This is a genomic window from Cytobacillus sp. MT66 (assembly GCF_058792595.1).
On record NZ_JBXAFB010000002.1, the window covers coordinates 170,362 to 228,032 of the forward strand.

The following is a 57,671-nucleotide window of genomic DNA, read 5'->3' on the forward strand; positions in this document are numbered from 1 at the left end:
GAAAAGCTGGTGCATTTTTTTGTTTAGATAATGACAATAGGGGCGGCTTAAACAGCCCTCCTTTTTCACTTTTTTTATTGGCTGGGTTAAAGCTATATGTTGACTTTAACTACTTAATTGATCTTCGCTGCAGGCGCGTAGACTCCTGGGGGATCAGCATTGAAGTGAGACGTGCGCAGGAACGTATGTGACGAGGAGGCTCGCAAAATGCCCCCCGGAAAGCGAAGCGCCTGGAGCGGAAATCAACGGCCAAGTTTAACAGAGTCTTTTTAATAAATGGTTTTCTTATTTTTAGGGAAAAACAAAATGGAGGTTTAGACCTTATCTATTCGTGGAATAGGGGTTATGAATGGTGATGCAAACTGGAGTATAAAGAAAGAAAAAGCCGTCTATATCAGTAGTGGCAGCGTTTACATAACCATGATAAATGAAAGCAGAAAAACCTTTTTCATCTTGCATAAATTACCCAAAAGTGTATACTATTTCATGAAAGCGGACAACAAATGATAGTGATTTACTAGGAGGTTTACAAATGGTAGCCAATAATGGTGCTGATACTGCTAAAGAGGACAAACTTGACGTCTTAAAGTCAACACAGACTGTTATTCATAAAGCATTAGAAAAGCTGGGTTATTCAGAAGAAATGTATGAGCTTTTAAAAGAGCCAATTCGGATGATGACTGTCAAAATTCCAGTTCGGATGGATGATGGAACCGTGAAAATCTTTACTGGCTACCGGGCCCAGCACAATGATGCAGTCGGTCCAACAAAAGGTGGTATTCGTTTCCATCCAGATGTAACTGAAAAAGAAGTAAAGGCTTTATCGATATGGATGAGTTTAAAATGCGGAATTGTTGATCTTCCTTATGGGGGAGGAAAAGGCGGTATCATCTGCGATCCCCGTAACATGTCATTTCGAGAATTAGAAGCGTTAAGCCGCGGATATGTTCGGGCAATTAGCCAGATTGTCGGTCCGACAAAGGATATACCTGCTCCGGACGTATTTACAAACTCGCAAATCATGGCTTGGATGATGGATGAATACAGCCGTATGGATGAGTTTAACTCACCAGGCTTTATCACCGGGAAACCACTAGTATTAGGCGGTTCACATGGCCGTGAATCTGCAACGGCAAAGGGTGTGACCATCTGTATCAGAGAAGCAGCGAAGAAAAGAGGCATTGAACTAAAAGGTGCCCGTGTGGTTGTACAGGGATTTGGAAACGCTGGAAGCTTCCTGTCTAAATTCCTTCATGATGCAGGTGCGAAGGTCATTGGTATTTCGGATGCCTATGGAGCCCTATATGATCCAAAAGGGTTAGATATTGATTACTTGCTTGATCGTCGTGATAGCTTTGGTACTGTAACAAATCTTTTTAACGATACTATTTCCAATAAAGAACTTTTGGAGTTAGATTGCGATATTCTAGTTCCTGCTGCAATAGAAAACCAAATTACCGATGAAAATGCCCATAATATTAAAGCAAAAATTGTGGTAGAGGCTGCAAACGGCCCAACAACGTTAGAAGCGACCCAAATCCTGACAGAACGCGGCATTTTATTAGTGCCTGATGTGCTTGCATCAGCCGGCGGTGTAACGGTTTCTTATTTTGAATGGGTACAAAATAACCAAGGTTACTATTGGTCAGAAGAAGAAGTAGAAGAAAAGCTTGAAAAGATTTTAGTGAAAGCTTTTGAAAATATATTTGAGACATCACAATCCCGCCGGGTTGATATGCGTTTAGCCGCTTACATGGTCGGAGTACGTAAAATGGCTGAAGCATCAAGATTCCGCGGCTGGGTATAAAGTTTGAAACTTATAATAAAATCTCCTATCATAATGGTGGGAGATTTTATTATTTAGTCTGTGTTTTTGTTTAATGCGATTAATATACTAGCTGATTAGAGCAGAGGTCAAAAAGCTCCTTAGAGGAATTATTTGAAGGAAGTGAACGGTTATGAAAAGGATCGATGCCGTAATTATTGGGGGAGGGCCATGCGGGCTCGCGGCTGCTATATCCTTGCAGGAAATTGGCAAAAGTCCTGTAGTGATTGAAAAAGGAAATATCGTCAATGCGATTTACCATTACCCCACACATCAAACTTTTTTTAGCACAAGCGAAAAGCTTGAAATAGGCGGAGTTCCATTTATATCTATAGGGTATAAACCGAAAAGGCTTGAGGCTTTAACCTATTATCGTGAGGTTGTAAAAAGGAAAAATGTCCATGTCAAAGCCTATGAAACTGTTCTAAAGGTTGAAAAACAGGAAAAGGATTTTGTTGTGACAACAGATAAGGATCAATACATAACGTCATACGTCATAATTGCAACTGGCTATTATGATAACCCTAATTATATGCATGTTCCTGGTGAACAGCTCCCAAAGGTCTTCCATTACTTTAAGGAGGCCCATCCGTACTTTAATAAAGACGTGGTTGTGGTTGGCGGGAAAAACTCTAGCGTGGATGCTGCTCTTGAGCTGGAAAGAGCTGGAGCTAGAGTAACTGTCATCTACAGGGGCAGCGAGTATTCTCCAAGCATCAAGCCATGGATCCTTCCAGATTTTGATTCTTTGGTCCGAAAAGACATCATTAAAATGGAGTTTAATGCTCATATAAAAGAAATTTTAGAAGATAAGATCATCTACACTAAAGATGGCCAAACCATTGAAATAAAAAATGACTTCGTCTTCGCGATGACAGGCTATCACCCGAACCATCAATTTTTAAAGGAGATGGGTATTCAAATTGATGCTGAAACGGGGAGACCTCTTTTCGACAGTGAAACAATGGAAACGAATAAGGAAGGAATGTATATAGCAGGTGTGATTGCAGCGGGCAACAATGCCAATGAAATTTTCATTGAAAACGGCCGTTTCCATGGCGGGCTTATTGCAGCGCATATCCTTAAGAAGGAAAAAGAAATCGGCTGAGCTTTAGCCGATTTCTTTGGTTTATATCTGAAACATTTTTTCTATTTCTTTTATATTCTTTGTATAGGCTAAGCCGATAAGAAGCTTAATCCGGGCCTTTTGACCGTTTAGCCCATTGGAGAAAATAACCCCCAAATCTTTTAGCTGTTTTCCGCCGCCCTCGTAGTTGTATACATCCTGGGCGATTCCGTTGAAGCATCGGGATACCAGGACAACCGGGATATTTCTATTAATTAAGGCTTTTATCCCATCCACCGCTGCTGGCGGAACATTGCCTGCTCCAAGAGCTTCGATTACCACACCGTGATAGCTCATGTCCCTGATAGCATAGAGCAAAGCAGAGTCCATTCCAGCATGAGCTTTAATCAGCGCGACCTTCTTTAATACATCACTTACAGGATAGTATTCATTATTTTTTGGCAAATGGTGGAAAACGACCCCCCTTTTCGTCACAATTCCAATCGGTCCGTACTGTGGGCTCTGGAAGGTTGAAACATTGCTGGTATGTGTTTTTGTTACGTTTTCTGCCGTATGTATCTCATCATTTAGTACGACGAGAACCCCTTTATTTCGTGCATCCTCACAAATAGCTACGCGAATGGCGGAAATTAAATTGTACAAACCATCGGAGCCGATTTCATTGTTTGACCGCATAGCTCCTGTTAAAACGATTGGCAGCTGCACATTGGTTGTCAGCTGCAGGAAATAGGCAGTCTCTTCCAGCGTATCGGTTCCATGCGTAATAACTACACCAGATATTTCCTTTTGTTTGGTATGTCTTTCAATTAATTCCTTCAGTACATTCATTTCTACGGTCGTAATATGCGGGGAAGGGAGATGAAATGGTTCTTCCACCACCAAATGGGCTAGAGAAAATAATTCTTTTGTCTTTTCTGAGAGAGGGTTGCTTTCGGTTGGCTTTACAGAACCTGTTTGGTCCTCTGCCATTGAAATGGTGCCGCCTGTATGTATCACAAGAATTTTTTTCTTATTCATTGCTTAACCTCCTGTTGTAACTATCATAAGCGTTTGAAGTGTTTAATTCCAAATCTTGAAAACCCATTTTATTTATTTTCGTATCGTGTTACGATAAGTAATGGCGGCCATTTCAGGCGCTATAAATCTGATGGGAAGAGAGGGCCGCATATGCTGGGAATTTTATCTGCTGGTATTGCTCCAGGCTTAGCATTATTAAGCTATTTTTATTTAAAAGATCAATATGATTCAGAGCCGGTCTTCTCAGTATTTAGAACCTTTATCTTCGGAGCCTTGCTTGTTTTCCCAATTATGTTTATCCAATACGTATTAGAAGTTGAAAATATATTCCAGTCAAGCTTTATCCATGCCTTTTTTTCGGCTGGGTTTTTAGAAGAATTCTTTAAATGGTTTATTTTATTTTACGCCATCTATCAGCATGAGGACTTTGACGAGCCATATGATGGCATTGTTTATGGTGCTTCAGTCTCATTAGGCTTTGCTACAGCTGAAAATATCCTCTATTTGATTGCACACGGAATAGAGCATGCCATTGGAAGAGCCTTGCTCCCTGTTTCCAGCCATGCCATATTTGGTGTAATTATGGGTTATTATATCGGAAAAGGGAAATTTACGGCAACCAAAAAAACAAAATGGCTGCTGGCTTCTCTAATTGCTCCTTTAATTTTGCATGGATCTTATGATTATATCCTTATTACACAAGAAAATTGGCTTCTTGCTATGTTTCCATTCATGATATTTCTCTGGTGGCTCGCACTAAGGAAGGTCAAAAAAGCTAGAGAATTAAGCGCAGAGCATCTAAATAATAATCTATCGGTGTAAGCTTTCTATTTTTAAATAGAGAGCTTTTTTTGTGCTTTCTTTTTGCCGGTGATCCCAAATCATTGAATAAAAATCCAGCTACTACAAAATATAGTGATAACGTTAAAAGAATACTTTGGAGGTAACAGCCAATGAATAAGAACATATTGAGAACAAAGGTATTTCTTATCGTTTTCTTATGTATCATGCTTATTCCGGTGAGCGGGATGGAGGAAACAGCGACAGCTTTTTCAAATCAAGTGATTCAGCAAGGGGCAGTAGGAGACGACGTTATCGAGCTTCAATCACGGTTGCAGTATCTTGGATTCTATAATGGGAAAATTGATGGTGTATTCGGCTGGGGTACATATTGGGCATTGAGAAATTTTCAGTACGAATTTGGGTTGGATATTGACGGAATAGCGGGCCAGGGGACAAAAGATAAGCTGGTTAAAGCATCCAAATATAATGAGCAATATGTAAAGGAACAAATCCGTAAGGGCAATAAATTCACCCATTATGGCGGAGTGGAGCTAAATCAGCAGACAAAGGGAGGAAATAAGACAAATCAGGCACCCGCGCAGCAGAATAATACCGCACAAAAGCCAACAGCGACAAATGTTCCGAATGGGTTTTCCCAAAACGATATTCAATTAATGGCCAATGCTGTTCATGGTGAAGCCAGAGGCGAGCCATATATCGGCCAGGTTGCTGTAGCATCCGTCATTTTGAATAGGGTGGAAAGCGCGTCTTTTCCTAATACGGTTTCTGGGGTGATTTTTGAACCGCGCGCATTTACAGCAGTTGCTGATGGGCAAATTTGGCTGACACCTAATGAGCAGTCAAAGAAAGCCGTTTTAGATGCAATTAATGGCTGGGATCCGACAGGAAATGCCATTTATTATTTCAACCCTGATACAGCGACAAGTCCTTGGATTTGGTCACGTCCGCAAATTAAGCAAATCGGTAAACATATATTCTGTAAATAGAGAGGTGATGAACAATGTTAAGAGGAATCATGATTGGGGTTTTAACGCTGGGTGTAGCGGGGGCCGCCTATTGGGGCTACCAGGAGCATCAAGAGAAAAATGCTATCTTAATTAATGCAGAAAATCAATACCAGCGGGCATTCCACGATTTAACCTATCGAATCGATCTATTGCACGACAAAATAGGTACCACCTTGGCAATGAACTCGCCTAAATCATTATCACCAGCTTTAGCAGATGTCTGGAAATTGACATCGGAGGCACATGCAAACGTCGGCCAGCTTCCATTGACACTGCTGCCTTTTAATAAGACGGAGGAGTTCCTATCTAATATTGGGGATTTCAGCTATAGGGCAGCGGTTCGGAATTTGGATAAAGAGCCGTTAAATGATAAGGAGTACCAATCATTGCAGCAGCTTTACAAGCAATCGGAACAAATTCAGAATGACCTCCGAAAAGTCCAGCATATGGTTCTGAAAAATAATCTACGCTGGATGGATGTGGAGGCAGCGCTTGCATCAGGGAAGGAAGCAGGGGATAACACCATTATCGATGGTTTTAAGACGGTTGAAAAAACAGTAAGTGAATATGGTGATACAGAATTTGGACCTGCGTTTGTAAATATGCAGAAAGAAGATGAAAACTTCCAGTATCTCTCCGGAAAAGAAATCAGCAAAAAAGAAGCCGGGGATATTGCGAGGAAATATGCAGGCTTTAAAAACCCAGTAAACGTGCGTGTTACAGAAAATGGAAAAGGTTCTAGCTATGGGTTTTTCAGCGTATCAATACAGGATGAGAAAACTAAGCAGGAAGCAAATATGGATATTACGAAAAAAGGCGGATATCCAATTTGGTTTATTGTTTCCAGAGATGTCAATAAACAAAATGTTAGCCTTAACGAGGCCAGCACCAGGGCAATTAAATTCTTAAAGGATAATAATTTTAAAAGCCTTGATCTATTTGAAAGTGCTCAATATGATCATGTAGGTGTGTTTACCTTTGTTACAAATGAAAATAATGTACGTATTTATCCGGATTCCATTAAGGTGAAGGTGGCATTGGATAATGGAAATATCCTTGGATTTTCTGCTGAGGATTATTTAAGAACCCATCATCAAAGGGAAATTCCAAGCCCTGAGATTTCAAGTAAAGAAGCGCGCTCCACGATTAATCCAAATGTAAAAGTAATGGAAGAGCAGCTGGCGGTTATCGTCAATGACCTAAATCAGGAAGTCCTTTGCTATGAATTTCTGGGTACTCTGGGCAATGACACTTATCGAATTTTTATCAATGCAAAAAACGGACACGAAGAAAAAATTGATAAACTCAAAAATGCCGAGCAAATCTATGAAAACGTTGTTTAGGAAAAGCATGCGCTTTTCCTTTTTTGTTTGGTATAATATGACTAAAATACTATTAAAAGTCTATTGATGGTTGAAAGAGTGAGTCAGATGATTAAAGTTGGGGATATTTTAACCTTAGAAACGGGCAAAGGCGAAACGCATGAAAAATATAGATGCAAGGTTGTTGAAAAACAGCCTAACGTCATTTATATTGATTATCCCATTAACGTAAAAACAGAAAGAACAGTATTTTTGCTTGATGGAACACAGCTAAAAGCAACATTTGTGGCAGACGATTCCACAGCTTATTTTTTTGATTGCGAGATCCTTCGCCGGGTTAAAGCGAATATACCGATGATTGCCCTATCCTACCCAGGAAAAGAAAACCTATTGAAAATTCAGCGCCGAAGATTTGTCCGTATTGAAACATCCGTGGATATGGCGATACATCCGATGAATGGTGAATTTGCTCCTTTTATAACGGTTACTGAAGATATAAGTGCAGGCGGAGCTGCGATTGTTTCCGATAACAAAAAGCTGGTACCAGATACGGATGTAAGGACTTGGCTTGTACTGCCAATGCAAAATGGCGAAACACATTATTTAACTTTAACGGGCAAAATTATCAGATCCGTTGACCGACAAGGATTAAAGCCGCTTTTGTCTATTGAATTTGCTGAAATAACGCCAGCTGACAGGCAGCTTTTGCTCCGATTTTGTTTTGAAAGACAGCTTGCACTAAGGAAAAAAGGACTAGAATAAGGGTGTAAAGCTCCATTTTTAGGGAAATAGAATAAAATTTTCAAGATGCCCCTATACTAATTTTATATAGAAATTTTTTGGGGCGATTTGATGAAAACATTTGAAAGAATTTTAATAAAGGTTGTAATCATTCAATTGATTTTTTTACTGACAACACAGTTTTTTTTGCACGAATTAAAAATTTTTCCCGAATTGCTGCAGCTCAGCCAATATGAAGGTGTAACTGATGATAATTTCTCGGAGCTGCTGAATGTATTTAGAGGCCAGTCAGGAGGCAGGTGATTACACCTGCCTTTTTTTATTCCTTGTTAATATATTTTTCTTCACAAGCTAGTGCATTAAAAAAGGTTATTTGAGCCAGCATGTGATAAAATAAAATGGAAAGCTTAACCTGAACATAATAGTAAAATTTCAATTTCGAGGCTTTCCGAGGAGCCCATATGTTAAGCAGGCGGGCGCCTTGCGCTTTTCTTATAGGAGGTATTATGACAAAGAAAATTTCTATTGCTATTGACGGACCTGCTGCTGCTGGCAAAAGCACGGTTGCGAAAATAGTTGCCGAAAAACTCTCATATGTATATATAGATACAGGTGCCATGTATCGGGCATTAACCTTGAAAGCTCTTCAGAACGATATGGATTTGGAAAGTGAAGAGCTTTTGACCAGGCTGCTGGCTGAAACATATATCGATTTACAGCCGGGAAGTAAGGGTCAGCTAATTTTGCTAGACCAACAGAATGTAACGAATGACATCAGAAGCTCGGCGGTTACCAATGCTGTATCCATCGTCTCCAAGCATAAAATGGTCAGGGAAGAAATGACTGCCAGGCAAAAGGCATTTGCCAAAGACGGCGGCGTAGTTATGGATGGCAGAGATATTGGCACTCATGTTCTTCCAAATGCTGAAGTGAAGATTTTTCTCCTTGCTTCAGTTGATGAAAGGGCTATCCGCCGACATAATGAAAATATAGAAAAAGGATTTCCATCCGATTTGGAGAAATTAAAAGAGGAAATCTCCACAAGAGATAGACTGGATTCAGAACGCGAGGTAGCTCCATTGAGAAAAGCTGCAGATGCAGTGGAAATTGATACAACTTCTATGACCATTGAGCAGGTTGTTGAGAAAATAATGGCCTTGGCACAAGAAAGGATCGGATGGAATTGACGTTTTATTCTTTCGCAAAATCAGTTGTCTATGGCATCTTAAAACCTATCTACCGATTTGAGGTCATAGGAAGAGAGAATTTTCCTAAAGATGGCGGCGTGCTGATGTGCACAAATCATATTGATAATCTTGATCCGCCTGTTATTGGCATAAATGCCCCGAGACCTGTGCATTTTATGGCAAAAGAAGAGTTGTTTAATGTGGCTATACTAGGGAAAATGCTCCCTAATTTAAATGCGTTCCCGGTGAAAAGAGGCATGAGTGACCGTGAAGCATTAAGGAAGGGCCTTGCACTGTTAAAAGAAGGTCATGTACTTGGGCTTTTTCCCGAGGGCACAAGAAGCAAAAACGGCGAACTCGGCAAGGGTCTTGCTGGTGCAGGTTTTTTTGCTCTAAGGACGGAAGCGCATATTTTGCCGTGTGCGATTGTTGGCCCATATAAAGCTTTTAAAAAACTGAAGGTGATATATGGAAAGCCGATTGATATGAGTGAACTGCGGGCAAGGAGAGCATCTGCTGAAGAAGCCACTGAATTAATTATGAATGAAATCCGCAAACTGATAAATGAGCATCGATAGGCTTCTTGCTTGACAAAAGGAACTGTTTATAAGAAGTTAGTTAAAAGGCAATCTTTATCAATTAGCTGGGTTGGATTAAGGAGGAATACATATGACAGAAGAATTGAACCAAGTTGAAGTGAAAAATTTCGAGGTAGGAGACAAAGTCACTGGCCAAGTAACAAAAGTTGAAGAAAAGCAAGTCATCGTTAACATCAATGATAGTAAGCTTGATGGAATTATTCCAATTAGTGAATTATCAAGTCTTCACGTTGAAAAAGCTGGGGATGCTGTTTCTGAAGGCGACCAGCTTGAACTGGAAGTACTTAAGGTTGAAGAGGAAGCGCTTATTCTTTCCAAACGTAAGGTGGATGCTGAAAAATCATGGGCAGCTCTTGAAGAAAAGTTCCAAAGCGGCCAAGTATTTGAAGCAGAAATTAAGGATGTCGTCAAAGGCGGATTGGTTGTTGATCTAGGTGTCCGTGGATTTGTACCTGCTTCATTGGTTGAAACTTTTTATGTAGAAGATTTCTCTGAATATAAAAACAAGACAATGACCTTCAAAATCGTTGAGCTTGAAAAAGAGAAAAATCGTTTAATCCTTTCTCATCGTGCTGTTGTTGAAGAAGAAAAAGAAAAACAAAAAGGCCAAATTTTAGATTCCATTGAAGCTGGGCAAGTATTGGAAGGAACTGTGCAAAGAATTACTGATTTTGGTGCGTTTGTTGATATTGGCGGCATCGATGGACTTGTGCACATTTCTCAGCTATCCTATGAGCATGTTGACAAGCCTTCAGACGTTGTACAAGAAGGACAAAAGGTACAGGTTAAAGTTCTTAGCATTGACCGCAATAATGAAAGAATTTCCTTATCTATCAAGGAAACATTGCCTGGGCCATGGACAGATATTGCCGAAAAGGCACCAAAAGGCAGCACGCTTACTGGAACAGTCAAGAGAATTGTGTCTTATGGCGCATTTGTAGAGGTATTCCCAGGTGTTGAGGGTCTAGTTCATATTTCGCAAATTGCTCACAAGCATATAGCAACACCGCACGAAGTATTAAAAGAAGGCCAAGAGGTTCAAGTGAAAGTTCTTGATGTGAATGAACAGGATCAGCGGCTTTCATTAAGCATTAAGGAGCTTCAGGAAAGAGAAGAAGATTACCCATCAGATTATGAGCTTCCTGAAGAAACAAAAGGTTTCCAGCTTGGCGAAATGATTGGTGATCAATTAAAGAATCTGAAAAAATAATGGTGATAAATCGTGTCCAGATCTAAACGCAAGTGGGATCATATTCAATTAGCCCTGGAAACAGGACAGGAAAGCCAAACAGGCTTTAGTGATATTACTTTTATCCACCAAAGCTTGCCTGACACTTCATTGGAACTGGCGGATTTAACTGCAAAGATTGGCGAACTTCGTTTGAGTTCGCCAATTTTTATCAATGGAATGACAGGCGGCGGCGGGGAACGAACATTAGAAATTAATCGCAGTCTTGCTATTGCCGCAAGAGAGCTTGGTTTAGCAGTTTCCGTCGGATCGCAAATGTCCGCTATCAAGGACCCGGCTGAAAGAAAAACCTATGAGGTAGTAAGAGAGGAATTTCCAAACGGCATTATTATCGGAAATCTTGGCAGCGAGGCGTCGATTGATCAAGCAAAAGCGGCGGTTGATATGATTGAAGCTAATGCTCTGCAGATCCATTTAAATGTAGTGCAGGAACTGACCATGCCTGAAGGCGACCGCGATTTTTGCGGTGCAATAAAAAGAATTGAAGCCATTGTAAACCACGCAGGTGTGCCTGTAATTGTTAAAGAAGTGGGCTTTGGAACGAATAAAGAGGCCGTTAGTCAGCTGCAGTCCATTGGGGTCACAGCTGTAGATGTAGGCGGCTTTGGCGGAACTAATTTTGCCCGCATCGAGAATCACCGGCGAAAATCAGCCTTAACCTATTTTGATGACTGGGGAATTCCTACCGCTGTTTCAATTGCTGAGGCTAGACAGGCAACCGGTCAATTATCCGTGTTAGGTTCTGGAGGCATTCAATCGTGCATGGATATTGCAAAGGCTATTGCTCTTGGAGCGGATGCTGTAGGTGTTGCCGGGTATTTTCTAAAAATCCTTATTACCGACGGTATAGAGGCGTTAATTGAGGAAATGAAAGCTATTCATGATGATCTTGCTATTATTATGACAGCATTAGGAGCAAGAACAATCAATGAACTTCAGCAAGCGCCGTTGATTATTGCTGGAAGCACCCATCATTGGCTAAATGAAAGAGGCATTCCTACAATAAAATACAGCCAAAGAACGATCAGATAAAGAGCTCCGGATTAAGGGAGCTCTTTTTTGCCGTTCATAAAAATTTATGCTTTTAATTTTTGGTAACTTGCTTCTATTTATAACTTATTATTATTAAGGTCTCTTGCTTCCTCAGGACTCTGCATTTTTGTTGCACCTTTGTAGTGTAATGCCTGATCACGATCCGATTCCACTCGTTTGCTCTGTTTTAGTTTCTTTTCCTGGCGATCATTACCCATCCAAAACACCTCCTCTTATTAAGATGGAATGTAGTGATTGATTTTATTCGGCCTATCGACCTTTCTTCATGAATAACCGATTAAAGTACATACAATCGTGCAATAATGGGGATGATAGGAGGTGGAGATATGGAAGGAATAACATTTTATTTTATTTCCTGGTGTTTTTGGATCATTTCTACTTTTTTCTTGAAAAAAACCAGTGCCATCCGGCTGAAGCTTTCCCTTTGGCTGATGCTAATGATTATTTTAGCACCTCATACAGTCGCCATATATTCTTTTGAGATATCTTTAGCTGCCATTTTTATGGTTTTTTCTTTGGTTATAATGGCTAGTAAGCTTAAAGGGGTAAAAATCATCTCTTTGCTGATTTCCTCTCTTATTATCATGCTGGCCTATACTTGTTTTCATTTATTTGCTATGTTTGATCCTGTATGGGTCATTTTCCCAAAGGACTGGATGCTTGCTATTTTGCTTGTTTCCCTTGCATTTCTACTGCAGGATAAAGGATGGGAGAGAATCTTTATTATTTTTATGGGAGCCCTTCAGGGTGAGTTCTTGTTTGCCTGGGTGATTGGAAAGTATCCATTTCCTTATACAATTGGGTCCTTTGCTTTCTTAGATACGATTTTCCTTTCTGCTATTATTCTTTCTGTATGGCGGGTAATTGAGCTTCTTTCAATTTTCCTAAGCAGGTACATCAATCCGATTGAAAAAGGAAAACAAAAGATTTCGTAAAAAGGGCTATTTTCTCGGCCGTTATGTTCATGCTTGCGACAAGTGATTTGCTTTGGTAAGATAATGAAGTTATCCCTTCTATTGATTAGGAAGGGTTTATTTTCTATATAAGGAATATTAGCAAATGGTTTCGGATAGGAGGCTGCATTGGCGGATAGCCAAGGAACGATCCTTTGAAGAAATCGGTGCATGAAAAAAGGAGTGATGTTCATGGCAAAACCTGTAGTTGCCATTGTCGGACGTCCAAACGTAGGTAAATCAACAATTTTTAATAGAATTGTTGGAGAGCGGGTTTCCATTGTTGAAGATGTTCCTGGTGTTACCCGGGATCGAATATATAGCTCAGCTGAATGGCTGAATTATGATTTTAATATTATTGATACTGGCGGTATCGATATTGGTGATGAACCTTTCCTGGAACAAATTCGCCAGCAGGCCGAAGTGGCTATCGATGAAGCAGACGTCATCATTTTCTTGGCAAATGGAAGAGATGGGGTGACCGCTGCAGATGAGGAAGTAGCCAAAATTCTTTACAAATCTAAAAAGCCCGTGGTTTTAGGCGTCAATAAAATCGATAATCCTGAAATGAGGGAGCATATCTATGATTTCTATGCCCTTGGCTTTGGCGAGCCTTTTCCGATTTCTGGGGCGCATGGTCTGGGTTTAGGAGACCTGCTTGATGAAGCAGCAAAATATTTTCCAAAACACGGCCAAAAGGATTATGATGACGATACAATCAGATTTTCTTTAATTGGACGTCCAAATGTCGGGAAATCATCACTAGTTAACGCCATCTTAGGTGAAGACCGCGTAATTGTCAGCAATATTGCCGGCACAACGCGGGATGCCATTGATTCTGAGCTTACTTATAACGGTGGGAAATATGTCATCATTGATACAGCTGGGATGCGCAAAAAAGGGAAGGTCTATGAAACAACTGAAAAATATAGCGTCCTTCGTGCGTTGAAAGCTATTGAACGTTCCGATGTAGTTCTTGTTGTTCTTGACGGGGAAGAAGGAATCATTGAACAGGACAAGCGGATTGCAGGCTATGCTCATGAAGCCGGCAGGGGTGTTATCATTGTCGTTAACAAATGGGACGCGGTTGAAAAAGATGAGAAAACCATGAAGGAATTTGAAAGGAAAATCCGTGAGCATTTTCTTTTCTTAAGCTATGCGCCTATCTTATTTCTCTCTGCCAAAACGAAAAAACGGATTCATACGCTAATACCTATGATTAATACAGTCAGTGAAAACCATGCGTTAAGGGTTGAAACTAGTGTATTAAATGACATCGTTATGGATGCCGTTGCCATGAATCCTACGCCGACTGATAAAGGGAAACGATTAAAAATATATTATACTACACAGGTTGCTGTTAAACCGCCGACATTTGTTATATTTGTGAATGATCCTGAGCTGCTGCATTTTTCCTACCAGCGATTTATTGAAAATCGAATTCGAGATGCCTTTGGCTTTGAAGGCACACCAATAAAGATCTATGCAAGGGAAAGAAAGTAAAAAACGTATGCAAAAAGCGGGTGATCGTATGGATAATAACAGGGAAAGTATTGCGGTAATTGGGGCTGGAAGCTGGGGGACTGCTTTAGCTATTGTTTTAGCTGATAATGGCCACGATGTCAGGCTATGGGGACATAAACCAGATCAAATAAGGGAAATTAATGAGCATCATACGAATAAAAAATATTTGCCTGATATTGATTTGCCTTTGGGGATTCGCGGATATTCCTCGCTGGAAGAGGCCCTTAATGGTGTAAATACAATGGTCTTAGCCGTCCCAACTAAAGCTATTCGTGAGGTCTTAGGCAAAATTGTAATGATCATTACTGAGCCTGTAACCATTGTACATGTCAGCAAAGGGATAGAGCCAGATACGCTTATGCGAATTTCTGAAATGATTGAACAAGAGGTTCCGGAGCACTTGCTGGAAAGCGTTGTTGTTTTATCCGGCCCAAGCCATGCGGAGGAAGTTAGCTTAAGACACCCGACGACAGTTACTGTTTCCTCAAGGAATATGGATGCTGCTGAAAAAATTCAGGACCTATTCATCAATCAGCATTTCCGTGTATATACAAATCCCGATATCATTGGTGTCGAGATTGGCGGGGCGCTAAAAAATATTATTGCCCTTGCGGCGGGGATTACCGATGGACTGGGCTATGGCGATAATGCTAAGGCTGCCCTTATCACACGCGGCCTAGCAGAGATTGCCAGGCTTGGAATGAAAATGGGAGCAAGCCCCCTTACGTTTTCGGGACTGGCTGGCATTGGTGATTTGATTGTCACGTGTACCAGTGTCCATTCAAGGAACTGGAGAGCAGGGAATTTATTAGGAAAAGGTCAGAAGCTTGATGAAGTGCTTGAAAATATGGGCATGGTTGTAGAAGGGGTAAGGACAACTAAAGCGGCAAAACAATTGGCAGAAAAATATGATGTAAAAATGCCGATTACCGATGTACTCTATGATGTCCTTTTTAAAAATGTTAATGCAAAAGATGCCGTGGATTTATTAATGTCACGAGGCAAAACTCATGAAATGGAGGATCTGACCAACCTCCTTCACGATGAAAATGAGTAAAAATGGCTGAAATTCGATAATATATTAGAAAAATAGGCATTCGAGGATGCGAGTTGGCTCCTTTTAGCATACAATGCAACGAAGCAAACTGGTAAAATGAACAGGGAGTTTGGGTTATTTAGTCACTTCGCCGAGTTAAAGAACTGCCCCTTCTTTAATTCGGTTTTTTTAACTTTGTGGTATAATACATTTGGTAAAGGAGCTAAAGAGTATGTCCCCTGGATTAATGAAAATGTGGATATCCCTGGGTTCAATGGGGTTAATGACTTTATCTATTATTTTAATCTATTTAAGCCGTTATAAACTAAAGAACAGTGTTTTAAAAATGATTTCAGCTATAATAGCTTATGCATTTATGGTTGTATCCGGAATTATTATTTTTCTTGTTGTCTTTTCAGGACCCGTACCAGAATAAGCGTATTTAAAAAATACATAGTTTTAAAGGTTGATGAAGATGAAAAGAGGATTACAGTTACTTATTCTTAGTCTGTTGGCTATCCCTTTGTTAGCTGGATGTATGTTTCCAAAGGAAAAATTGGCACAAAATCAGATTGCCTATGATGATCAGGTACAAGCTGTGCAAACAGCCGTTAAGCAGTATCAGGAGGAAAGCGGCGGCCTGCTGCCAATCAAGACAAGAGATCAGGAAACACCTATTTACCAAAAGTATCCCATTGATTTCAAAAAATTAATTCCTAAATATATGGCTGAAGCGCCAGGAAACGCCTATGAGTCAGGAGGCGTGTTTCAATATGTTCTTGTAGATGTGGAAGATGACCCGAAGGTGAAAATTTATGATTTAAGAATTCCTGAAGCGATTCGTGATATTAAGCTGAGAATTGCCGCTCTAGGGTACCCTCCATATAATGAGCAGATAGCAGACAATGTTTATACATTGGATTACACAAAAATTGGCTTAAAGGAAGCTCCATCTGCACAAAGTCCTTACAGCCAATTAGAGCTTCCATTTGTAGTTACTCCAGATGCACAAGTGTATGTTGATTATACACCAGATCTTATTGAAGCCTTAAAGGGCCAAAAAACTCAAGTAAAGCCTGGGAAGGATATTCGCCATCTCCTTGTTGAAGATTCATTGTTTGTTCCGGCATATTCGCTGCCGTATACCCTTGATGAAACAGGGAAAAAGCCAGTTTTTCTTGAAACGCAAAAATAAAGTGCATAAGTTTTCTTATGAAATTGTCATAACCCTTCTTCTTGCAAATATATTGTAGGAGAAGGGTTTTTCTTTTTTATATTTTTCCTTTTTCTATCTAAGAGAAAAATAATGAGAGTAAAAATAATATGAAATCGGGGTATTTATTATTAAAATCTGTCATAACACAGTAGGACAACATCATAAATATATAATGTCCAAATGTATTTGATAGGATAATATTATCCCACAGATTTTAGGAGGGGATCTCTTGGAAAAGGTAGATATTTTCAAAGATATTGCCGAGAGAACGGGCGGCGATATATATTTAGGGGTAGTTGGAGCAGTAAGAACTGGTAAATCAACCTTTATAAAAAAGTTTATGGAATTGGTTGTCTTGCCTAATATGAGCAGTGAGGCTGACCGTGCTCGCACCCAGGATGAACTCCCACAAAGTGCGGCCGGAAAGACCATTATGACAACAGAACCAAAGTTTGTACCCAACCAGGCAGCTGCCATTCACGTAGACGAAGGCTTGGAAGTAAATATTCGTTTAGTAGATTGTGTTGGCTATACGGTCCCAGGAGCAAAGGGATATGAGGATGAAAATGGCCCGCGGATGATAAATACTCCATGGTATGAAGAGCCGATTCCTTTTCATGAGGCAGCTGAAATCGGTACGCGAAAGGTCATTCAAGAGCATTCAACCATCGGAGTTGTGATTACGACAGATGGTACCATTGGGGAAATCCCAAGGCAAAATTACATTGAGGCTGAGGAAAGAGTCATTAATGAATTAAAAGAGGTTGGCAAACCATTCATCATGATCATTAATAGTGTTCAGCCACACCACCCGAATACTGATGCATTAAGGGCAGAGCTTTCTGAAAAATATGATATCCCTGTATTAGCCATGAGTGTAGAGGGCATGCGTGAATCAGACGTAATGAACGTGATGAGGGAAGCCTTGTTTGAGTTCCCAGTCCTAGAGGTGAATGTTAATCTTCCAAGCTGGGTAATGGTCTTGCATGAAGATCACTGGCTAAGAGAGAGCTACCAGGATGCAGTGAAAGAAACTGTTAAAGATATTAAGAGATTGCGTGACGTGGACAGAGTTGTCCAGCAATTCAGCGACTTTGAATTTATTGATCGTGCGGGTCTAGCAGGTATTGAAATGGGTCAAGGTGTTGCAGAGATTGATCTTTATGCTCCAGACGATCTTTATGACGAGGTCTTAAAAGAAATTGTTGGAGTAGAAATTCGCGGCAAAGATCATTTGCTGGAGTTAATGCAGGACTTCGCTCATGCGAAATCTGAATATGATCAAATCTCTGATGCCTTAAAGATGGTCAAACAGACTGGCTATGGAATTGCGGCCCCATCCTTAGCCGATATGAGTCTTGATGAGCCTGAAATCACCAGACACGGCTCCAGATTCGGCGTAAGGCTAAAGGCAGTTGCCCCGTCGATCCATATGATAAAGGTTGATGTGGAATCTGAATTCTCACCAATTATCGGTACTGAAAAGCAAAGCGAAGAACTGGTAAGATATTTAATGCAGGACTTTGAAGATGATCCGCTTTCCATCTGGAATTCAGATATCTTTGGCAGAAGCCTAAGCTCAATCGTCAGGGAAGGAATTCAGGCAAAACTGTCCATGATGCCTGAGAATGCACGATATAAACTAAAAGAGACCTTAGAGAGAATTATTAACGAAGGTTCTGGCGGATTAATCGCGATTATCTTATAAGACTCCAATTTGGGGTCTTTTTTTTGTTTTGGTAAACAAAACCGTTGATTTCCACTCCAGGCGCTTCGCTTTCCGGGGGGCGTTTTGCGAGCCTCCTCGGAGCACGGCTCCTGCGGGGTCTCACTTCAACGCTGATCCCCCAGGAGTCTACGCGCCTTCCGTTCCAATCAACTAAGATATTAATAATTACCATAAACCAATAAAAAAAGTGAATTTTAACTTTTGGGAATTGACAGCTTCCTCTTCTGTCGTTATGCTTTGCCATGTGCGTTTCTTATAGCCAATTACCCCTTTTGTGAACAAATTAAACCAAAAAATGGCGAAAACGCCCTCTAAATAAGAAAAGTTTGCCAATAAACCATGAATTTTCTTGAATCCTGCAATTGATTGTGATAATCTTTTATCAGAATTACCGTTGTAATGCCGTCAACCCTTGTGGATAAAGGGTTTTTAAAGAAAATAGATTGAAAACTTTACGTTTTTGATTTATTATAGGGCATGTCAAAGAAAATGGTTTACAACGTTTAGAATTCAGAAAAATTGTTTAACATGCAGGTAAAAGCCTTATATGACAGTTTTTAGCTAATCCATTTTGGGAGGAGGTGAAAGGCATGAACAAGACAGAACTAATTAATGCAGTTGCTGAAAGCAGTGAGCTTTCTAAAAAGGACGCTACAAAAGCAGTTGATGCTGTTTTTGATACAATCTTAGATGCTTTAAAAAACGGTGACAAAGTACAACTTATTGGTTTTGGAAACTTTGAAGTTCGTGAACGTGCTGCACGCAAAGGACGCAACCCACAAACAGGTGAAGAAATCGAAATCGCTGCAAGCAAGGTTCCTGCTTTCAAACCTGGTAAGGCATTGAAAGACGCAGTAAAGTAAGTACATAATGTGTGCTTTGTTTAAAAACCGCGAATCGTTCGCGGTTTTTTCTTTTTTTATGCGAATATGCTAATATTGACATGTTAGATAAGAGAAAGTGGACTTGAGGAGGAAGTTTTATGGCTAACGTAAATCGTACGCAGATTGAAGATGCGATACGTTTAATATTAGAAGCGGTAGGGGAAAATCCTAATCGTGAGGGACTGCTTGACACTCCAAAAAGAGTAGCGAAAATGTATGAAGAAATGTTTGCTGGTCTAAATGAAGATCCAAGAGATCATTTTGATACAATTTTTAGTGAAGAGCATGAGGAACTAGTTCTGGTTAAAGATATCCCATTCTATTCAATGTGCGAGCATCATCTGGTGCCTTTTTTCGGTAAAGCTCATGTTGCTTACATACCGCGTAATGGGAAAGTGGCCGGTTTAAGCAAATTAGCCAGAGCAGTTGAAGCAGTCGCAAAGAGACCCCAGCTTCAGGAACGCATTACTGCAACCGTTGCAGATGCTATTTTGGAGAAGCTTGAGCCGCATGGCGTTATGGTAGTTGTAGAAGCTGAACATATGTGCATGACTATGCGCGGGGTAAAGAAACCAGGATCTAAAACAGTCACTACGGCCGTGCGAGGAACTTTTGCCAATGATGAGGCTGCCCGATCAGAAGTATTGTCATTAATAAAATTCTAATTTATCTAGATAAAGGGTGTTAAATATGGAGGAAAAAAATCCTATGGGTAATGAGTATATCGTTATTAAGGCAAAAGAAGATGGAGTGAATGTGATTGGATTAACAAGAGGATCTGATACACGTTTCCATCACTCGGAAAAATTGGATCAGGGCGAAGTAATGATTGCTCAATTCACTGAGCATACTTCTGCCATTAAAATTCGCGGCAATGCCGAAATTTTAACAAGGTTTGGTGAGATTGACAGCGAATCAAAGAAATAATTGATTCAATATTAGAGCTTTTCGCTTTTCCTGAAAATCTCCTGTTACCCCCACTTCAGATATGATATAATTGTCACGGCTTTGTTTAAATCATTGTAATGTACGACATATTTAGCTGTAAATAAGCTTTTATATAAGTTATTAAATTGGAGAAACTAAGAAAACTTAGGGAAAACAAGGGTGATGGCATGCGAGATGTGAACAAAAGACTGGCAGATGTGAAGGAAAAATTAGAACAAAAAATCCGGCACCCTTATTTGCTAAAGAATATTGGCTCTCCATTAATCGATGAAGATAAGCTTCTGCTGCTGCTTGCGGTTCTTGAACAATTAAATCTTCCAGAAAGCAAGTTAGAGAAATACGCTGTGACGACAATGCTCGTTCAAATTGCCCTTGATACCCATGAGCTTGTGTCAAATGAAAAGTTAAAGCCTGAAGATTTAAAGGAAAGACAATTGACCATTCTGGCTGGAACTTATTACAGCGCGCTTTATTATCATATACTTTCTAAATTGGAAGATGTAAAGATGATTCGCTCTTTGGCAACCGGCATTAAAAACGTCAATGAAAATAAAATAACTGTTTATCAAAAAGATCCTGAAGCAGTAGATACATTAATGCGAAGTGTAAGAAAAATTGAATCCTCCCTTTTTGATCGTTATACAGAGCAATTAGATGATCCTGATTGGGGCGAGTTTGCAGCTAACTTTTTATTTGTCAAAAGGTTAATTGCGGAGAAAGAACTTTTTATGAAGAATCAATCTTCTGTAGTGTTCTCTGCAATGAAAACGATTCTTTATCCAAGTAATCATGTTAACGAACCATCTAATGATCAGCAAAACCACTTGCTGATTGCATATGACAAATATTTAGATCATACAATCCAGCTGCTTCAAAAACATGCGAGTAAACTCCCGTTAATGAATGGATTATTAGCTCAAAGAACTGAATCCATTATCAATCAGCATCGGTCTGCAGCTATTACATTTGTGGAGGAAGGATAATATTATGCAACAATCTAAAGAGGAACGCGTCCATCATGTATTTGAAAAAATTTATGATAATTACGATAAAATGAATTCTGTCATCAGTTTCCAGCAGCATGTTAGATGGCGGAAGGATACGATGAAGCGCATGAATGTCCGCCCGGGTGCAAAGGCATTAGACGTGTGCTGCGGGACAGCAGATTGGACTATTGCTTTAGCTGAGGCTGTAGGTAAAGAAGGGGAAGTTACTGGCCTTGACTTCAGCAAAAATATGCTGAAAATTGGTGAGCAAAAAGTCAAAGAACAAAAATTGGATCAAATTACGCTCATTCATGGCAATGCTATGGAGCTCCCATTTCCGGATAATACATTCGATTATGTAACGATTGGATTTGGATTAAGAAATGTTCCAGATTATTTGCAAGTTTTAAGGGAAATGCACCGTGTAGTTAAGCCTGGGGGAATTGCGGTATGTCTAGAGACATCGCAGCCGACTCTTATCGGCTATAAACAGGCCTATTATTTTTATTTCAGGTTCATAATGCCTATATTTGGCAAGGTTTTTGCCAAAAGCTATAACGAGTATTCCTGGCTGCAGGAATCAGCAAGAGATTTCCCTGGGATGAAAGAGCTTGCCCGGATGTTTGAAAAAGCCGGTTTTGCAAATGTCAGCTATAAGCCATACAGCGGCGGAGTGGCAGCGGTTCATATTGGGGGAAAAAAATAGATTCATTTTTAAATCTTTTTTCTGAATGCTTTTTTTCATCATGTATGGAAGCTGCAGACAGGATCTAAGCTGGGTGAGTAGAGGAAATGAAATTTAAAATGATGTATTCATTTCTGAATGCAGATTTGAGAAATATCGAGCAGACGCTTGAGGAGACCGTTCACGCTGAGTCTCCTTTATTACATCAGGCTTCCTTGCACTTATTGCAAGCTGGAGGGAAAAGAATCCGTCCAGTCCTTGTTTTGCTTTCGGGAAAGTTCGGGAATTACGATATCAACAAAATAAAAAACGCAGCTGTTTCACTGGAGCTTATCCATATGGCTTCTCTTGTTCATGATGATGTTATTGATGATGCCGAATTACGCAGAGGTAAGCCAACGATTAAAGCGAAATGGGATAACCGTGTCGCTATGTATACGGGAGATTATATTTTTGCCCGGGCTCTGGAGCTAATAACTGAAATCCAAAAACCATATGCTCATAAGGTTCTGGCTGATACATTAGTCGAATTATGCCTGGGTGAAATTGAGCAAATCAAAGATAAATATAATTTTCAGCAAAGTGTCCGAACCTATTTTAGGAGAATAAAGCGGAAAACAGCGATTCTCATTGCAGTAAGCTGCCAGCTCGGTGCGATAGCTGCAGATGTGGAAGAGTCTCTCCATCAAAAGCTTTATCGGTTTGGATATTATGTGGGAATGTCCTATCAAATTATTGACGATGTCCTTGATTTTACTGGAACTGAAAAAGAATTAGGCAAACCAGCCGGGGATGATCTTCATCAGGGTAATATCACCCTGCCTGTCTTTTATGCGATGGAAGATGAATACATCAGGCAAAAAATCATCAAGGTTAATGAAGATACAGAGCGTCCGGAAATGGATGAAATTATTTCCTTGATCAAAAGCTCTGGGGCCATTGAGAAGTCGCTTCAAGTTAGTGATCTTTATCTTAAAAAGGCATTAGCCATCTTAGAAGAGCTTCCGCAAAACAGGGCAAAAAATACATTAAGAGATATTGCCAAAGTGATAGGGAAACGGAATTTTTGATGTGTTTGTTCCTGCATTAATTCTTTTTCCTGTCCTTTACTTGCTTGTAAAATTGTCAAAACAATGATAATATTTCAAGGGATTGTCTATACTGATAATCAACTATACATAAGCTTTAGGAGTGGAATTATGGAAAAAACATTTTTAATGGTTAAGCCTGACGGCGTTCAGCGTAATCTTGTCGGTGAAATTGTTGCTCGTTTCGAGAAAAAAGGTTTCAACCTTGTTGGTGCAAAATTAATGCAAATTTCAAATGAACTTGCCGAAAATCATTACGGTGAGCATAAAGAACGTCCATTTTTCGGTGAATTGGTTGACTTCATTACATCTGGACCAGTTTTTGCAATGGTTTGGGAAGGTGAAAATGTAATTGCGACTGCTCGCCAAATGATGGGTTCAACAAATCCAAAAGATGCAGCACCTGGTACCATTCGCGGCGACTTTGGCGTAACAGTAGGAAAGAACGTTATTCACGGTTCTGACTCACCAGAAAGTGCAGAGCGCGAAATCGGCCTATTCTTCAAACAAGAAGAGGTTGTCGAATACTCTAAATTAATCAGTGAATGGGTTTATTAATTAATCATACACTCGCTATATGCGGGTGTTTTTTATTTATATTAGACAAAAAATCCCCTATACTTTTAGATTTCCGTTATACTTTATTGATATAGGAAAAATCTTGCAATCAAAGAGGAGAAGTTTAGGATGCAGCGGGATTATGAGAATTTCATCAGCAACATAAAAAGGAAAACAGGGATCGATCTATCCCTTTATAAAGAGGCCCAGATGAAAAGAAGATTGACATCGCTATACGAGAAAAAGGGCTTTCCATCTTTCCAAGAATTTTTTCAAGCATTATCTGCTGACAAGGTGCTATTAAATGAATTTTTAGATCGAATGACCATAAATGTGTCAGAATTCTACCGGAATGCGAAGCGCTGGGAGGTCTTGGAAAAGAAGATTCTTCCGCAATTATTGGCTGCAAACAAACGCCTAAGCATCTGGAGTGCAGCATGCTCGACAGGGGAAGAGCCTTATACAATTGCCATGATTCTATCAAAATTTATGCCCTTATCCCAGGTGAAAATTTTGGCGACAGATATTGATGATAACGCTATTGCAAGGGCAAAGATTGGTATGTACCCAGAGAGATCGTTAAATGAGGTGCCTCCTGAAATGAAAAAAAGATTTTTTAAGCAGGACGGCGATCTTTATAAAGTAGCAGATGAAATCAAAAACACTGTTACTTTTCGCAAGCAGAATTTGCTTGCAGACCCATATGGCGGCCCGTACGATCTCATTGTCTGCAGAAATGTGCTGATCTATTTCACTGAAGAGGCGAAAGACAGTCTTTATCGAAAATTCAGTCATGCACTCAATCCGAACGGCATCTTTTTTGTCGGGAGTACAGAGCAGATTTTTAACCCGGGGAAATATGATCTTCAGACGGAGGATACCTTTTTCTACCGCAAGCTTTTATAGGAGATGCAAGAGCCTGGATATACATCCTTGCTCTTTTTTAATTTTTCCGTCAAAGAGCCTAATCCCATGTTACAATGTAAAGAATCAAAAATATTATGGAATTTTAAATTTTTACTATGTTTATTTTTATCAATATGATATATTGATACATAATCCTTTAATGAGTTGAAGGGGGAAAGAGTTTTGAGATACTTAACTTCAGGTGAATCACATGGACCGCAGCTGACCGCGATTATTGAAGGACTGCCTGCAGGTATGCCATTGCTTGATTCAGATATTAATAATGAATTAGCCAGACGACAAAAAGGCCATGGAAGAGGCCGGCGAATGCAAATTGAAAAGGACACCGTTCAAATTACTGGCGGAGTCAGACACGGGTATACTCTAGGTTCCCCGGTTGCATTAGTTGTGGAAAATAATGATTGGAAGCACTGGACGAAAATCATGGGCCAGGATCCAATTGGACCAGAGGAAGCGGAAGAAATGAAAAGAAAGATTTCCCGACCGCGTCCCGGACATGCTGACTTAAACGGTGCTCTTAAATATGGACATAGAGATATGCGAAATGTGCTTGAACGTTCCTCAGCCAGAGAAACAACGGCAAGGGTTGCGGCAGGTGCTGTTGCAAAAAAATTACTTAAAGAACTTGGCATTGAAATCGCCTCTCATGTTGTTGAAATTGGCGGGGTTAAAGCTGAGGTCAGTGAATATGAAACAATTCAACAACTGCAGGAGATCTCTGAGAATTCACCGGTAAGATGCCTTGATCCGGAGGCAGAGAAAAAAATGATGCAAGCGATTGATACAGCAAAGGAACAAGGTGATTCAATCGGGGGAATCGTTGAGGTGATATGTGAAGGAATGCCTCCAGGGGTTGGAAGCTATGTTCACTATGACAGAAAGCTTGACGCCAAGCTGGCAGGTGCGATGATGAGCATCAATGCATTTAAGGGTGTCGAAATTGGCATTGGATTTGAAGCTGCCCATAAACCAGGAAGTGAAGTGCATGATGAAATTGTCTGGAGCGAGGATCGCGGCTATTATCGCAAATCCAACCGTCTTGGCGGATTTGAAGGCGGGATGACTAATGGCATGCCCGTTGTTGTTCGCGGGGTTATGAAACCAATTCCAACTTTATACAAGCCATTGCAAAGCGTCGATATAGAAACGAAGGAGCCATTTTCGGCAAGCATAGAACGCTCTGATAGCTGTGCTGTACCAGCGGCTGCCGTTGTTGCAGAAAATGTTATTGCATGGGAACTGGCCTCAGCACTTGTTGAACAATTTTATTCCGATCGCTTTGAGACATTAAAGGCAGTCATCGATCAGCAAAGAGATTTCGCGAGGGAATTCTAATATGGAAACCATAACCATTACCACTCCTTCAAAAACGTATCCTGTTTTTGTCGGAGCTGGGGCACATAGCGAAATAGGGCCATATATTAAGGAAGCCTTTCCTGCGTTAACTGTCATGATGATTATAACGGATGAAACAGTTTCGAAATTATATTTATCAGACCTGCAAAAATCATTATCTGAATTTAATGTCAAGACCTATATTGTTCCTAGCGGAGAAAAAGCAAAAACCTTCGAAGTATACTATGAGGTATTGAGCTTTGCATTGGAAAATAAGCTTGACCGCAAATCGATTGTTCTTGCCTTGGGCGGTGGAGCTGTTGGAGATCTTTCAGGATTTGCTGCTGCCACTTATATGAGAGGGATCCCTTTCATTCAGGTGCCAACAACCATACTGGCCCATGATAGTGCTGTCGGCGGGAAGGTTGCCGTAAATCACCCGCTGGGGAAAAATATGATAGGTGCTTTTCATCAGCCTGCTGCTGTCTTTTATGATTTGAATTTTCTTAAGTCACTCCCTATTCATGAAAAAAGATCAGGGTTTGCCGAAGTAATTAAGCACGGGCTTATCCATGATGAGCATTTTTACCTCTGGCTTATAGAACATATTGACAGCCTTGAGGTGATTGGTGAAGAGTATTTGCATCATGCCCTGGCAAGCGGCATTGAAATAAAAAATTATTTTGTCTCACATGATGAAAAAGAAGCAGGGATAAGAGCTTATTTAAATTTTGGCCATACACTTGGCCATGCCATTGAAGCGGAAATGGGCTATGGAAACAGCACTCATGGTGAATGCGTCCTGATCGGAATGGTATTTGCACTGGGCTTAAGCGAGAAATATGCTAATCTATCATTTGAAATGGAACCTTTTAAAGCCTGGCTTACAAAGCTTGGCTATAAGATTGAAGTTCCTTCCGATCTCTCGCTCAATAAACTGATTGAGCGGATGAAGCAGGATAAAAAGTCTGTCGGCCAAAAAATAAAGTTTGTGCTTTTACATAGAATTGGCGAACCAGCTTTATATGAAATTTCAGATGAAGAATTAATGAAAGAACTTGAACTTTTTCAAAAAGGGAGGGAACATATATGATCCGCGGTGTAAGAGGCGCAACAACTGTAAATGAAAATAATAAAGAAGAAATAATAGAAGCAACTGAAAGTTTGCTTAGACAAATAATAAAAGAAAATTCTATAGATCCTGATCTGACTGCATCTGTCATTATTTCTGTTACTGAAGACATCACAGCTGTGTTTCCAGCACAGGCGCTTCGTTTAATTGATGGTTGGAAATATGTTCCTGTCATGTGTACAAGAGAAATTCCTGTTGAAGGGTCACTTCAGAAATGCATTCGCGTTATGATGCATGTAAACACAGAAATACCGCAAAAAGAAATCCGCCACATATACTTAGGCGAAGCTGTAAAACTAAGACCAGATCTAAATATGGCGGATCAGTCAAAATAAAATTTCATTGTTTGTTAATAGAAGGCTTTCAGGCATGCCCGCTTAAAAGCGAGGCACCCGAAGCGGAAAATCAGCCAAGTCAAATTAATCAAAGGGTGAAGAATAATGAAATGGAAACAACAACTTTTACAATTAACCCCATATCAGCCAGGAAAAGCAATTAGCGCTGTTAAAAGAGAATACGGCCTTGAAACAATCGTAAAGCTTGCTTCAAATGAAAACCCATTTGGATGTTCACTAAAAGCAGCTGCAGCAGTAAAAGCTTTCACAGAGGATTTCCCAATTTACCCTGATGGATATGCTACAGATTTGCGTGAAGCCGTAGCTGAATTTCATCAATTAAACCCAACACAGCTTATCTTTGGCAACGGTGCCGACAACCTGATTCAAATTATCTCCCGTGCCTTAATTCGTCCAGGCTTTAATACAGTTATGGCTGAACAGACATTTTCACAATATAAGCATAATGCAATTATTGATGGCGGAGAGATTAAAGAAATTCCACAGATCAACGGTGAGCATGATTTGGATGGCATGTTGAAGGCGATTGACGAAAATACATCTGTTGTTTGGGTTTGTAACCCGAACAACCCAACAGGGACTTATATCCCTGAAGAGCGAATGAAGGGGTTTTTAGAAAAGGTCCCATCGGATGTATTAGTAGTGTTGGATGAGGCATATTGCCACTATGTTACGGCAGAAGATTATTTCCAATCCCTTCCTTATTTAGCGAAATATCCAAACTTAATTATTTTAAGGACATTCTCGAAAATTTATGGTCTTGCTAGCCTTCGGGTAGGATATGGTATGGCAAGTCAAGAGGTTATAAAGGCGTTAGAGCCTGCAAGGGAGCCATTTAACGTAAGCAGTATTGCACAGGCAGCAGCATCAGCTGCGCTTAATGACCAGGAATTTGTCCAAAGCTGCAAAGAGAAAAATGCTTCAGGACTGAAACAATTTTATCAATTTTGTGAGGAGAAGGGATTAAACTACTTCCCATCCCAGGCAAACTTTATTTTGATTGACTTTAACAATGACGCAAATGAAGTTTTTCAATACCTTCTAGAAAGAGGCTTCATCGTTCGTTCTGGCAAGCCGCTTGGTTTCCCGACTGCTGTTCGTGTAACTGTGGGATCTGCTGAGCAAAATGAAGGTGTCATAAAAGTAATGAGTGAATTTCTATCCGAAAAGGCAGTCATCTCATAAGACAAGCACAGGGCGCCTGAAAAGTGCGACTGATATTTCACCAGGTCGAAATTTATTCATTTTATCCTTTAAAATCAATCTTAACTCAGAGGCTGTAATGGCCTCTGAATTTATTTATATACAGCTAGGTTTAGCGAAGGGGGCAAGGAACTTGGAGGGCCGGGTTTTTATTATTGGTTTGGGCCTAATTGGGGGATCATTGGCATTAGGTATTAAAAAAGCACACAAAGAAGCTGTCATCGTTGGATATGATGTCAGTGAAGAACAATTAAAGCTTGGAAAAATGCTGGGTGTCATTGACGAAATTTCTCCTTCAGTTGAACAGGGGGCAAAAGATGCAGATCTAATCATAATCGCCACCCCTGTTAAGGTAACAGAAAAAATTATCGAAATATTAGAACAAACACCGCTTAAAAAGAACGTCATCGTTTCTGACGCGGGCAGCACGAAAAAAGAGATTGTCGAAAAGGCTGGAAAACTTAAAGAAAAGGGGATTACCTTTATCGGCGGTCACCCTATGGCGGGATCCCATAAAAGTGGAGTGACTGCTGCAAAATCCATTCTTTTTGAAAATGCCTTTTATATATTTACACCGGAAAACCATATCCCTGAAGAAAAAATTCAGGAACTGACAAATTGGCTTGCCGGCACAAAGGCAAGATTTATTACGCTATCTGCAGAGGAGCATGATTACTTAACTGGAGTCATCAGCCATTTTCCTCATGTAGTAGCTGCCTCTTTGGTTCATCAGGCAGAAAAGACGAGTGCCAAGCAAAAGCTTGTTCCTAGTCTGGCAGCAGGGGGATTCCGTGACGTGACAAGAATTGCTTCGAGCAGTCCTGAAATGTGGCGGGATATTTTACTGCAGAACAAGGATGTTATTTTGCATCTTTTGGAAGATTGGCAATCAGAGATGCGCAGAGTTGCAGATATGCTGAATGCTGAGAACAGTGAAGCCATTTATAATTATTTTTCAAAAGCAAAGCAATTTCGGGATGAACTACCGCAAAAAGAAAAAGGAGCCATCCCATCATTTTATGATCTCTTTGTTGATATACCGGATTATCCGGGGGTTATCTCTGAAGTTACAGGATATCTGGCTAAAGAAGAAATCAGCATCACAAATATACGCATCCTAGAAACACGAGAAGACATCATTGGTGTTCTAGTCATCAGTTTTCAGACCGAAGAGGACCGGGCCAGGGCGGAAAAATGTATACACAAATATTCAGCCTTTGATACGTCCATCGGCTTGTAAATGAAAAAAGATAAGGGTGAAAAACAATGGAGCCAATCAAATTACAAACAAATATTCCCTCATTAAAAGGGGCTATTGCGATTCCGGGAGATAAATCTATTTCACACCGCTCAATCATGTTTGGTGCCATCGCAGAAGGAAAAACAGAGGTAACCAATTTTTTAATGGGCGAAGATTGTCTTAGTACAATCGCTTGTTTTAAAAAATTAGGCATCGATATTCAGCAGCAGGATGAAAAAATCATTATTCAGGGAAAAGGGTTTGATGGACTCCAGGAGCCAAAAGAGATATTAGATGTTGGAAATTCAGGAACTACTATTCGCCTGCTCATGGGCATCCTGGCAGGACAGTCATTTCATTCGGTATTAATTGGCGATGAATCCATTGGCAAAAGGCCAATGACACGTGTAACAAAGCCTTTAAAATCCATGGGAGCAGTTATTCAGGGAAGGAACAATGGAGAATATACCCCGATTTCTATTGCTGGCGGCTCTATCAATGGAATGGAATATGAACTTCCTATGGCCAGTGCACAAGTAAAATCATCGATCCTATTTGCCGGAATGCAGGCAAACGGGACAACAACGATTATTGAACCTCAAAAAACGCGTGATCATACAGAGAGAATGATTCGGAAATTCGGCGGGGAAATCGAAGTAGACCAGAGGCATATCAGCATAAAAGGCGGTCAAAAACTCAAGGGAACAACGGTCAATGTCCCTGGGGATATCTCCTCTGCCGCTTTTTTCCTTGCTGCAGGTGTGATTGTGCCTGATAGTGAAATTACGCTGAAAAATGTTGGTTTAAACCCCACTCGAACCGGCATCATTGATGTATTACAGGACATGGGCGCAGATCTAACCATTATTCCACAAGCTGATGATTCCTTTGAACCTAGCGGGGACATCATCGTTAAAACATCAAACTTGAAGGGAATAACCATTGAAGGAGACTTAATCCCAAGGCTGATTGATGAAATTCCAGTTATCGCGCTATTAGCGACACAAGCTGAAGGGAAAACCATCATTAAAGATGCTGAGGAATTAAAGGTGAAAGAAACAAACCGCATTGACACCGTTGTTGATGAGCTGAGAAAATTGGGTGCTGATATTGAAGCCACTAATGATGGAATGATCATTAACGGCAGATCACAGCTTTCTGGCGGTACGGTTTCAAGCCATGGCGATCACCGCATAGGTATGATGCTTGCCATTGCTGCAGCAATATGTAAAGAGGATGTATATCTAGAAAAAGAAGAGTCCATCCGCATCTCCTATCCAGCATTCTTTGACCATCTAAAAGGCTTATCTAAATAATGAAAGGGCTGCGTTGCAGCTCTTTTTTTTACACATAAATTCCTGAATTCGTTCATAGCTTGTCTTATAAGAATGGCAGAAAAGGAGCGGATGGAATGGCCTACATAATTGAAAATGCTAATATTTTGAAAGAAAAGAAACTGCACAAGACGTCGCTTCTTGTTGAAAAGGGACGCATATCTATGATGAGGTCTGATTTTAAAAGATATAAGCATATGAGAATGAATTTCGATTCTTATATTATGACCCCGCCCCCTGTACTTTTGATCAAAGAATTTCCTTCACATTTATCCTTTCAGGAAATGAAACATTTTTATATTAACGAGATCATTTTAAAAGGCTGTACAGTATTTCTTACAGCGGCAAGAGTCCATTTAGAGCATGAATTAACTTCTGAAATCAAAAGGCTGAAAATGAAGTTGATAAACAGCCCCGTTGATTATGTTATTGGCGTTCGGATCCCAGTGAGGCTATTGTCGCCAAGCTTTTTAAGAAAATGCAGAAGAGAAAAGGTCCCTGCGATATTTGTTGATGTTTGCGATGAACAAGAGCTTAGGCGCTTGCCCTGGGGATGGCTGAGAGAAGCTATGTTTCCTTACAATAGCCCCCTTATCCCTATTTTTCATGGTGAAATCGAGAAGTCTCTCAAGCAATTAAAAGCTTTATGGAAAGAAACACTCGAAAAAGAGAGGATTCCAGCTATTTATGAAGAAATAAAAGAAAATGAGCCTATTCCTTTACCAATACTATCTAAAATCGGTATTATTCCATTAAAAGCGAATATCCAGCAGGGAACCGAGTTATCCTATAATCTTTACCATACAGATGCCCAAATCAGATATATTGAAGAAGACGGGCTGTTTCATTATCATAGAAATAAGCTCATTATAACCGTCCACAAGGGCGAGGTAATTACTGCCGCTAATAAGGTTTATTTCCGCCCGGGACAAGGCGAGCATGTAGAGATAAAAACACCATCCTTCTATAAACTGGAGGAGTAAGTGCTGAAAGGAAAATATTTATGGATAAAGTTAATCAGATTATTGCTCTTTTAGAGCATGGCCAGCATCAGGAGGCTATGCAAATGTATAAAGAAATTTTGCATTCGGGTTCACACGAAGAAAGATTCACTTTAGGTGAAGAGCTTTTTCAATACGGATTCCTCGAGGAGGCAAAAGCTTTATTCAAAAGATTGCTTGAGTCTTATCCCGAAGAAGGTGAACTATTAGTGCTGTTAGCTGAAGCTCATATGGAGCTGGGTGAAGAGGATGAAGCGATACTTGTTCTGGAACGTCTCAATGAAGCAGATGCAAGCTATCCGCAATCTCTTTTGCTGCTAGCAGATCTATACCAAATGCAAGGACTTTATGAAGTTAGCGAGCAAAAGCTGTTACAGGCAAAAGCTATATTGCCAGAAGAAGTGATTATCGATTTTGCTCTAGGTGAGCTGTATGCGGAGGAAGGTAAGTTTCTTGAAGCCACCCGGTGCTATGAAAGGGTTATAGAAACAGAGGATGTAATCGCAGGTGTAAATGTAAACCAAAGAATGGCAGATGTCCTTAGCGCAGGCGGTGCGTTCGAAGAGGCGCTCCCGTATTATGAAAAAGCTATGGATGAAAAGCTTGAAATCAATACTCTTTTCAGCTATGCATTCACTGCTTTGCAAGCAGGATTTAACCGGACAGCGATTGAAAAATTTAATGAACTAAAAGAACTCGATCCTGAATATCATTCATTATATATCAATCTAGCCAAGGCGTATGAACGGGAAGAAGAGCTGGAAAATAGCTTTCACGCTGTTCAGGCAGGCATAAAACAGGATGAATTTAATCCAGAACTGTATCAGTACGGCGGTAAGCTTGCCTTAAAACTTGGAAATGAAGAAGAGTCAGAGAAGCTTCTAAGAGAGTCCTTAGCCATTGATCCTGAAAATATTGAGGCTGCGCTGACGTTAACAAAGCTGCTGATCAAGCAGGAACGATATGAGGATGTCATAGAGATCTGCGGGATGATGAAGGAATTTGCTGACGAAAATCCTCGTTTTCTATGGGATGAGGCCATTTCCTATCAGGAGCTTGAAGAATATTCCTTGGCATTAAACAAATACAGTCGTGCATATACTTTCTTTAAAGAGGAGCCGGATTTCCTTTCGGATTATGGATATTTTCTAATTGAAGAAGGAAAAAGACGTGAGGCCGCCGAAATTTTTAATAAGTTAATTACCCTGGAGCCTGATAGTCTTGAGTACCAGGAAGTTCTGCAAAGACTTACCGAATAACGTGAATGAGAGCACGGTGAAGAAAAACTATTTAAAACATTCCATTTAGGGACGTTAGGATAGAAGCTTAGCCTTTCTCTATTCTGATTTCCGGCTATAAATAGCAGAGGAGGGAATCTCACATGTCAGCCCCTGTATCTGTCAACGAGAAAAAAGATTTTATTCGCTGGTTTTTAAATCACTACCAATTGAAAAGGCGTGAATGTGTCTGGATCTTAAATTATTTAATGAGCCATGACCAGCTTATGGAAAAAGTCCATTTCGTTGATCAGGCACAATACTGTCCAAAAGGATTGATTATGTCCACACACTGTGTTGATGAAGTTCCATTTCGTTTTTATAAGGAAAATGTTATGACGACTGATGCTGAAAAATCCTTTCATGACATTAGGCTGAATCGCGATGAAGAAATATTTATCCAGCTAAACTTCCATGCATCGAACAAAGCCCATCAATATGCAGCCGTTTTAGAAGAAAATCCTTTCATGCCGAAAAGTTTGCAGATCAGTGAAAAAGAGCGACTTGAAGCAGCAGGATTTCTTGAAGCCAGTATTAAAAAGTTTCAAATTGAAAGCCTGCTGCAGAAAATCGACGAAGCCCTGGATAATCAGGACAAAGAAACGTTTATGCAATTGACAGAAAAACTTAATAAAATAAAGAATGGTTAACAGAGTCTGCTGATTTTCTAGCAGGCTTTTTTTTATTTCATAGAACATTAGAAATTTTTATCTAAGTTGAGGAGAACGGAAACGAAGAGCGTGGAGTAGAAATTTAAGATGCACATTTTTTCCGAAAGCAATATTCACAGAATGTTCACAAACACTAATGGAAAGGCATGGAATTATTTTTTGACCAAAATGATAATAGTGTTATGATAAGATGGACAAATTAACTAATGGAGTGAAGTGGATGAGGTGGGTTTCTCAGGAAATAGACATGTACCTAAAATCTAAGGAGTACATTGATACAATTGTTCTCCCGCTTCTGCCGGTGTCTTTTGGCTCAGATATAAAGCAGACAGCTTCGATGTCTGAATTTATTATCATGCTGAGCAATCAGCTCGAAAGACAATTTAAAGGCAGGCTAATAATGCTTCCAGGGTATGCTTATTTAAAATCGCTTACGGAGGACAAGCAAGTCAGTGATTTGAAGGAATGGGAAAAAGAATTAATCTCAAAGGAATTTAAGCATGTCTTTTATCTTACTTCCGACAGCAGCTGGAAGACTTACGAAAATGATTTAACAGGCACTCTTATTTGGCTGCCTTCCCTTCCGCTGGAACATTTGGACGAACAAAGCAAAGCTTCGATTATTGGAGATCAGGTCAAACAGCTTTTAAGCCTGTTCACGCAAAAATGGAAGACTGATGAAGCAAATACTAGCGGACAATAATATCAGTATAAATGGCTCCTTTCGTGATTGCTGATGAAAAATGGCATCAAATTCACAGTGTTGCCATTCTTTAAGGAAGGATTATATTGACCTTCCATAAAGATTGATATATCATGGTTATGTCCTAGTTTTATATTGTGTTGGTTTTTGTCCGTTGGACTTAACTTCATAATAGAGGGGGGAAAAAATATGAGTAAGAATCGTGTAACAAGACGCCAATTTCTAAGTTATACTTTAACTGGTGTTGGCGGTTTCATGGCAGCTGGAATGCTTATGCCTATGGTAAGATTTGCGGTAGACCCAGTATTGGAGGCAAAAGCTGAAAGTGATTTCATTCCAACTCCGCAAAAGATGGCAGATGTTACAGATGTACCTACGCGGGTTGACTTTAAATTTGAGCAGCAGGATGCTTGGTATACTTCTGAGGCTACTGGCACCGCTTGGGTTTATAAGGATGAAAAGGGAGAAGTTGTTGCCCTATCACCAGTATGTAAACACTTAGGCTGTACTGTTGACTGGAACACTGACAAAGCTAACCCAGATCATTTCTACTGTCCATGTCATGGCGGCCTTTACACTAAAGATGGAACGAATGTTCCGGGTACACCGCCGTTAGCACCACTGGATGTCTATCCTTACAAAGAAAAAGACGGTTTCCTATATCTAGGAAAAGCTAAGCCGAGAAAGGGGGCGTAATAATTGTTAAACAAAATTTATGATTGGGTAGATGAACGTTTAGATATTACGCCTATTTGGCGCGACATTGCAGACCATGAAGTACCGGAACATGTTAACCCGGCCCATCACTTTTCTGCTTTTGTTTACTGCTTTGGCGGTTTAACGTTCTTCATTACTGTCATTCAGATTTTATCTGGTATGTTCTTAACTATGTACTACGTTCCAGATATAAAGAATGCATGGGAATCAGTTTATTATCTGCAGAACCATGTAGCTTTCGGACAAATTGTCCGCGGTATGCACCACTGGGGTGCCAGCCTTGTAATCGTAATGATGTTCTTACATACGTTACGCGTTTTCTTCCAGGGAGCTTACAAGAAGCCGCGTGAATTGAACTGGGTTGTCGGCGTGCTTATTTTCTTCGTTATGCTTGCACTTGGTTTAACTGGTTACTTATTACCTTGGGATATGAAAGCCTTATTTGCAACAAAGGTTACAATGCAAATTATTGAATCAGTTCCATTCATTGGAATGGCTTTAAAAACGCTAATTGCGGGAGACCCTGAGATTGTCGGAGCACAGACGATTACACGTTTCTTCGCGATTCATGTATTCTTCTTGCCAGCAGTATTGTTTGGACTACTTGCTGCCCACTTTATCATGATTCGCAGACAGGGAATTTCTGGTCCACTGTAAAATTATCTTTAAGTTAGACGACTTTTTTGCTAAAGGAGGGGGAATCGCCCAATGCATCGCGGTAAAGGTATGAAATTCGTAGGTGACTCACGTGTGCCTGCTGGACGTAAACCGAACATTCCGAAAGACTATTCTGAATATCCAGGGAAAACAGAGGCATTCTGGCCTAACTTCCTTTTAAAGGAATGGATGATCGGTGCTGTTTTCTTAGTAGGATTCTTATGTTTAACAGTAGCACATGAACCGCCTCTTGAAAAAATTGCTGATCCTAGTGATACAGCTTATATCCCTATGCCAGACTGGTATTTCTTATTCTTATACCAATTGTTAAAATACACTTATGCTTCAGGCCCATATAATATTATTGGTGCCTTAGTTATTCCTGGACTTGCTTTTGGCGGACTTTTACTGGCACCATTTATTGACCGAGGACCAGAGCGCCGTCCTTCTAAACGTCCATTTGCTACTGGATTTATGCTATTAGCTCTAGCAGCAATTACATTCTTAACATGGCAATCAGTAGCAACTCACGACTGGGAAGCTGCTGCAAAACAGGGTAAAATCGTAGCAGAGGTTGATATTGATACTTCTGCTGAAGGTTATAAAATCTTAGAAGCTAATAACTGTTTATCTTGTCATGGTGCTGAGTTAGCAGGTGGAGCTGGTGCACCGGCACTAATTGATACTGGACTTGCTCCTGACGAGATTAAAGACATTGCCCATAACGGCCGTGGCGCTATGCCTCCAGGTATGTTTAAAGGCACTGACGAAGAGTTAGAAAAACTAGCTGAATATATTTCTACTCTCGGAGCTGAATAATTTAAACTAAAAAAAGCTGGCGTTTTACGTCAGCTTTTTTAGGTACATATTGCACTTTTTTAGGTACATATTTCTAATTTTATGAAGAAAAGAGGGAAAAAATGAAGTGGATTTATACCCTTTTAGCCAATCGTGCAATACTCTGGCTTCTTTTGATTGTTAATATAGCAGGAACCGTGTACGGATACATTTGGTATAAGTGGCAGCTGGTTGAGACCCCAGCTAAATTTTTGCCTTTTGTCCCGGATAGTCCGACTGCAAGTTTGTTTTTTTGTTTTGTTCTGGTTGCCTTTTTATTGGGGAAAAACTGGCCTCTTCTTGAAGCATTAGCAATAGTCACTCTTGTTAAATACGGCATTTGGGCTGTTGTTATGAATTTATTAGTTTTCAAGGTGACCGGCGAGGTGGATCCGATTGCCTTGATGCTTATCATTTCTCATGGGGCTATGGCAGTGGAAGGGTTGCTGTATGCACCTTTTTACCGGATAAAAGGCTGGCATCTTGCTGTAGTGGCTGTTTGGACATTGCATAATGATGTGATTGATTATGTTTTCTTTATGCTTCCGCGATACCCGATACTAGACTTGTACATTCCACAAATAGGTTACTTTACATTCTGGCTGAGCATGTTCTCCATCGGTATTACAGCTTTTTTAGCCTTACGAAAAAACCGATACGAACTAAAGATTTACTGATTACATAAAACAGCCTTCTTTCTGCATGCGAAACTCTAAATACAGGTCTAACCTTGTCCACACTCTCATACATATTTAATAGGAATTTGAGGGGGGACAAGTATGAAAGCAAGGTTTTTAATTACAGTCTTAATGATTTTTCTTCTAATATTGCCCGTATCAGTATATGCAGAAGAATCCTCACCCGTTGATAAGTTGAATCAATTATCTGATGAAGCACTGCAGATGGTTAAGCTTCACCGATACGAGGATGCACAAAAACTTCTTGAATATTTTTCGGACCAGTTTTCATCCATTACAGGAAAAGAGCGTTCACTTTCTGCGGATGAATTAAGGATTATTACACTTTCTCATGATGAAGCTGTACAAGCTACTGCGAATGCAACGATGAATCATAATGAAAAAATCAATCGTGTCACCAAATTTAGGCTTGTCATTGATGCGATTACAAATCGGTATCAGCCACTCTGGACCGAATTGGAGTCTCCCATTATGTCCACTTTTGGACAAGTAAAAGAGGCAGTTTATAGTGGAGACCAGGATCAATTTAATGAAAACTTTAATAGTTTTTTGTCTTTATACGATATTATCTATCCGAGTATGAAAATTAACGTCGATTTTGAAAAAGTCCAGCAGATTGATGCCAGGATTAGCTTTATTGATCAATATCGTCCACAGGTCCTTACTGAGTCTGCAGGGCAGCAGCAAATTGAAGCATTGGAAGCTGACCTGCAGGGTCTTTTTGATGATTTGACTGAAGATGAAGCAGATCCATCGCTATGGTGGGTGATTATCTCAACAGGAAGTATTATTATCCTTACATTATCCTATGTTGGCTGGAGAAAATATAAGGGAGAACAAGAGCAAAAGGAAAGAAATCGCTCTAGAGAGCATAAACATTGACTTTTAGTTTTAGGTATAAATACAATTAATATATAGACCCCTACACTTTTTAAGATTGGTGCTTTAAAAGAAACATCCAAGATTCAGCTGAAAATAGGAGGAACAAAAGTGGGAGGATATTTAATATATTTTTTGATTATTATTCTAATTCCAATTTGGGCGCAGCTAAGGGTGAAAGGATCGTACTCAAAGTATTCGAGGGTTCCGTCTTCTTCACATATGCGAGGGGCTGAGGTTGCCAGAAGAATTCTTGATGCTAATGGTTTGTACCAGGTAGGAATAGAGGAAACTAGAGGTCATTTGACAGACCATTATGATCCCCGTACGAAGACAGTCCGGCTATCAACAGCGAATTATCATGGACATTCAGTTGCGGCTGCTGCCATTGCTGCACACGAATGCGGCCATGCGATTCAAGACCAGCAAGAATACGCATTTTTGCGTTTTCGCCACGCATTAGTACCTGTAGCAAATCTTGGATCAAATTTTTCATGGATATTAATTATGATTGGTTTTTTTGCAGGCATTTCAGGCTTTGTCCTTTTAGGTATCCTTTTTATGGCTGCTGCAGTGATTTTCCAGATTGTCACATTGCCGGTCGAGTTCAATGCATCTAATCGGGCGATGGATCAGGTTGTCGCTTTAGGTGTTATCAGAAATGATGAGGAAAGGGAAACAAAAAAAGTATTAAATGCAGCCGCTCTTACCTATGTCGCAGCCGCTGCAGTTGCAGTTGCGGAATTACTCCGCCTTCTTCTTATATATACTGGCATGCAAAGAGATGAATAGTAAATTAAAAGGGGCTGACAGTAAATGTCAGCCCCTTTATCTAGTCATGGATTGGCTGTTTATTTTCATCAAGGGTAAAACCTTCTCCAAGCACATCATGCACGACAGTGACGGAAACGAAGGCTTGCGGGTCCACGGATGTAATAACATTCTTCAGCCGGACAATTTCATTTTTCCCGACAACGCAATAAAGAACCTCACGATCCATTTTTGTAAAGGAACCGTGTCCTTTTAAGACAGTAACTCCACGTTCCATTTCTTTCATGATTCTTTCAGCAATCTCAGCATTTTTCTCGGAAATGATCATGGCCCCTCTTGCTGCATAGGCACCTTCCTGCATAAAGTCTATAACACGAGCCCCAACAAATACGGCAACAAGGGTATACATGGCTTCTCTATAAGATAGATAGAATATCAAGGATAGAGTAATGACCGAGGCGTCGAATATAAACATTGTTTTTCCCATTGGGACACCGGCAAATTTATTGACGAGTCTCGCAATAATATCGACTCCTCCTGTTGTTCCCCCAAAGCGGAAAATAGTTCCCAGTCCAACTCCGATAAAAACGCCTGCAAATAAGGCGGCTAAGGTTAAATCCTCTTTAAGCGGCATATGGATCTGATGGCGCTGAAAAATCCACAAAAACACGGAAACACTGACCGTGCCAAGTATGGTGTAATAAAAAGCGTGCCTGCCAAGCATTTTCCAGCCAATAAAAAACAGCGGAATATTCAATAATAAATTCGTATAAGACGGATCCAGGTTAAACAGGAAATATAGCAGAAGCGTTATACCAGTGAAGCCGCCTTCAGAAAGATTATTTTGCATATTAAAATGGACAATGCCAAATGAAAAAATTACAGATCCAAAAATAATAAATACGATATTTTTAAATTTCATAAAGTCCTCCATGAAATGAAATAAATCCCATTGCAACCATTTTGCCTGTTCAAAAGCAGGAAAGTCAAGCCATCCTCAAATTAACGCTTTAATGCACTGGGGGCCTGTCCCCCAATGGGTTAATGCGTTTAAGCAACGGGGGACAGGCCCCCGATGCGTTAAAGTGATAAAGCTATTTAGAAAAAAATATTTGTAAAAGCTTTGCTGTTTAGCTAACATGAAAGGAGAAAAACTATGGGATATTCCTATTAATACCGAGGTGAAAGGTTTTCATGGCAGGAAAGACAATGAAGCAGCTGCAGGATGAAGTGGATGCATACATAGGCCAGTTTAAGGAAGGGTATTTCAGCCCTTTGGCATTGACAGCAAGATTGACAGAGGAATTGGGGGAACTTGCACGTGAGGTAAACCATCAATTCGGAGAGAAACCGAAAAAATCAACAGAAACGGAGAAAGCAATCGAAGAGGAAATCGGCGATATGCTTTTTGTTCTCATTTGTTTTGCCAATTCTTTAAACATTGATCTGGAAAGAGCGCATGATATTGTCATGAACAAGTTTAATACAAGAGATAAAGATAGATGGACAAGAATAGAGGAGTAAAGGAGAACTAATTATGGAAAATGTTAAAGTTGTTATTGCAGGTCCACGCGGAAGAATGGGCAGAGAGGCAGTAAATCTAGTGCAAAGCACAGAAAATTATCAATTAGCAGCAGTTGTCGACCATAAGAATGACGGAGGGCTGCTAAGTGATTTTGAAGGTTTTACGGGATTAGACGTTCCCGTATACACAAACATTGGAGAATGCCTGCAAAAGGTAAATGCTGATGTATTAATTGACCTGACTACACCTGAATATGGTATGATGCACACAAAAACGGCATTAGAGAATGGTGTCAGACCTGTTGTAGGCACAACTGGTTTTTCAAAAGAAAACCTTAAAGAACTAGAGGATTTATGCCGTGAAAAAGGGATCGGCTGTGTGATTGCCCCGAATTTTGCCGTAGGTGCCGTGTTAATGATGAAGTTTGCTCAAATGGCTGGGAAATATTTTAATGACGTTGAAATTATCGAAATGCATCATGATCAAAAACTAGATGCTCCATCAGGTACAGCTGTAAAAACAGCAGAAATGATCGCTGAGGCAAGAAAACCGAAAATACAGGGACATCCTGACGAGAAGGAAACCATAGCTGGGGCAAGAGGTGCAAACTATGATGGCATGCATATCCATTCTGTACGCCTGCCAGGTTTAGTGGCTCATCAGCAAGTTATGTTTGGCTCAGAAGGGCAAACCTTACTAATCCGCCACGACTCCTACAACAGGGCTTCCTTTATGTCAGGTGTAAAACTGGCAGTAGATACAGTGCTAAATATTGATACATTAGTATATGGTCTTGAAAATATTATCGACTAAAGTGAGGGGATTAAATGAATATTGCCCTAATTGCCCATGATAAGAAGAAAAACGATATGGTTGGCTTTTCCACTGCCTATAAAGGCGTCCTACAGGAACATCAGCTTTTTGCTACCGGCACGACCGGGTCAAGAATAATGAGCGAAACAGGCTTGGAGATTCACCGGTTTCAAAGCGGTCCTTTTGGCGGAGACCAGGAAATTGGCGCAATGGTTGCCAAAAATAAGATGGACATGGTTATTTTCTTTAGAGATCCATTAACAGCACAGCCGCATGAGCCTGATGTCACTGCCCTTATTCGGCTTTGTGATGTTTATGCTGTTCCTCTCGCTACAAATATGGGAACGGCCGAATTGCTTATTAAAGGTTTAGAACGGGGAGATATGTCTTGGCGGACAATTGTCAATGGAAAAAGCGGTGATGAAAATGCAGCAAAACAAAAATAACAGCAAAGTTCAGTATGGTGACGTTCAATGAAAGCAAAACTCAAAATCGGCATCACCTGTTATCCGACTGTTGGCGGTTCGGGTGCTATTGCCACTGAGCTCGGAAAAAAGCTCGCAGAAAGAGGTTACGAAATTCATTTTATTTCTTCAAGCGTTCCCTTTCGTTTAAATAGAATGCATCCGAATATTTACTATCATCAAGTGGAAGTCAATCAATATTCTGTCTTCCAGTATCCGCCTTACGATATTGCGCTCGCCAGTAAAATGGCCGAAGTCATCGTTAGAGAGGATCTTGATCTGCTCCATGTTCACTATGCGATTCCTCATGCTGTCTGTGCCATTTTGGCGAAGCAAATGAGCGGGAAAGATATAAAGATTGTAACGACCCTTCATGGGACCGATATTACTGTTTTGGGCTATGATACGTCATTAACAGGCGCAATTAAATTTGGCATTGAAAAATCAGATGCTGTCACAGCTGTTTCACAGTCATTAACCGCCCAAACTTACGATCTAATTAAACCGAATCAGGCCATTAAGGTTGTTTACAATTTTATTGATGAACATGTTTATCGGCTGACAGATTCCTCTTATTTAAAAGAGGAATTTGACATTTTGCCCGAGGAGAAGGTTATCATCCATGTGTCTAATTTTCGGGCGGTCAAAAGGGTGCCAGATGTTGTTAAGACCTTTGCCCTAATTTCAGAGAAGCTTCCAGCAAAGCTTCTTCTTGTCGGGGACGGGCCAGAAATGACAGGTGTCTATCAGCTGGTACACCAGCTTGGTTTAGATCAAAAAGTTATTTTCCTAGGAAAACAGGATAATCTTGAGGAAATCTATTCGATTAGTGACTTAATGCTTCTCCTGTCTGAAAAAGAAAGTTTTGGCCTTGTTGCTCTTGAGGCTATGGCGTGTGGTGTTCCATGCATAGGAACAAATATCGGAGGTATCCCTGAGGTCATAACCGATTCTATAAACGGATACTTATGTGAGCTTGGCAATTATCAAGAAGCAGCAAATAAGGCTATTCCTCTTCTGAATAATAAAGATTTACATAGATCATTATCAAAAGAGGCAGCAAATACTGCCCATAGAAATTTTGCCTCAAAGTATATTGTTTCACAATACGAAGAGATCTACTATGAAATATTGGGAAATCGGTGAGCGACATGAAAGAACCTTTTTTAAATGCTGTTCCCCTCTTGGAAAAAATTGAAAAAGCGGGTTATGAGGCTTATTTTGTAGGCGGCTCTGTCAGGGATTTATTAATTGGCAGGGAAATCTCTGACGTTGACATCGCATCCTCGGCAACACCCGTGGAACTTAAAGCTATTTTTTCCAAAACCATTGATGTTGGAATTGAACACGGGACGATTGTCATTTTGTTCAACGGCATGGCTTATGAGGTGACGACGTTTCGTTCAGAATCAGAGTATGAAGATTTTCGCAGGCCTGCCGGGGTAGAATTTATCCGGTCTCTGCAAGATGACTTAATGCGAAGAGACTTTACAATGAACGCTATAGCTATGGATAAACAGGGGAAGCTTATTGATCCATTCAGGGGCACACAGGCGATAAAGGAACGCATGATTCGCACAGTTGGTGATCCTTTTGAGCGTTTCCGGGAAGATGGCTTGAGAATGATGCGAGCCATCCGTTTTCATAGTCAGCTTGGTTTTGAAATTGAAGATAAAACGTTAGATGCCTTGAAAGCATTAGCACCCTTGCTTAAGCACATTTCTGTTGAGCGAAAAACAATGGAATTCGAAAAGCTTTTAGCAGGTACATACCGAAAAGACGCAATTATTAAACTGACTGAAACAGACATCTATCAATTTTTGCCTGGTCTGGCAGACTTGAATAGTGAAATCACGCATATGGCGGAATATGACTGCGGTGATCTTTCCGTTGAGGAAATGTGGGCACTCCTTCTATTCCAATGTAAATGGCGGCAAAAAGAACTAGACGCCTTTTTAAAGGCATGGAAACTTCCAGTTAAAAAAATCCAATATATTAAATCGCTGCTTGCCTGGCTGAAAATAAGATTTGCAAAGAACTGGACAAAATCAGCATTATATCAGGCTGGTTTTATGATAGCGGCAGGAGCAGAACGCTTATTTAACATTCTCCATCATCAGGAAGCCAACCTTAATCTGGAACATTTGCAAAAAAGCTATGAAAGCCTTCCTATTAAAAAATTGACAGATCTTGAAATAAACGGGGGAGACCTGCAGGAATGGTTTCAGAAAAAGCCTGGGCCGTGGATAAAAGAAAAATTAAAAGCTGCCGAAGAAGCAGTTATTAATCAAGAAATAGAAAACAAAAAAGAAATCTTGAGGGAGTGGCTATCAGGGTGCAATCAGAACTAAGAAAAAAATTGCTTGATGCTTTTACAAACCATCAAGAGGAATATTTATCTGGTCAGTATTTGGCCGATCTAATTGGCTGCTCAAGAACTGCTGTCTGGAAACATATCGAAGACCTTCGCAAAGAAGGGTTTGAAATGGATGCGGTTCGGAGAAAGGGCTACCGTATTACAAAAGTTCCTGACAAAGTGACCGCCGATGAGATTACTCTTGGTTTGAAAACAAATATTTTGGGGAGACACATACATTACGAAGAAAGTGTTGATTCCACCCAAAAAATTGCCCATCGGCTTGTTCAGGATGAGGCACCAGAAGGAACCATTGTTGTTGCTGAAGAACAGGTATCTGGACGGGGCAGAATGGGGAGGAATTTTTATTCGCCCAAATATACCGGTATTTTTATGAGTGTGATTTTAAGACCCAATATCCCGCCGCCAAAAGCACCGCAGCTTACTCTGATTACAGCGGTTGCTATTGTACAGGCCATAGAGGAAATGCTTGAGATAAGCCCGCAAATTAAATGGCCAAATGATATTTTAATTAATGGTAAAAAAATTACGGGCATTTTAACAGAGCTTATTGCAGACGCTGATCGTATTCAATCGATTATTATAGGAATTGGCATCAATGTTAACCAGGAACAAAAAGATTTTCCTGATGAATTGAAGGAAATTGCTGGATCGCTTGCGATTGCATGCAAAAAGCAAATAAAACGCTCAGAGTTAATTCAGCATGTTCTTATGAAATTAGAGCAATTATATTTGCTTTATTTAGAAAAAGGCTTTTACCCGATTAAGCTTATGTGGGAAAGCTATGCCATTAGTGTTGGCAGGGAAATTACAGCTAGAACGCTTACTGGCAGCATTCATGGCTTTGCTAAGGGAATTACAGAAGATGGGGTCCTTTTAATTGAGGATGCAGCCGGAAAAGTTCATGAAATCTATTCTGCTGATATTGAAATAAACAACCAATAATTTTCAAAAAAAAAATTATAGTCAAATGTTCTAAATTTTTGTTATACTCTTAGTGTTAAGCTTGAGCGTTACTAAAAATATCTTACTAAATAAAACTCTTGCTTTTCGTGTTATTCTGGGCAGTATCCTCTCGTGAACTGCACCGCTAAATCTTTTTTATACTTATAGATTTTCTGCCTAGATCCAAAATAGGACCGGGACAGAGGGATGAGACACTTTACTAAGGGACAAAAATTCTAAATCCTTCTGTATTTTCAGAAGGATTTTTATTTTTGCACGCCATTCACCCTCTTCCTTAATTAAGGAGGAAAAAAATGAAGAAGACGACTGATTTTTTGAAAATGAAGCATGCAGGAGAAAAGATCGTCATGTTAACAGCCTACGATTATCCAAGTGCAAAACAGGCTGAAGAAGCGGCAGTCGATATGATTTTGGTCGGAGATTCGCTTGGAATGGTTGTTTTAGGTTATGACTCGACGATTCCTGTAACCATGGAGGATATGATTCATCATACAAAAGCGGTGAAAAGAGGCGCGAGACAGACCTTTGTTGTTACAGATATGCCGTTTATGAGCTATCATCTTTCTGTTCGCGACACGCTCCTAAATGGGGCAAAGCTTATCCAGGAGGCTGGTGCTCATGCCGTTAAGATTGAGGGCGCCGATGATGAAGTTCTTGCTGGAATTAAGGCATTAACCAAGGCAGGCATTCCGGTTGTTGGCCATATTGGATTAACACCGCAGTCTGTCGGTGTCCTTGGCGGTTATAAAGTACAGGGGAAAAATGCAGCTGCTGCCAGAAAATTGATTGATGATGCAAGGAAATGTGAAGAAGCAGGAGCTTTTGCTATTGTTGTTGAGTGTATTCCAAAGCAGTTAGGCAAAGAGGTTTCAGACGTGCTGCAAATTCCGGTGATCGGTATTGGAGCAGGACCGCAGACAGATGGACAAGTACTTGTTTATCATGACATTCTTACTTATGGCGTAGAAAGACTTCCGAAATTTGCAAAGCCATATGCCAATATTGGACAAAAGACCGTAGAGGGATTATCTTCCTATGTCTTTGAAGTAAAAGGCGGCATCTTCCCGGATGACCAGCATAGTTTTTCCATGAAGGAAGAGGAGCTTTTAAGTATGTATGGAGGAAAAGCATGAAGATCATCACAAGAATAACAGATATGCAAAATCTCTCAGCAAGTGAGAAAAAGTGCGGTAAATCAATTGGCTATGTGCCAACAATGGGTTTTTTGCATGAAGGACACTTAACCCTTATTGATCGTGCAAGGGCGGAAAACGATCTTGTCATTGTCAGCATTTTTGTTAATCCTCTGCAATTTGGCCCAAAAGAGGATCTTAGCAGCTATCCAAGAGATTTTGAACGTGACTGTAAGCTTCTGGAAAAACACAAGGCAGATTACGTGTTTTATCCATCGGCTGAGGAAATGTATCCGCGTTCATTATCCGTAACAGTAAAAGTCCAAGATCGCTCAGATGTATTATGCGGAAAGTCTCGTCCGGGGCATTTTGACGGAGTGGCAACCGTTCTTACGAAGCTGTTTTCTATTATTCAGCCTGAGAAGGTATATTTCGGCTTAAAAGACGCTCAGCAAGTGGCTGTTGTCGACGGACTTGTTTCTGATTTCAACCTCCCTATAGAAATTGTACCTGTAGATACAGTAAGGGAAGATGATGGCCTAGCCAAAAGCTCACGCAACGTGAACCTTCTGCCTGAGGAAAGATTGCAAGCCCCAACTCTCTATCAAAGCCTTATTGAAGCAAAGAAAATGATTTTAGCCGGCGAAAGTAATCCTAAGGCTGTCATTGCATACATGAAAGATATGATCAGCGAGGGCACGGATGGCATTATTGATTATGTTGAGATTTATTCTTACCCTGAACTAAAGGAAATAAAAAAGCTGCATGGAAAGGTGATTATTGCCCTGGCAGTTAAATTTACAAAAGCCCGATTAATTGACAATGTAATCATAGACATAGACGGAAACGACCAATAGGGGGGTAACCACATGTTTCGCACCATGATGAACGGAAAAATTCACCGCGCTGCAGTAACAGAAGCAAATTTAAATTATGTTGGAAGTATTACCATCGATTCAGATATTCTTGATGCTGCAGGAATGCTGCCAAATGAAAAGGTTCAGATTGTTAATAATAATAATGGAGCCAGATTTGAGACCTATATCATTCCTGGCCAAAGGGGAAGCGGTGTGATCTGCGTAAACGGCGCTGCCGCCAGATTGGTTCAAGAAGGCGATATCGTTATTATTATTTCTTATGCTTTAGTAGCTGAAGAAAAAGTATTATCACATAAACCAAAAGTTGTGATCATGGACAGCAATAATAAAATAAAAGAACTGGTTCATCAAGAACCCGAAGCAACCGTTTTTTAATATAGTGAAAAGGGGTCGAAGACTTTGTCTTTGGCCCCTTTTTACATAAATAAGTTCAAATTATCCCTTTACCTTTATGATTTTGCTATTTAGTTGATCCTCGCTGCAGGCGCGTAGACTCCTGCGAGAGTGCGGGACAGGGGAGACCCCGCAGGAGAGTTTGCGACGAGGAGGCTTCCCGAACCGCCCGCGGGAAGTGTAGCGCCTTTAGCGGAAATCAACGGATAAGTTTTGGCAAAAATAAAAAACGGCATAATAGGCTAAAAATAAACATAAGGCGAGATATTTCTTTTTCTTTTTCTGTTTTTATGGTACCGTTTTGATTGATGAATATTTGAGGTGTATAAAATGGGTAATAAATTTGTGGTCATTGATTTAGAAACAACAGGAAACGCTCCGAAAAAGGGCGATAAAATCATTCAATTCGCCGCAGTGGTCGTCGAAAATGGAAAAATTACAGAAGAATTTTCTTCGCTTATTAATCCTGGCCAGACCATTTCTCCTTTCATTGAAGAATTAACGGGTCTAACGGATGAGATGGTAAAGGATGCTCCTGTTTTTTCTGAAATTGCCCCAAAGGTTGTCAGCCTATTGGATGATGCTTATTTTGTTGCCCATAATGTCCTTTTTGATCTATCCTTTTTACAGGAAGAGTTATCGGAGGCAGGCTTTCCAAGCTTCTATGGCCCTATTTTAGATACAGTAGAGATGGCGCGGGTCCTTTTGCCGACTGCTGACAGCTATCAGTTATCAGAATTGGCTGCGCAAGAGGGGTTTGATCATGAACGGCCGCATCAGGCGGACAGTGATGCATACGTAACGGCAGAGCTTTTGCTGCTTATGATGGATCGTCTTTATCAATTGCCGCAAAACACCGTTAGACAGCTCCAGAGGCTCTCTGGGGGGCTGAAAAGTGATTTAGACCTGCTTATTGATCAAGTAATTTCCGAAAAAGAATCTTCCATCGAAACACTCGCAGAAGACCTGGAAATTCACCGGGGTATTACATTGAGAAAATATCAGGCAAACGAGGGGCAAGATGCTTCGGAAGTAAATCAGAAGATGGCATATCCCGTGGAGAAAGCTGATAAAATAGAGCTATTGAAAAAGGCCTTTCCTGACTTTGAACTCCGTATGGGACAGTTTCAGATGATGGATTCTGTATTTTGTGCTTTTAATGAAGGAAATCATACAATGATTGAAGCAGGAACAGGGGTAGGTAAATCTTTAGCTTATTTGATTCCCGCTGCTTTTTACGGAAAGCAAATCAATAAGCCCATTGTTATAAGTACATATACAACGCAGCTTCAGGAGCAATTATTAAATAAGGATATTCCCCTTTTGAAAAACATGATTCCCTTTCCCATTCATGCAGTCTTGCTAAAAGGGAGAAGCCACTATTTGAGCCTGGCGAAGTTTGAGCAGGCGCTGAAAGAAATAGAAGATAATTACGATATTATCCTAACAAAAATGCAAATCCTCGTGTGGCTGACAGAAACCAGCACAGGGGATGTGGATGAGTTAAACCTATCAAGCGGCGGAAGGACATTCTGGAACAAAATAAAGAATGATGAAACCGTATTTTTTCAGAAAAAAACCTGGCTCGCAAAAGACTTTTATTTACGGGCAAGGAAAGCTGCTGAAAAGTCTGAAATGATCATTACGAATCATTCGTTTCTAATGTCCGATTTAACGGCAGACAAGGCCATTTTGCCTTCTTACAGCCATGTGGTGATAGATGAGGGGCATCATTTTGTAAAAGCAGCCGGTAAATACTTTGGTTTATCACTGGATTATCTGAGTACACGGATACTGCTTAATCAGATTGGTAACTATGATCAAAAGCAATTGCTTTACAAGCTTGAACAGCTTCTGGAAAAAGCCAATTTAAGTGAGAGACGTCTGGCACACAGTTTTGAAATCAGCCAATTAATGCAGAACCTGACCTTTGAGATGGATGAATTTTTTAAGGTAATTGGAATTTTTGCGAAAAGAAAAGCAAAATCCAGAAAAAATGAGCACCGTATTAGCTGCAGGTTTTCATTCAATGATTCCAGCAGAGAATGGCAGGCAATGAAAACTGAAGCCGAACGCTTTATGTTCCTAATGAAGGATTTGATAGCGATATTGCAGGATCGCCTTGAGGTTACTTCAAATGGGCAAATTTCATTGTCTGCAAAGGAAAAGTCCCTTTTAGATGAGCTCACATCTGCAATAGGTCAGTTAGAGAAATTAACTAAAGCAATTAGAGGAATCTTTTTATTCCCTGAAGAGGGCTATGTTGCTTGGATCGAAATGGATGTGAGGTCGGCGCAAAATGCAACAACTGTCTATCTTCAGCCAGTTTCCATCGGTTCCTTTTTACAAGACAGATTCTTTCGTGAAAAGAAAAGTGCTGTAATCACGTCAGCAACCTTGTCTGTTAAAAACTCATTTGACTATATGATGTCCGAAATGGGGTTAACATCCTTTGATTGCACTGTTGAGCAGATTCAATCCCCATTTGATTATACAGAGCAGGTAAAGTTAATGGTGCCAGATGATTTACCAGAAGTGAATGCCGTCCCTTTAGAGGAATATGTTGCAGCAATTAGCGAACATATTATTTCTATTGCTGAAGCAACGAAGGGAAGGATGCTTATTTTATTTACTTCCCATGAAATGCTGAAGAAAACACATGAATTAATTAAAGAATCCGGTTTCTTAGATGATTTTGCCATTATTGCACAAGGAATCTCAAGCGGAAGCCGATCAAGGTTAACTAGAAATTTCCAGCGTTTTGATAAAGCGATTTTATTAGGAACAAACAGCTTTTGGGAAGGTATAGATATCCCTGGGGAAGATCTAACATGCTTAATCATCGTCCGGCTGCCGTTTTCTCCGCCAGATGAACCGATGACAGAAGCTAAATGCGAGCTAATCAAAGAAAAGGGCGGAAACCCATTTGCAGACTACTGCCTGCCAGAAGCTGTCATTCGTTTCAAACAGGGCTTCGGCAGATTAATTCGAACAACCAAAGACCGAGGCTTTATATTCGTCTTCGACCGTAGAATCATCACAACATCCTACGGAAAAGCATTCCTAAACTCCATCCCGCCCATACCAGTTGAAAAAGGAGATTTAGGAGAACAGATAAACAAAATTCATTCTTGGATATAATAAAATTTTAAAGCGCCATTTTGTTAGTTGATTGGAGTGGAGGGGGCGTAGACTCCTGGGGAATCAGCGTTGAAGTGAGACCCCACAGGAGCGGCAGCTCCGAGGAGGCTCACAAAACGCCACCCGGAAAGCGAAGCTCCCGGAGCGGAAATCAACTTTTACCATACCCAAAAAAAGGCTGCGCTATGTTGGCGCAGCTAAATGACGTATGGTGGATTAGAAGATATTTTATTAAAAGGGTTACTGCTTTATATTAAAAACAATTAAGTTTTAAATGCTTTGTACATATAGTTTGTCCGAAAAACCCTGTCATATCACTTACAATTATTGTTGTTCTTGAGGAGGAATTCCATTATGGAAAGTAAAATTGAAGTTCTGTCCACGGTCAAAATCGAGCTGAGCTCAGATCTATATAAAATAGTTGATCTTCTAAACAGAACCTTAAAAGAAAAAGACTTAATGTTTGGCCTTGCCCTTGACAAAGATGATCAAAATAAAGCAATTTTTTCAATTTATCGGACATAAGAAGAGTGACAAATGTGAAAAAAATAATTATTATTATACTAATTATAGTTCTAGTCGTAATCGGTATTAGCAGCTGTATTTATTTAAACGCAGTTGATCCAATTGATGCCGCCCAAGAAAAAGCTGTGAAAATAGCCAAAGAGGAAAGTGATCTTCAGGAAATTGAAGATTTTTCCGTATATAATGGTGAAGAGACCTATTACGTTATAAAAGGCAAGAATCAGTATGGTACCGGCATTTATATTTGGATCCCAGAAAAAAAGGGCAGAATTATTGTCCGTAAACAATCGGATGGAATTTCCAATAAAGAGGCGGTAGATAAATTAATGGAGGAAAAAAATCCCACCGAAATTATATCCGTCCGTCTTGGAATGGAAAAGAATATCCCACTTTGGGAAATTTACTATCGTTCAGAAGGGAATTTAATCAATTATTATTATGTTGATTTTAAAACCGGAGAATGGCTGAAAAAAATTGAAAACTTGTGACATGAGTTTATCATGAACTTCTTAGAAGAAAGTGGAGGACTAGAAATGGAAATTCAACTTGCTCAACGGGTTAAAGCATTAACACCATCAACAACACTTGCCATCACAGCCAAGGCAAAAGAATTAAAAGCTCAAGGATTTGATGTTATTGGGCTAGGTGCAGGCGAGCCTGATTTTAATACGCCGCAGCATATTATTGATGCCGCAGCAAAATCAATGAATGAAGGCCATACGAAATATACACCTGCTGCAGGGCTTCCGGCCTTAAAAAATGAAATTGCTAAAAAGTTCTCTAATGATCAGGGGATTGACTATAATGCAAATGAAATTTTTGTCGGCAGCGGTGCTAAACACGTATTATATACACTTTTCCAGGCTCTTCTTGATGAAGGGGATGAAGTCATTATCCCTATTCCATACTGGGTCAGCTATCCTGAACAAGTAAAATTGGCTGATGGTGTTCCGGTATATGTTGAAGGAAAAGAAGAAAATGATTTTAAGATTACACCAAATGAATTAGAAGCAGTGTTAACTGAAAAAACAAGAGCTGTTATTATAAATTCTCCAAGCAATCCAACGGGCATGCTTTATTCAAAAGAAGAATTAAAAGCGCTTGGTGAGGTCTGTCTAAAGCATAATATTCTTATTGTCTCAGATGAAATTTATGAAAAGCTTGTATATGACGGAAACAATCATGTATCCATTGCGCAAATTTCCCCTGAGCTTAAAGAACAAACGATGATTATTAATGGTGTTTCCAAATCCCATTCCATGACAGGGTGGAGAATTGGTTATGCTGCAGGAAATCAGGCTTTAATCAAGGCAATGACTAACCTTGCAAGCCATAGCACTTCAAACCCGACTACAACAGCCCAATACGGAGCAATTGCTGCCTATGCAGGCCCGCAGGAAAAGGTTGAAGAAATGAGAATGGCATTTGAAAGACGCTTAAATACCATATATGAAAAATTAACCGCTATACCTGGGTTTACATGTGTTAAGCCACAGGGTGCCTTCTACTTTTTCCCAAATGTGAAAAAAGCAGCTGAGCTTACTGGCTATAACAATGTAGACGATTTTGTTCAAGCCCTGCTTGAAGAGGCGATGGTGGCAGTTGTTCCTGGTTCTGGCTTTGGATCACCAAATAATATCCGTCTATCCTATGCAACCTCACTTGAATTATTGGAAAAAGCAGTCGAGCGGATGCGTGAATTTGTTGAAAAGAAAATGTGATCATATTAGGGCAGCTATAAGCTGTCCTTTTCTATTTGCTTGTCTTTGTCTCAAAATGTATAATTAATGCTGATACATACAAGATTTGCAAGTTTTTGGAGGGAACATTGTGGTTAATAAAATAACAATTGCTGAAAGTCCTAAATTCGTTGATCAGGAAGTGAAAATCGGTGCTTGGGTAGCCAATAAGCGCTCAAGCGGAAAAATAGCCTTCCTGCAGCTTCGTGATGGAACGGGATTTATTCAAGGCGTTCTTGTAAAAAGTGAGGTTCCTGAAGAGGTATTTCAGACAGCGAAATCAATTACGCAAGAGTCTTCTATATATGTAACAGGTAAAATTCAAAAGGATGAAAGATCTCCATTTGGCTATGAAATGCTGGTAAGCGGCATTGAGCTTATCCATGCAGCGGTGGATTACCCGATTACACCGAAAGAGCATGGGACAGAGTTCTTAATGGATCATCGCCATCTTTGGCTTCGTTCCCGCCGTCAGCATGCGGTCATGAAGGTTAGGAACGAGATCATTCGTGCAACATATGAGTTTTTTAATGAAAATGGCTTTTCAAAGGTTGATCCGCCAATCTTAACTGGAAGTGCTCCTGAGGGAACATCTGAATTATTTCATACCAAATATTTTGATGAAGATGCATACCTTTCACAAAGCGGACAATTATATATGGAAGCGGCTGCTATGGCGCTTGGAAAGGTCTTTTCATTTGGCCCAACCTTCCGTGCGGAAAAATCAAAAACACGCCGTCACTTAATTGAATTTTGGATGATTGAACCAGAGATGGCGTTTTATGAGCATGAAGACAGCTTAAAGCTTCAGGAAAATTATGTCTCTTATATTGTCCAGTCTGTGTTAAAAAATTGTTCTGTTGAGCTAAAAACACTTGGCCGCGACACTGCGAAGCTTGAACAGGTAAAAGCGCCATTCCCGCGCATCACCTATGATGAAGCAATTGAATTCCTTCATAAAAAAGGTTTTGATGATATTCAATGGGGTGACGACTTTGGAGCACCGCATGAAACTGCGATTGCAAAAAGCTATGAAAAACCTGTATTTATTACCAAATACCCTACGACTATCAAGCCATTCTACATGCAGCCAGATCCTGAGAGGGAAGATGTTGTCTTATGTGCCGATTTAATTGCACCAGAAGGCTATGGAGAAATTATTGGCGGCTCTGAGCGTATTCATGATTACGACTTGTTAAAATCAAGACTGGAAGAACACAATCTTGATTTAGAAGCGTATGGCTGGTATTTAGAACTTCGCAAATATGGCTCCGTGCCGCATTCTGGCTTCGGGTTAGGACTAGAAAGAACAGTTGCCTGGATCAGCGGGGTAGAGCACGTTCGCGAAACCATTCCATTCCCGCGTTTATTAAACCGCTTATACCCATAATAAAAAATCCGCATTTTGCGGATTTTTTTACTGTGGATGAGTGAAGGTGAAAAATACTTTTAGAAAAATCGAACCGTTCTTTCTTTTTACAAGGAGATATGATTTTCTGCTATACTATTTAAAGAGGTGTAGCGAATGTCAAAAACCGACTTATTCAAATGGCTTCAGGAGGGGAATATCACCATTCCTGCGGTTCTTTTAAAACAATATAAAGATATGAACTTAAATGAATATGAACTTATATTAATCCTGCACGTAATCTCCTTTATAGAAAAAGGCAATGAGTTTCCGACTCCAGCTGAACTGTCTTCCCGAATGACGATTTCTGTTTCCGACTGCACGGATATTCTTCGCAAGCTTATTCAAAAGGGCTTTATCGAAATTAAGGACAGCTACACAGCTGATGGAATCCGCTTCGAAAAATATGATATCGAACCGCTCTGGAATAAACTCATTGATCAATTTTTGTTGAAAAATAAACAAAAAGCTGTGCTGCAAAATCAACAGAATGAAACTGATCTTTATACATGCTTTGAACAGGAATTTGGCAGACCTTTGTCTCCATTTGAATGTGAAACACTAGCTTTATGGATGGATGATGACCACCATGATCCGCAAATAATTAAAGCAGCTCTTAAAGAGGCAGTGATTTCAGGAAAGCTGAATTTCAGGTATATTGATCGAATATTATTTGAGTGGAAGAAAAACGGCATTAAAACCATTGAGCAGGCACAGAATCACGGAAAACGTATTAGGCAAAACCAAATCCATCGGACGAAGCAGCAAGAAATCTCTGTAAAAACAGCAAAATCTGTCCCAATCTATAACTGGCTCGAGCAATAAATAGTAAATGGTAAGTGGTGAATAAAGTTGTTAAATAAAACTCAAATCAGATATTGTCTGGACAAGATCGGTGAAATGTTTCCTGATGCCCATTGCGAACTAAACCATTCCAATCCGTTTGAGCTTGTCATCGCAGTAGCACTTTCAGCTCAATGTACTGATGCATTAGTAAATAAAGTAACTAAGAATCTTTTTCAAAAATATAAAACTCCGGAGGATTATTTAGCCGTATCCCTAGAGGAACTGCAAAATGATATTCGGTCAATCGGCTTATTTAGAAATAAGGCAAAGAATATTCAAAAGCTTTGTCAAATCCTAATTGATGAGTATGATGGGATTGTTCCAAATGACAGGGATGAACTGACAAAACTTCCCGGCGTAGGCAGAAAAACGGCCAATGTGGTTGTTTCGGTTGCTTATGGGGTGCCTGCGATTGCTGTTGATACCCATGTTGAGCGTGTCAGCAAGCGCTTGGCCTTTTGCCGGTGGAAGGATTCCGTATTAGAAGTTGAAAAAACATTAATGCGAAAAATCCCGAGAGAAGAATGGTCTGTCACCCATCATCGCTTGATCTTCTTTGGCCGCTACCATTGTAAAGCGCAAAATCCTCAATGCGAGATTTGTCCGCTTCTTGATTTATGCCGAGAGGGCAAAAAGAGAATGAAGGTGAAAATGGGGAATGTGTAGTACACCTGAGGCGAAAGAGGATAAATGTTTGCCATTGTGGCAGGAATGGAAGGAAGAAAAACAAGTAATTGAAGAGATATTTAAAAAAAGAGGGAAAGCAAAAGCTAGAGTACAAAAGGGTATCAGCCTATTTATTCAGCTGTTGCACTTGGTCAATGACCAGGCAGAAGTGATCGATCCTCTTGATCTTAGCCAATTAAAAATAAAACCAATTAATGTGCAGGAAAGATTGGATTTCATCATCAAGCGTCCTAGCCTTTATCATTCCTTTATTCAATTAAATGAATTGATGACAGAATTAGAAAAGCAATATATTAAGCAATTAGCGATAAAAAAGGCATCTAAGCAATAGCTTAGATGCCTTTTTTTATCTGATCTGGCTTTTAGGCGCCAGGGCAGGCGCCCTAAAAGCTTTTCTATCTATTGTCCTCCAGATGGAGAGGTGACTGGAGGGATGACCTCATCAGGATTTGTTGGTTCACCTTCATCCTGTTGGCCATCACCCTGGTTCCAATCAGGACTGCCGTTTCCATTGCCATTTCCATTACCCTGGCCTTTGCCTGGTTTTTGATTTTCATTGCCTGGATTTCCATTTCCAGGGTTTTGGTTATTTTCATCGTTAAACCAGTCTTCAGGTTCGCCCATTTCAGCTTCTGGGTTCGGAATGTCTACTTTAATGGATGCAGCGTCACTTTGCTGGTCATCTCTTAATGCCTTGACCGTAAATTGATATTTACCGCCAGGGACCGGGTTAGCAATTTTTATTCCTTTTTCTGCAATGACCTGGAGAGGCTGTTCGGCTCCATCATCAAGAGATACAGAAACCTCAAATTGGATGCCTTCTTCTTCTTCAGGATAATCCCAAGAAAGAACAATTTCATTGGTTTCTTGATTGAAATCTGCATTTAAGCTAGTTGGTGCTTGAAGCTTATCATATTTCTTTGAAACTTGAGTAGGTGCACTGCCTTTTACAGCATACTCATAAATAATCTGATCCTTTGGTGTAAAATCACTGGCAAGCTTAGCCGGCATCGTGCCTTTTTCAATTGCTACCTTTTGTACACTCTTCGGAACAGTGAAATCAGCTGTTTCTTTTCCTTGATGGACATGAGCCATTAAGTTTTTGAACAGGATCATAGCTAACTTCTGGTCTTTAGGTGCAATCGATTGTTTTCGATCACCATATCCCGTCCAAATAGCCGCCGTGTAGTTTGTGGTATAGCCGGCAAACCATGCATCAGGGATGCCGCCTCGCTGGATATCCCATTTAGCCTTTTCATCACTAGTATAGTTAGTTGTACCGGTTTTCCCTGCTACAGGCAGATTAGAAACATTAGCCGCTTTTCCTGAGCCATATGAATCCTTTGTTACACTCTTAAGCATATCTGAAATCATAAAGGCTGTGTAATCACTCATTACCGGCTCTGTTTCTGGTGTAACATCGATTTTAGATCCGTCTCTCATTTCAATCGCTCTTATTGAAAATGGCTCTGTATAATAGCCGTTATTGCCAAAAGCAGCATAGGCGCCGGCCATCTGCATTGGAGATACTTCGAATGTT

At 40.2% G+C, this 57,671-nt stretch carries 63 protein-coding genes (2 of these 63 only partly in view); 59 read left to right on the forward strand and 4 right to left on the reverse strand.

The features are described from left to right. From AC1Q59_RS04070 to AC1Q59_RS04080, 3 genes are all read left to right on the forward strand, one after another. Positions 1-27: the end of a genetic competence negative regulator gene (locus AC1Q59_RS04070; protein ID WP_492364510.1), read on the forward strand. It extends 555 nt beyond the left edge of the window; 27 of the gene's 582 nt are visible here — the last part of the coding sequence; the start codon falls outside the window, past its left edge; it ends in the stop codon at positions 25-27. Between the two features lie 505 nt (positions 28-532). Continuing rightward, on the forward strand, positions 533-1,807 hold the full coding sequence (locus AC1Q59_RS04075; protein WP_492364511.1) for a Glu/Leu/Phe/Val family dehydrogenase: 1,275 nt from the start codon (positions 533-535) through the stop codon (positions 1,805-1,807). A gap of 151 nt (positions 1,808-1,958) precedes the next feature. Continuing rightward, positions 1,959-2,933 carry a YpdA family putative bacillithiol disulfide reductase gene (locus tag AC1Q59_RS04080; protein WP_492364512.1) on the forward strand — a complete coding sequence of 325 codons (975 nt, stop codon included), beginning with the start codon at positions 1,959-1,961 and terminating at the stop codon, positions 2,931-2,933. Positions 2,934-2,954: 21 nt separating this feature from the next. On the opposite strand, the gene AC1Q59_RS04085 is transcribed toward AC1Q59_RS04080, so the two are convergent. Beyond that, a complete protein-coding gene (locus tag AC1Q59_RS04085) occupies positions 2,955-3,929 on the reverse strand; it encodes an asparaginase (protein ID WP_492364513.1) in 975 nt (324 codons plus the stop codon). A gap of 150 nt (positions 3,930-4,079) precedes the next feature. Between AC1Q59_RS04085 and prsW the strand changes: the two genes are divergently transcribed. From prsW to fni, 9 genes are all read left to right on the forward strand, one after another. After that, positions 4,080-4,751: a glutamic-type intramembrane protease PrsW gene (prsW, locus tag AC1Q59_RS04090; RefSeq protein ID WP_492364514.1), complete on the forward strand. Its 672-nt coding sequence runs from the start codon at positions 4,080-4,082 to the stop codon at positions 4,749-4,751. 131 nt (positions 4,752-4,882) lie between these two features. After that, the gene (gene sleB, locus AC1Q59_RS04095; protein ID WP_492364515.1) at positions 4,883-5,719 is read left to right on the forward strand and encodes a spore cortex-lytic enzyme; all 837 of its coding nucleotides are present in this window, start codon (positions 4,883-4,885) and stop codon (positions 5,717-5,719) included. Positions 5,720-5,733: 14 nt separating this feature from the next. Further along, positions 5,734-7,083: a germination protein YpeB gene (gene ypeB / locus AC1Q59_RS04100; RefSeq protein WP_492364516.1), complete on the forward strand. Its 1,350-nt coding sequence runs from the start codon at positions 5,734-5,736 to the stop codon at positions 7,081-7,083. Between the two features lie 87 nt (positions 7,084-7,170). Beyond that, positions 7,171-7,824, forward strand: coding sequence for a flagellar brake protein (locus AC1Q59_RS04105; RefSeq protein WP_492364517.1), 654 nt, complete (start codon positions 7,171-7,173; stop codon positions 7,822-7,824). A gap of 90 nt (positions 7,825-7,914) precedes the next feature. Continuing rightward, positions 7,915-8,106 (forward strand): YpfB family protein, encoded by a 192-nt coding sequence (locus AC1Q59_RS04110; RefSeq protein ID WP_492364518.1) that lies wholly within the window; start codon positions 7,915-7,917, stop codon positions 8,104-8,106. Between the two features lie 203 nt (positions 8,107-8,309). Next, positions 8,310-8,990 carry a (d)CMP kinase gene (gene cmk, locus AC1Q59_RS04115; RefSeq protein WP_492364519.1) on the forward strand — a complete coding sequence of 227 codons (681 nt, stop codon included), beginning with the start codon at positions 8,310-8,312 and terminating at the stop codon, positions 8,988-8,990. After that, positions 8,987-9,568, forward strand: a complete 582-nt coding sequence (locus tag AC1Q59_RS04120; protein WP_492364520.1) for a lysophospholipid acyltransferase family protein — start codon at positions 8,987-8,989, stop codon at positions 9,566-9,568. Before cmk ends, AC1Q59_RS04120 begins: the two co-directional genes overlap by 4 nt. A 91-nt stretch (positions 9,569-9,659) precedes the next feature. Beyond that, positions 9,660-10,799, forward strand: a complete 1,140-nt coding sequence (rpsA, locus tag AC1Q59_RS04125) for a 30S ribosomal protein S1 (RefSeq protein WP_492364521.1) — start codon at positions 9,660-9,662, stop codon at positions 10,797-10,799. A 12-nt stretch (positions 10,800-10,811) separates the two neighbouring features. Then, positions 10,812-11,870 (forward strand): type 2 isopentenyl-diphosphate Delta-isomerase, encoded by a 1,059-nt coding sequence (gene fni, locus AC1Q59_RS04130; RefSeq protein ID WP_492364522.1) that lies wholly within the window; start codon positions 10,812-10,814, stop codon positions 11,868-11,870. A gap of 77 nt (positions 11,871-11,947) precedes the next feature. Here fni and AC1Q59_RS04135 read toward each other — a convergent pair whose 3' ends face one another. Further along, positions 11,948-12,088 carry a YpzI family protein gene (locus AC1Q59_RS04135; RefSeq protein ID WP_492364523.1) on the reverse strand — a complete coding sequence of 47 codons (141 nt, stop codon included), beginning with the start codon at positions 12,086-12,088 and terminating at the stop codon, positions 11,948-11,950. Positions 12,089-12,217: 129 nt separating this feature from the next. Here AC1Q59_RS04135 and AC1Q59_RS04140 point away from each other — a divergent pair, with 129 nt between their 5' ends. The 30 genes from AC1Q59_RS04140 to AC1Q59_RS04285 all read left to right on the forward strand — a co-directional run bounded on the left by AC1Q59_RS04140 (position 12,218) and on the right by AC1Q59_RS04285 (position 39,257). Then, entirely contained in the window at positions 12,218-12,826 is a 609-nt protein-coding gene (locus AC1Q59_RS04140) for a YphA family membrane protein (RefSeq protein ID WP_492364524.1), read from the forward strand. A 210-nt stretch (positions 12,827-13,036) separates the two neighbouring features. Beyond that, a complete protein-coding gene (gene der, locus AC1Q59_RS04145) occupies positions 13,037-14,347 on the forward strand; it encodes a ribosome biogenesis GTPase Der (protein ID WP_492364525.1) in 1,311 nt (436 codons plus the stop codon). A 28-nt stretch (positions 14,348-14,375) separates the two neighbouring features. After that, positions 14,376-15,425 (forward strand): NAD(P)H-dependent glycerol-3-phosphate dehydrogenase, encoded by a 1,050-nt coding sequence (locus AC1Q59_RS04150; RefSeq protein WP_492364526.1) that lies wholly within the window; start codon positions 14,376-14,378, stop codon positions 15,423-15,425. Positions 15,426-15,636: 211 nt separating this feature from the next. Beyond that, on the forward strand, positions 15,637-15,840 hold the full coding sequence (locus AC1Q59_RS04155; RefSeq protein WP_492364527.1) for a DUF2768 domain-containing protein: 204 nt from the start codon (positions 15,637-15,639) through the stop codon (positions 15,838-15,840). 39 nt (positions 15,841-15,879) lie between these two features. Beyond that, the gene (locus AC1Q59_RS04160; protein WP_492364528.1) at positions 15,880-16,599 is read left to right on the forward strand and encodes a YphF family lipoprotein; all 720 of its coding nucleotides are present in this window, start codon (positions 15,880-15,882) and stop codon (positions 16,597-16,599) included. Between the two features lie 250 nt (positions 16,600-16,849). After that, positions 16,850-18,328 (forward strand): stage IV sporulation protein A, encoded by a 1,479-nt coding sequence (gene spoIVA, locus AC1Q59_RS04165; RefSeq protein WP_492364529.1) that lies wholly within the window; start codon positions 16,850-16,852, stop codon positions 18,326-18,328. A 611-nt stretch (positions 18,329-18,939) separates the two neighbouring features. Next, positions 18,940-19,212: a non-specific DNA-binding protein Hbs gene (gene hbs / locus AC1Q59_RS04170; protein WP_492364530.1), complete on the forward strand. Its 273-nt coding sequence runs from the start codon at positions 18,940-18,942 to the stop codon at positions 19,210-19,212. A gap of 119 nt (positions 19,213-19,331) precedes the next feature. Continuing rightward, a complete protein-coding gene (folE, locus tag AC1Q59_RS04175; protein WP_492364531.1) occupies positions 19,332-19,898 on the forward strand; it encodes a GTP cyclohydrolase I FolE in 567 nt (188 codons plus the stop codon). Positions 19,899-19,923: 25 nt separating this feature from the next. After that, positions 19,924-20,160: a trp RNA-binding attenuation protein MtrB gene (gene mtrB / locus AC1Q59_RS04180; RefSeq protein WP_492364532.1), complete on the forward strand. Its 237-nt coding sequence runs from the start codon at positions 19,924-19,926 to the stop codon at positions 20,158-20,160. A 188-nt stretch (positions 20,161-20,348) separates the two neighbouring features. After that, the gene (locus AC1Q59_RS04185; RefSeq protein WP_492364533.1) at positions 20,349-21,164 is read left to right on the forward strand and encodes a heptaprenyl diphosphate synthase component 1; all 816 of its coding nucleotides are present in this window, start codon (positions 20,349-20,351) and stop codon (positions 21,162-21,164) included. A gap of 4 nt (positions 21,165-21,168) precedes the next feature. Further along, a complete protein-coding gene (locus tag AC1Q59_RS04190) occupies positions 21,169-21,873 on the forward strand; it encodes a demethylmenaquinone methyltransferase (RefSeq protein ID WP_492364534.1) in 705 nt (234 codons plus the stop codon). Positions 21,874-21,959: 86 nt separating this feature from the next. After that, positions 21,960-22,922, forward strand: a complete 963-nt coding sequence (hepT, locus tag AC1Q59_RS04195; RefSeq protein ID WP_492364535.1) for a heptaprenyl diphosphate synthase component II — start codon at positions 21,960-21,962, stop codon at positions 22,920-22,922. A gap of 129 nt (positions 22,923-23,051) precedes the next feature. After that, entirely contained in the window at positions 23,052-23,498 is a 447-nt protein-coding gene (gene ndk, locus AC1Q59_RS04200; RefSeq protein WP_492364536.1) for a nucleoside-diphosphate kinase, read from the forward strand. A gap of 129 nt (positions 23,499-23,627) precedes the next feature. Next, positions 23,628-24,404 carry a CheR family methyltransferase gene (locus AC1Q59_RS04205; protein ID WP_492364537.1) on the forward strand — a complete coding sequence of 259 codons (777 nt, stop codon included), beginning with the start codon at positions 23,628-23,630 and terminating at the stop codon, positions 24,402-24,404. Positions 24,405-24,587: 183 nt separating this feature from the next. Then, the gene (gene aroC, locus AC1Q59_RS04210) at positions 24,588-25,760 is read left to right on the forward strand and encodes a chorismate synthase (protein WP_492364538.1); all 1,173 of its coding nucleotides are present in this window, start codon (positions 24,588-24,590) and stop codon (positions 25,758-25,760) included. 1 nt (position 25,761) lies between these two features. Next, entirely contained in the window at positions 25,762-26,853 is a 1,092-nt protein-coding gene (aroB, locus tag AC1Q59_RS04215; protein WP_492364539.1) for a 3-dehydroquinate synthase, read from the forward strand. Then, a complete protein-coding gene (aroH, locus tag AC1Q59_RS04220; protein WP_492364540.1) occupies positions 26,850-27,227 on the forward strand; it encodes a chorismate mutase in 378 nt (125 codons plus the stop codon). Before aroB ends, aroH begins: the two co-directional genes overlap by 4 nt. Positions 27,228-27,332: 105 nt before the next feature. Continuing rightward, positions 27,333-28,433 (forward strand): histidinol-phosphate transaminase, encoded by a 1,101-nt coding sequence (hisC, locus tag AC1Q59_RS04225; protein WP_492364541.1) that lies wholly within the window; start codon positions 27,333-27,335, stop codon positions 28,431-28,433. 151 nt (positions 28,434-28,584) lie between these two features. Then, positions 28,585-29,691 carry a prephenate dehydrogenase gene (locus AC1Q59_RS04230; RefSeq protein ID WP_492364542.1) on the forward strand — a complete coding sequence of 369 codons (1,107 nt, stop codon included), beginning with the start codon at positions 28,585-28,587 and terminating at the stop codon, positions 29,689-29,691. A 26-nt stretch (positions 29,692-29,717) separates the two neighbouring features. Further along, a complete protein-coding gene (gene aroA, locus AC1Q59_RS04235) occupies positions 29,718-31,007 on the forward strand; it encodes a 3-phosphoshikimate 1-carboxyvinyltransferase (protein WP_492364543.1) in 1,290 nt (429 codons plus the stop codon). A gap of 95 nt (positions 31,008-31,102) precedes the next feature. After that, positions 31,103-32,008, forward strand: a complete 906-nt coding sequence (locus AC1Q59_RS04240) for a hypothetical protein (protein ID WP_492364544.1) — start codon at positions 31,103-31,105, stop codon at positions 32,006-32,008. Positions 32,009-32,028: 20 nt separating this feature from the next. Further along, positions 32,029-33,285 carry a tetratricopeptide repeat protein gene (locus AC1Q59_RS04245; protein WP_492364545.1) on the forward strand — a complete coding sequence of 419 codons (1,257 nt, stop codon included), beginning with the start codon at positions 32,029-32,031 and terminating at the stop codon, positions 33,283-33,285. Between the two features lie 122 nt (positions 33,286-33,407). After that, complete coding sequence (locus AC1Q59_RS04250) at positions 33,408-33,953, forward strand: ReoY family proteolytic degradation factor (RefSeq protein WP_492364546.1); 546 nt, start codon at positions 33,408-33,410, stop codon at positions 33,951-33,953. Between the two features lie 241 nt (positions 33,954-34,194). Then, entirely contained in the window at positions 34,195-34,677 is a 483-nt protein-coding gene (locus AC1Q59_RS04255; protein ID WP_492364547.1) for a YpiF family protein, read from the forward strand. 189 nt (positions 34,678-34,866) lie between these two features. Further along, positions 34,867-35,373 carry a Rieske (2Fe-2S) protein gene (locus tag AC1Q59_RS04260; protein ID WP_492364548.1) on the forward strand — a complete coding sequence of 169 codons (507 nt, stop codon included), beginning with the start codon at positions 34,867-34,869 and terminating at the stop codon, positions 35,371-35,373. Positions 35,374-35,376: 3 nt separating this feature from the next. Continuing rightward, positions 35,377-36,051, forward strand: a complete 675-nt coding sequence (gene qcrB, locus AC1Q59_RS04265) for a menaquinol-cytochrome c reductase cytochrome b subunit (protein ID WP_492364549.1) — start codon at positions 35,377-35,379, stop codon at positions 36,049-36,051. A 51-nt stretch (positions 36,052-36,102) separates the two neighbouring features. Next, positions 36,103-36,870, forward strand: a complete 768-nt coding sequence (locus AC1Q59_RS04270) for a c-type cytochrome (RefSeq protein ID WP_492364550.1) — start codon at positions 36,103-36,105, stop codon at positions 36,868-36,870. 101 nt (positions 36,871-36,971) lie between these two features. After that, positions 36,972-37,565 (forward strand): lipoprotein heptaprenylglyceryl N-acetyltransferase LhaT, encoded by a 594-nt coding sequence (gene lhaT, locus AC1Q59_RS04275; protein ID WP_492364551.1) that lies wholly within the window; start codon positions 36,972-36,974, stop codon positions 37,563-37,565. 102 nt (positions 37,566-37,667) lie between these two features. Next, a complete protein-coding gene (gene ypjB / locus AC1Q59_RS04280) occupies positions 37,668-38,468 on the forward strand; it encodes a sporulation protein YpjB (RefSeq protein ID WP_492364552.1) in 801 nt (266 codons plus the stop codon). A gap of 108 nt (positions 38,469-38,576) precedes the next feature. Continuing rightward, positions 38,577-39,257 (forward strand): zinc metallopeptidase, encoded by a 681-nt coding sequence (locus tag AC1Q59_RS04285; protein ID WP_492364553.1) that lies wholly within the window; start codon positions 38,577-38,579, stop codon positions 39,255-39,257. A 40-nt stretch (positions 39,258-39,297) separates the two neighbouring features. Here AC1Q59_RS04285 and AC1Q59_RS04290 read toward each other — a convergent pair whose 3' ends face one another. Then, entirely contained in the window at positions 39,298-40,158 is an 861-nt protein-coding gene (locus tag AC1Q59_RS04290) for a YitT family protein (RefSeq protein ID WP_492364554.1), read from the reverse strand. 272 nt (positions 40,159-40,430) lie between these two features. Between AC1Q59_RS04290 and AC1Q59_RS04295 the strand changes: the two genes are divergently transcribed. The 17 genes from AC1Q59_RS04295 to AC1Q59_RS04375 all read left to right on the forward strand — a co-directional run bounded on the left by AC1Q59_RS04295 (position 40,431) and on the right by AC1Q59_RS04375 (position 56,462). Further along, positions 40,431-40,760, forward strand: coding sequence for a nucleotide pyrophosphohydrolase (locus AC1Q59_RS04295; protein ID WP_492364555.1), 330 nt, complete (start codon positions 40,431-40,433; stop codon positions 40,758-40,760). A gap of 13 nt (positions 40,761-40,773) precedes the next feature. Beyond that, positions 40,774-41,574, forward strand: coding sequence for a 4-hydroxy-tetrahydrodipicolinate reductase (dapB, locus tag AC1Q59_RS04300; protein WP_492364556.1), 801 nt, complete (start codon positions 40,774-40,776; stop codon positions 41,572-41,574). A gap of 14 nt (positions 41,575-41,588) precedes the next feature. Further along, positions 41,589-42,020, forward strand: coding sequence for a methylglyoxal synthase (gene mgsA / locus AC1Q59_RS04305; protein ID WP_492364557.1), 432 nt, complete (start codon positions 41,589-41,591; stop codon positions 42,018-42,020). Positions 42,021-42,047: 27 nt separating this feature from the next. After that, a complete protein-coding gene (gene bshA, locus AC1Q59_RS04310; protein WP_492364558.1) occupies positions 42,048-43,184 on the forward strand; it encodes an N-acetyl-alpha-D-glucosaminyl L-malate synthase BshA in 1,137 nt (378 codons plus the stop codon). A gap of 5 nt (positions 43,185-43,189) precedes the next feature. Continuing rightward, positions 43,190-44,389, forward strand: coding sequence for a CCA tRNA nucleotidyltransferase (locus AC1Q59_RS04315; RefSeq protein ID WP_492364559.1), 1,200 nt, complete (start codon positions 43,190-43,192; stop codon positions 44,387-44,389). Further along, on the forward strand, positions 44,374-45,360 hold the full coding sequence (locus AC1Q59_RS04320) for a biotin--[acetyl-CoA-carboxylase] ligase (RefSeq protein WP_492364560.1): 987 nt from the start codon (positions 44,374-44,376) through the stop codon (positions 45,358-45,360). Before AC1Q59_RS04315 ends, AC1Q59_RS04320 begins: the two co-directional genes overlap by 16 nt. 314 nt (positions 45,361-45,674) lie before the next feature. Beyond that, positions 45,675-46,514, forward strand: coding sequence for a 3-methyl-2-oxobutanoate hydroxymethyltransferase (panB, locus tag AC1Q59_RS04325; RefSeq protein ID WP_492364561.1), 840 nt, complete (start codon positions 45,675-45,677; stop codon positions 46,512-46,514). Further along, positions 46,511-47,371 (forward strand): pantoate--beta-alanine ligase, encoded by an 861-nt coding sequence (panC, locus tag AC1Q59_RS04330; RefSeq protein ID WP_492364562.1) that lies wholly within the window; start codon positions 46,511-46,513, stop codon positions 47,369-47,371. The genes panB and panC overlap by 4 nt, the downstream gene beginning before the upstream one ends. Before the next feature lie 12 nt (positions 47,372-47,383). Continuing rightward, entirely contained in the window at positions 47,384-47,767 is a 384-nt protein-coding gene (panD, locus tag AC1Q59_RS04335; protein ID WP_492364563.1) for an aspartate 1-decarboxylase, read from the forward strand. A 348-nt stretch (positions 47,768-48,115) separates the two neighbouring features. Next, a complete protein-coding gene (gene dinG, locus AC1Q59_RS04340) occupies positions 48,116-50,926 on the forward strand; it encodes an ATP-dependent DNA helicase DinG (protein WP_492364564.1) in 2,811 nt (936 codons plus the stop codon). A 354-nt stretch (positions 50,927-51,280) separates the two neighbouring features. Continuing rightward, positions 51,281-51,451 (forward strand): YpmA family protein, encoded by a 171-nt coding sequence (locus AC1Q59_RS04345; RefSeq protein ID WP_492364565.1) that lies wholly within the window; start codon positions 51,281-51,283, stop codon positions 51,449-51,451. Between the two features lie 14 nt (positions 51,452-51,465). Further along, positions 51,466-51,939 (forward strand): cell wall elongation regulator TseB-like domain-containing protein, encoded by a 474-nt coding sequence (locus AC1Q59_RS04350; protein WP_492364566.1) that lies wholly within the window; start codon positions 51,466-51,468, stop codon positions 51,937-51,939. A 45-nt stretch (positions 51,940-51,984) separates the two neighbouring features. Then, the gene (locus AC1Q59_RS04355) at positions 51,985-53,172 is read left to right on the forward strand and encodes a pyridoxal phosphate-dependent aminotransferase (protein WP_492364567.1); all 1,188 of its coding nucleotides are present in this window, start codon (positions 51,985-51,987) and stop codon (positions 53,170-53,172) included. A gap of 109 nt (positions 53,173-53,281) precedes the next feature. Beyond that, positions 53,282-54,580 carry an asparagine--tRNA ligase gene (gene asnS / locus AC1Q59_RS04360; RefSeq protein ID WP_492364568.1) on the forward strand — a complete coding sequence of 433 codons (1,299 nt, stop codon included), beginning with the start codon at positions 53,282-53,284 and terminating at the stop codon, positions 54,578-54,580. 135 nt (positions 54,581-54,715) lie between these two features. Further along, positions 54,716-55,423 (forward strand): DnaD domain protein, encoded by a 708-nt coding sequence (locus tag AC1Q59_RS04365; RefSeq protein ID WP_492364569.1) that lies wholly within the window; start codon positions 54,716-54,718, stop codon positions 55,421-55,423. Positions 55,424-55,450: 27 nt separating this feature from the next. After that, entirely contained in the window at positions 55,451-56,110 is a 660-nt protein-coding gene (gene nth, locus AC1Q59_RS04370) for an endonuclease III (protein WP_492364570.1), read from the forward strand. Then, positions 56,103-56,462 (forward strand): YpoC family protein, encoded by a 360-nt coding sequence (locus AC1Q59_RS04375; protein ID WP_492364571.1) that lies wholly within the window; start codon positions 56,103-56,105, stop codon positions 56,460-56,462. The genes nth and AC1Q59_RS04375 overlap by 8 nt, the downstream gene beginning before the upstream one ends. Before the next feature lie 68 nt (positions 56,463-56,530). On the opposite strand, the gene AC1Q59_RS04380 is transcribed toward AC1Q59_RS04375, so the two are convergent. Further along, positions 56,531-57,671, reverse strand: partial view of a PBP1A family penicillin-binding protein gene (locus AC1Q59_RS04380; RefSeq protein ID WP_492364572.1) — the final stretch only. Its footprint extends 1,442 nt past the window's final position; only the last 1,141 of its 2,583 coding nucleotides appear in the window; its start codon lies beyond the right edge, outside the window; its stop codon occupies positions 56,531-56,533.

What these genes read in the sequence shown, in the direction of transcription:
- AC1Q59_RS04375 (WP_492364571.1), top strand. Translation starts at nt 56,103, where the DNA reads ATGTGTAGTACACCTGAGGCGAAAGAGGATAAATGTTTGCCATTGTGG.
- hisC (WP_492364541.1), top strand. Translation starts at nt 27,333, where the DNA reads ATGAAATGGAAACAACAACTTTTACAATTAACCCCATATCAGCCAGGA.
- AC1Q59_RS04185 (WP_492364533.1), top strand. Translation starts at nt 20,349, where the DNA reads ATGCGAGATGTGAACAAAAGACTGGCAGATGTGAAGGAAAAATTAGAA.
- aroH (WP_492364540.1), top strand. Translation starts at nt 26,850, where the DNA reads ATGATCCGCGGTGTAAGAGGCGCAACAACTGTAAATGAAAATAATAAA.
- ypeB (WP_492364516.1), top strand. Translation starts at nt 5,734, where the DNA reads ATGTTAAGAGGAATCATGATTGGGGTTTTAACGCTGGGTGTAGCGGGG.
- AC1Q59_RS04240 (WP_492364544.1), top strand. Translation starts at nt 31,103, where the DNA reads ATGGCCTACATAATTGAAAATGCTAATATTTTGAAAGAAAAGAAACTG.
- prsW (WP_492364514.1), top strand. Translation starts at nt 4,080, where the DNA reads ATGCTGGGAATTTTATCTGCTGGTATTGCTCCAGGCTTAGCATTATTA.
- dapB (WP_492364556.1), top strand. Translation starts at nt 40,774, where the DNA reads ATGGAAAATGTTAAAGTTGTTATTGCAGGTCCACGCGGAAGAATGGGC.
- AC1Q59_RS04315 (WP_492364559.1), top strand. Translation starts at nt 43,190, where the DNA reads ATGAAAGAACCTTTTTTAAATGCTGTTCCCCTCTTGGAAAAAATTGAA.
- AC1Q59_RS04140 (WP_492364524.1), top strand. Translation starts at nt 12,218, where the DNA reads ATGGAAGGAATAACATTTTATTTTATTTCCTGGTGTTTTTGGATCATT.
- mgsA (WP_492364557.1), top strand. Translation starts at nt 41,589, where the DNA reads ATGAATATTGCCCTAATTGCCCATGATAAGAAGAAAAACGATATGGTT.
- AC1Q59_RS04080 (WP_492364512.1), top strand. Translation starts at nt 1,959, where the DNA reads ATGAAAAGGATCGATGCCGTAATTATTGGGGGAGGGCCATGCGGGCTC.
- AC1Q59_RS04205 (WP_492364537.1), top strand. Translation starts at nt 23,628, where the DNA reads ATGCAGCGGGATTATGAGAATTTCATCAGCAACATAAAAAGGAAAACA.
- hepT (WP_492364535.1), top strand. Translation starts at nt 21,960, where the DNA reads ATGAAATTTAAAATGATGTATTCATTTCTGAATGCAGATTTGAGAAAT.
- AC1Q59_RS04295 (WP_492364555.1), top strand. Translation starts at nt 40,431, where the DNA reads ATGGCAGGAAAGACAATGAAGCAGCTGCAGGATGAAGTGGATGCATAC.
- dinG (WP_492364564.1), top strand. Translation starts at nt 48,116, where the DNA reads ATGGGTAATAAATTTGTGGTCATTGATTTAGAAACAACAGGAAACGCT.
- hbs (WP_492364530.1), top strand. Translation starts at nt 18,940, where the DNA reads ATGAACAAGACAGAACTAATTAATGCAGTTGCTGAAAGCAGTGAGCTT.
- AC1Q59_RS04345 (WP_492364565.1), top strand. Translation starts at nt 51,281, where the DNA reads ATGGAAAGTAAAATTGAAGTTCTGTCCACGGTCAAAATCGAGCTGAGC.
- AC1Q59_RS04135 (WP_492364523.1), bottom strand. Translation starts at nt 12,088, where the DNA reads ATGGGTAATGATCGCCAGGAAAAGAAACTAAAACAGAGCAAACGAGTG.
- AC1Q59_RS04160 (WP_492364528.1), top strand. Translation starts at nt 15,880, where the DNA reads ATGAAAAGAGGATTACAGTTACTTATTCTTAGTCTGTTGGCTATCCCT.
- ndk (WP_492364536.1), top strand. Translation starts at nt 23,052, where the DNA reads ATGGAAAAAACATTTTTAATGGTTAAGCCTGACGGCGTTCAGCGTAAT.
- AC1Q59_RS04355 (WP_492364567.1), top strand. Translation starts at nt 51,985, where the DNA reads ATGGAAATTCAACTTGCTCAACGGGTTAAAGCATTAACACCATCAACA.
- lhaT (WP_492364551.1), top strand. Translation starts at nt 36,972, where the DNA reads ATGAAGTGGATTTATACCCTTTTAGCCAATCGTGCAATACTCTGGCTT.
- folE (WP_492364531.1), top strand. Translation starts at nt 19,332, where the DNA reads ATGGCTAACGTAAATCGTACGCAGATTGAAGATGCGATACGTTTAATA.
- mtrB (WP_492364532.1), top strand. Translation starts at nt 19,924, where the DNA reads ATGGAGGAAAAAAATCCTATGGGTAATGAGTATATCGTTATTAAGGCA.
- AC1Q59_RS04245 (WP_492364545.1), top strand. Translation starts at nt 32,029, where the DNA reads ATGGATAAAGTTAATCAGATTATTGCTCTTTTAGAGCATGGCCAGCAT.
- aroA (WP_492364543.1), top strand. Translation starts at nt 29,718, where the DNA reads ATGGAGCCAATCAAATTACAAACAAATATTCCCTCATTAAAAGGGGCT.
- AC1Q59_RS04110 (WP_492364518.1), top strand. Translation starts at nt 7,915, where the DNA reads ATGAAAACATTTGAAAGAATTTTAATAAAGGTTGTAATCATTCAATTG.
- rpsA (WP_492364521.1), top strand. Translation starts at nt 9,660, where the DNA reads ATGACAGAAGAATTGAACCAAGTTGAAGTGAAAAATTTCGAGGTAGGA.
- ypjB (WP_492364552.1), top strand. Translation starts at nt 37,668, where the DNA reads ATGAAAGCAAGGTTTTTAATTACAGTCTTAATGATTTTTCTTCTAATA.
- bshA (WP_492364558.1), top strand. Translation starts at nt 42,048, where the DNA reads ATGAAAGCAAAACTCAAAATCGGCATCACCTGTTATCCGACTGTTGGC.
- AC1Q59_RS04290 (WP_492364554.1), bottom strand. Translation starts at nt 40,158, where the DNA reads ATGAAATTTAAAAATATCGTATTTATTATTTTTGGATCTGTAATTTTT.
- AC1Q59_RS04190 (WP_492364534.1), top strand. Translation starts at nt 21,169, where the DNA reads ATGCAACAATCTAAAGAGGAACGCGTCCATCATGTATTTGAAAAAATT.
- AC1Q59_RS04250 (WP_492364546.1), top strand. Translation starts at nt 33,408, where the DNA reads ATGTCAGCCCCTGTATCTGTCAACGAGAAAAAAGATTTTATTCGCTGG.
- AC1Q59_RS04155 (WP_492364527.1), top strand. Translation starts at nt 15,637, where the DNA reads ATGTCCCCTGGATTAATGAAAATGTGGATATCCCTGGGTTCAATGGGG.
- AC1Q59_RS04150 (WP_492364526.1), top strand. Translation starts at nt 14,376, where the DNA reads ATGGATAATAACAGGGAAAGTATTGCGGTAATTGGGGCTGGAAGCTGG.
- panB (WP_492364561.1), top strand. Translation starts at nt 45,675, where the DNA reads ATGAAGAAGACGACTGATTTTTTGAAAATGAAGCATGCAGGAGAAAAG.
- AC1Q59_RS04365 (WP_492364569.1), top strand. Translation starts at nt 54,716, where the DNA reads ATGTCAAAAACCGACTTATTCAAATGGCTTCAGGAGGGGAATATCACC.
- AC1Q59_RS04255 (WP_492364547.1), top strand. Translation starts at nt 34,195, where the DNA reads ATGAGGTGGGTTTCTCAGGAAATAGACATGTACCTAAAATCTAAGGAG.
- AC1Q59_RS04270 (WP_492364550.1), top strand. Translation starts at nt 36,103, where the DNA reads ATGCATCGCGGTAAAGGTATGAAATTCGTAGGTGACTCACGTGTGCCT.
- AC1Q59_RS04075 (WP_492364511.1), top strand. Translation starts at nt 533, where the DNA reads ATGGTAGCCAATAATGGTGCTGATACTGCTAAAGAGGACAAACTTGAC.
- der (WP_492364525.1), top strand. Translation starts at nt 13,037, where the DNA reads ATGGCAAAACCTGTAGTTGCCATTGTCGGACGTCCAAACGTAGGTAAA.
- AC1Q59_RS04260 (WP_492364548.1), top strand. Translation starts at nt 34,867, where the DNA reads ATGAGTAAGAATCGTGTAACAAGACGCCAATTTCTAAGTTATACTTTA.
- sleB (WP_492364515.1), top strand. Translation starts at nt 4,883, where the DNA reads ATGAATAAGAACATATTGAGAACAAAGGTATTTCTTATCGTTTTCTTA.
- panD (WP_492364563.1), top strand. Translation starts at nt 47,384, where the DNA reads ATGTTTCGCACCATGATGAACGGAAAAATTCACCGCGCTGCAGTAACA.
- panC (WP_492364562.1), top strand. Translation starts at nt 46,511, where the DNA reads ATGAAGATCATCACAAGAATAACAGATATGCAAAATCTCTCAGCAAGT.
- AC1Q59_RS04105 (WP_492364517.1), top strand. Translation starts at nt 7,171, where the DNA reads ATGATTAAAGTTGGGGATATTTTAACCTTAGAAACGGGCAAAGGCGAA.
- AC1Q59_RS04085 (WP_492364513.1), bottom strand. Translation starts at nt 3,929, where the DNA reads ATGAATAAGAAAAAAATTCTTGTGATACATACAGGCGGCACCATTTCA.
- aroB (WP_492364539.1), top strand. Translation starts at nt 25,762, where the DNA reads ATGGAAACCATAACCATTACCACTCCTTCAAAAACGTATCCTGTTTTT.
- cmk (WP_492364519.1), top strand. Translation starts at nt 8,310, where the DNA reads ATGACAAAGAAAATTTCTATTGCTATTGACGGACCTGCTGCTGCTGGC.